The following is a 57,671-nucleotide window of genomic DNA, read 5'->3' on the forward strand; positions in this document are numbered from 1 at the left end:
AGCAGTATTGCTAATTTACATATATTTCATAAAAACTTCTCCCCATTTTAAAGAGCGTCCCCTTTACTTACGCTCTATCCCTATCTTACAAATCAAAATATCGGTATGATAACCCTATACCATATCAACTAGTACCAAGTACCAACATGTAATCGTTAAATACTCTCCCCAAAAGAGTCAATAGATTACAAACAAGTTGGCTTTAAGTTACTACTACCAATATTCCCCATTCATATAGACGCTATAATTATAACATGTTATTTTTATTTCTCAACCTTTTTTTCAATTTTTTATTATTTTAATGTATGTGACAACCATTATAATGAAGTCGTTTGAATTAAACGTTCCTACTTAACAAATACTAATCAAATGATATTTATCTATATTTTAATAAATAATAATTAAACAGGCTTTTGTATTTAAATGGCTTTGCACATAAAAAAATCAGAATTCCTATTAAAATTCTGATTTTTTATTTCTAATTCTATTTCTTACTGATTGACAGCTTCTTTCAACGCTTCAACCTTGTCCAATTTTTCCCACGGAAGATCAATATCTGTACGTCCCATGTGACCATAAGCCGCTGTTTGACGGTAGATTGGACGCTTAAGGTCAAGCATTTGAATGATACCAGCAGGTCGCAAGTCAAAGAGATCACGGACAGCAGCTTCGAGTTTGCTTTCAGCAACTGTCGCCGTTCCAAAGGTATCAACACGGACAGAAACTGGGTTAGCCACACCAATAGCATAAGCCAATTGTACTTCTGCTTTCTTAGCAAGACCAGCAGCTACGATGTTTTTAGCAATATAGCGAGCGGCATATGAAGCTGAGCGGTCAACCTTAGTAGCATCCTTACCAGAAAAGGCACCACCACCGTGTCTTGAGTAACCACCATAAGTATCAACAATAATCTTACGACCAGTCAAACCAGAATCCCCTTGAGGACCACCGATTACAAAACGGCCTGTTGGGTTGATAAAGAATTTGGTCTCATCATCCAAGTATTCTGCTGGAATAACTGTCTTAATGACTTTTTCAATAACATCTTGACGAATTTGATCGTTAGTTGCTTCAGGATCATGTTGTGTTGAAATAACGACTGTATCGACACGTACTGGTTGGTCATTTTCATCATACTCAACAGTAACCTGAGACTTAGCATCTGGACGAAGGTAAGAAATTTCACCAGATTTACGCAAATCCGCCAATTTTTTAACCAATTTATGTGAAAGGCTAACTGGAAGTGGCATCAACTCTGGAGTTTCATCAATAGCGAAACCAAACATCAAACCTTGGTCTCCTGCTCCAATAAGATCAAGTGGATCTTGATCACCAGTTTCACGCACTTCAAGTGCTTCATTGACACCTTGAGCAATATCAGGAGATTGTTCAATCAATGATGGGTGAACCCCAACAGATTCTGCTGCAAAGCCGTATTCTGCATTGTTATAACCAATTTCTGCGATAGTATCACGAACCACTCGGTTAATGTCCACATAGGCATTTGTTGAAACTTCACCAAAAACATGGACTGAGCCAGTGTAGACAGCTGTTTCCGCTGCGACGTGTGCATCTGGATCTTCTGCTAAAATCGCATCAAGAATGGCATCTGAAATTTGGTCTGCAATTTTATCTGGATGCCCTTCAGATACTGATTCAGACGTGAAAAGTTTACGTTCTGACATATAAAATGTCCCCCTTTTAATATGAATAAATAATATCAGACAAAGCAAATCACATCGCCTTCTGATAGAAAAAACGCTGACTCTACTATGAGTCTTACGCCGTTAAAAAGTTACAAAGAACCAACAGCCAAGCTAGGATGACTGCTGCCTTATCGGGACTTAATAACTAAATTCCATTATAACACGTTTTTCTTGTCTAGTCATATAGTTATTAATTATCAAGACTTATCATTATCTTATAGCAAGCATTTTAGGGTATTTTAGAGTATACTTAAGATATGAAAACTTATGAACGTGTTTATGAAATATTAGCAAAGAGTCCTGATTTTGTTACTGGAGAAAACCTCGCTAAAGAACTTGGTATCTCACGAACAGCCATTTGGAAGGCTATTCAGACCCTTCAGAATCAAGGAATCGTCATTACAAGTGTCCGAAAAAAAGGCTACCGCCTAGAAAAAGGTGATATCCTTCTTCCACAAGACATTTCAGACCAGCTCAACTTTCCTGTCTACTTAAATCCAGATTCCACTTCTACCCAACTTGATGCTAAACATGGTATGGAAAGACAAGACCCTGTTCCTGCCCTTTATCTCGCTCCTAACCAAGGATCAGCCAAGGGACGCTTTGAACGTCACTTTTATACAACCCCTCACGGTGGTATCTATATGAGTATTCATCTTAAACCAAACTGTCATTATACTGAGTTACCACCTTATACCATGATGGTAGCGGCTGCCATTGTCAAAGCCATTCAGCGACTTACAGGCGTAGATACAGACATCAAATGGGTCAACGATATCTATCTGAACAACAAAAAAATGGCCGGTGTTCTTACCGAAGCCATTAGCTCTATCGAATCTGGTCGCATCACAGATGTCATCATCGGGGTTGGGCTTAACTTCTCAATCAGTGATTTTCCTGAAGAGTTAGCTACGAAAGCAACCAGTCTTTTTAATTCTGAAAAACCAAGCATCACTCGGAACCAGCTCATTTCGGAAATTTGGAAGCTCTTTTTAACTATTCCAACTGCGGACTTGGTCAAAGTCTATAAAGAAAAGTCCCTCGTTTTAGATAAACAAGTGACTTTTGAACAAGCTGGAAAATCTTATACTGGTATTGCCAAAGAAATTGGAGACAAGGGACAACTCCTGGTCCTTACTGACGACGGTCAGAGAAAATGGCTGACCGCAGGCGAAGTTAGCCTTACTTCTTGGTAGACTTATTAGCTGCACGTGCAATACGTGAAACAATATAAGTGGTCCAAAGACGACGTAAGAGTAGATAACCAAAAAAGGCTGTAAAAAAATAATTTCCATGCTGTAAACTGTAATTAAAACAAACCGTTTCAAAGATAGTTTCAAGCGTTATAAACAATATTTGTTGTATCATACGTCCATTATATCAGATAAGCAGAGCCTAGTACAAGTAAACTAGGCTCTTTTCATTTTTACAACTGCTGGAGAGTAAGATATATTGGTTGACGCTTCAAATGTATGAGCAAAATTTTAGCTTTCTCATTTCTAGGCTCGGACCTAAAAAGGGCCACTGGACCTTCATCGCTTTCTCATTTCTGGGCTCGGACCTAAAAAGGGCCACTGGACCTTCATCGCTTTCTCATTTCTGGGCTCAGACCTAAAAAGGTCCACTGGACCTTTTTAGTCCTCTATTTCTACCACATCAGAGAGAAACTCAAGTTCTTTTGGGATGTACTCTTCACGATCTTCTTTTTCTAATTCTTCCTTGGATTTTAGGCTTCGTGCGAATTCTGTGCGAAGTTTTTCAAATTCTGCTTTTGGAACAGCCATGATATTAGGTGAAAAACCAGCCGCTGAACTCATGATATTTCCAAAAATAGCGTTAAGATCACTACGTTTCATCACCTGCTCAGCATTAAAAGCCGCATTAAAAGCCAGAATCGCATTTTCTTGGTTGGCAAGAACAGGTTCTGAACCATTCAAAAGCGCTCTATATTGTGGACTGATTGAATCCAAAATTTCAGACCAAGTTGCCTTAAGGGCATCCAAACATTGTCGTGACTTTTGTGGATTTTCCATAGTCTCACGCATGATAGTCAGTATTTTCTCAGAGTCAACCTTATACTGGTAGGTTGGTTTTGCCTTTCGAGTTGGCGCTGCTAGTCCTTGTCCCTGACTTTGACCTTCCTTGAGAGCCTTACGAAGTTCCTCTACCTCATGACGAAGACTATCTAACTCTTCTTGTAAATTTTCTGGGATTTCTTGTGTGACTTGTGCATATGTCTCAGACAGTTTAATCGTCAGCATCTCCGCATAAATTTTGGGATGGGTTCCTGTCTTAATTTGGGGTAAGGCGGTTGTCACGGTATCAATCATTTGAAAAAGGTGGTCTTGTCCTAAGGATAAATTTTCTTCAAAAAGAGGACTATGGTGACTATTTTCACCACCTGCTTGGACAATAAGGAGATCACGGAAATACTCCAAGAGATCAGTCGCAAAACGACTCATGGATTTACCATTATCAAAGAGTGTTTCAAGATTTGATAGGGCTCGTGAGGTTTCCTGATTACGAACATTAGCAACAAAACTATCCAAGGCAGTCAGACCGATAGAACCTGTGATTTCTTCCGCAACAGCTTGACTGACATTATTGTCTGAAGAAAGGCTCAATGCCTGATCTAAAATCGAAAGGGCATCACGCATACCACCCTCTGCACGACGGGCAATGATGGTCAAAGCCTCGTCATCAAAGGTCATCCCCTCTTTCTTAAGAATTGAAGCCAAGTGTTCCTTTATAGCAGCTTGCTTAATAGCCTTAAATTCAAAACGTTGGACACGAGACAAGATTGTAGCTGGAATCTTGTGTAACTCAGTGGTCGCAAGAATGAAAACCACATTTTCAGTGGGTTCCTCCAAGGTCTTCAAAAGCGCATTAAAGGCACCTGTCGACAGCATGTGCACCTCGTCAATGATATAGACCTTGTAAGTGGCACGACTTGGGGCGTAGGTTGATTTGTCACGGATTTCACGAATCTCGTCCACACCGTTATTGGAAGCCGCATCAATCTCAATGACATCTTCGAGACTGCCGTTAGTAATATCACGACAAATATCACAATGGTTACATGGCTCACCATTGACCTGATTAGGGCAATTCATTGCTTTAGCAAAAATTTTTGCTGCACTGGTCTTACCAGTACCACGTGGACCAGAAAAGAGATAGGCATGGCTGATTTTTCCTGACTCTACCGCCTGTCTTAGCGTGGTTGAAATCACCTTTTGGCCAACCATCTCGCCAAAAGTTTGACTACGGTATTTACGATATAAGGCTTGATACATTAGTTAACCTCAAACATTGCAAAAGTAAGATTTGTTTTTTCAAGTAGGACTTTGACAAACTGTTCAAGATAGTCTTGATCAACGTCATCGTAGTCTCCTACTTGGTGAGAATCCAAATCAAGGACACCAACTAATTTACCATCCTTAACCATGGGAACAACAATCTCACTTCGAGCAGCAGAATCACAAGCAATGTAATTAGCATGTTTGGTGACGTCCTCTACAATTAAAGTCCTATTTTCAGCTGCTGACTGACCGCAAACACCTTTTTCCAGAGCAATGTGTACACAAGACACTTTACCTTGAAATGGTCCAAGGATTAACTCATTTTTGACATTATCCATCAGATAAAAGCCTGTAAATACTGAGTTGGGCAAAGTCGTATTCAAGAGAGCCGAAGCATTGGCGAAGTTGGCCAGAGCGTTATCTTCATTAGCAAAAAGTGCTTCTGCCTGGGCAATCATTATTTCATAAGCTGAATTTTTTTCTTCTTTAGTCATAGTTATTATTATAGCAAAGATAGGTATTTAAAACTAGGAACCACCTACTCCTATCCTTCCCTTTCATTTAAAAATAAAGCAAGATCTTGAATCACATTTTCAGGATAATCTGGACTAGAAATCTGATAAAACTTAACCGTCATACGATTTCTGAACCAGGTTAATTGGCGTTTAGCAAATCGACGGGTATTTTGCTTGAGCTTTTCTAAGGCCTCATCTAAAGTTTGTTTCCCAGAAAAATAAGGGAATAACTCCTTGTAGCCAATTCCACGCGCCGACTGGGCCTCAGGATAATTATCATAAAGCCACTTAGCCTCTTCTAAAAGCCCAAGTTCAACCATCTTGTCAACACGAGTATTAATACGTTTATAAATCAGAGAGCGCTCATCGTCTAATCCGATAATAAAAGGATCAAAAGTCGTCTCTGTATTTTCAGGATTATCAGAAAAGCGATGCAACTCAAGAGCCCTAATGGCACGACGACGATTAATCTCCTTGATTTCTATACCTAAACTATCGATCTGCTCAAAAAGTTCCAAATCAGAAAGTTGCTCTAACTCAGAGCGATAGGCTAACACCTGAACTTGATCCACTTGACCACCCAGATGATAACCTTCAAGAAGACTTTGCAAATAGAGGCCTGTACCACCAACAATAATAGGAAGTTTGCCACGTTTGACAATATCAGTAATGGCAATTTGCGCCTCAGTCACAAAATCATAGGCTGAATAAGATTCATCAACATCACGGACATCAATCAGATGGTGAACTGCCGCTGCCTGTTCTTGAGGAGTAGCCTTTGCAGTCCCTATATTTAATTGGCGGTAAACCTGTTGGCTATCCCCTGAAATAATTTCGCCATTAAAACGCTGGGCCAACTCTATTCCAAGTGCCGTTTTCCCCACAGCGGTAGGGCCAGCCACTACAATAAGTTTGGTTTTCATAATGTTTTCACTTGCTATTCTAGATATTTTTTTAGATAATATAAGCATATTATAACATATACGGAGGATAGTCTCATGGCTAAAAAACATTCATTTGCTAAAGGTCTTGCTACTGGCGTTCTCGGAACTGCTGCTACTGTTGCAGGTGCCGTTTTCGCAGTTAAAAAAACAATTATCGAACCAGAAGAAAAGAAATTGGCTTTCATCGAAGAAAACCGTAAAAAAGCAGCTCGCCGTCGCGTAAGCCGCTAATAGTTAGGACCAGGGAAACCTGGTTTTTTTATTGAAGAGAGAGATTTCTTTTTCGCAAGTTAGCTGGTGTGATAACCACAGTCAAGAAAAAACTAAAGAAAATCTCAATAGTTTTTTAAGTTGCAGAATGAAATAAAAACACAATCCGCAATTAGTTTTGACCCTTTTCTATTTCAATTTCTAAACTAGATAAAACAATATCTTCTCCAAACTTCCAATCGCCTGTTATTAAAAATATCAGGCCTTTTTATCACAATAAAATGTCCTCAGAAAAGTTTATTTCATACATCAAAAATGATTATTTCTTATTCTTTTCCTATCATCTTTTCTTTAAAACGCAATAAAAAAGCCTCTTTTAAAGAGACTCATTAAACCAGTTTACTTATTGTTATTTAAAGCTTCAATAACTCGGTCAGTATTTGCTGTCACATTTGTATTATTGTAACGATGTTGAATTAGACTTTCAATTGTTTCTTTGCAAGACAAAAGTTTTGACTTTTCAAAAACAACAACACTCAATACATGTGCACCTCCAGAAGTTAGATTCAAAATCAAAAGAGTCTGGAATGCACTTAATACTGTCAAAATGCCATAAGCAGCTAGGATTAATCCTCCTAAAATAGATGAACCCATCATATTAAAGCCAACTAGAGCAAAGATAATTCCCCATGCAAAAGATTTAAAATCTAATCTGAATGAGTCATCAACACTTGAGATATGATCCACTGGAATCGTTTTATTCTGTGCTCCAAGAGGAATAACTTTCAAAATAGTGTTAGGGTTTGATGTCTTGATAAAATCTCCTTCAAGTGCTACAGATGCTTTGAGATAAAATGTTAGATACGAAGTGATGAAGGTTTGTTTCACAATAATCTCCTTTTTCTATAAAAAATTACAAGATTATTATATATATATATATATTGTCAAGACCTTACTAAAAAGTTACTTCATAAATTCAAAATAATCCCTTACCTAACGTTAGTAATGAAAATGAACTTATATTGAAACTTTCCACTGTGATGAAAACGCCTGAAACTCAATTAAGTTTCAGGTGTTCGGAAGTTTGGAGACCTAAGGCTCAAAACTTAGTCATGGAACTTCTTTGAAGTTCGCTGACGTCCGTCATCACCTAAGGAAAGTTTCAAATGAAGACTTTGTCTTCAAATCTAAACACCTATCTCGCAACAGGTGTTAATCAACTTTAAATAAAATTTGGGGCAGAATGTGGACAAAACGCTTTAAAACCGCATGGTTAAAGGCTAAAAAATGTCCCCTGCCGGAATCGAACCAGCAACGACTCCTTAGGAGGGAGTTGTTATATCCATTTAACTAAGAGGACTTATGAAAAAATCTGCCACGAGGACAGATTTTTTTGTTGAAATCTGTAAATTATTTACGGATTTCTTTGATACGTGCAGCTTTACCTTGCAAAGCACGCAAGTAGTAAAGTTTAGCACGGCGGACTTTACCGTAGCGTACAACTTCAATCTTTTCAACACGTGGAGTGTGGATTGGGAAAGTACGTTCTACACCGATACCGCTTGAGATTTTACGAACTGTGTACATTTCTGAGATCCCTTGACCTTTGCGTGAAATAACTACACCTTCAAAGATCTGGATACGTTCGCGAGTTCCTTCGACAACTTTCGCGTGAACGCGAACTGTGTCACCAGGACGGAATGATGGGATGTCAGTACGAAGTTGACCTTCTGTCAAACTTTGGATCAATGGATTCATTTTATATACTCCTATCTTACTAATCTTAAGAGCTACCTTTGTGTCCCAGCGGATTAGCCGTTATTTTTGTGCGTCCATTACACACTCTTAGTATCTTATCAAAAAATTACTCGCTTGTCTAGTATCTTATTGCATTTCAAGCATTTTTTGTTGACCATAAATACTAGTCTTATGATTGATGAGATAGGCAAATGCCATAACAATCACATAAGGAAGGACGTTAGCTGGTCCAAAGACTTCAACACCAATAAAAATGGGTGCTAAGAGGGTATTGGTACTACTACCAAAGACAGACAGATAGCCAAGACCTGCTACAAGTGGAATTGGAAGGCCTAGAACTGGTGCTAAAACTGCACCAAGACTTGCTCCAATGGCAAATAAGGGAGTCACTTCTCCTCCTTGGAAACCAAGAGATAGGGTGAAAACGGTCAAGAGTAATTTCAAAAGCCAGTCCCATGAGTAGATGGTCCCACCATTAACACTAAGAGCAATCACATTTGTTCCAAGTCCTGTATAACGGCCTTTCCACAAAATTAAGAGTAGAGCTGTTAACACGATACTTCCCAAAAGAACACGATAGTAAGGATTTGGGAGAATCGTTGCAACCTTCTTTTTAGCCAATGACAACAAATAGGCAAAAAGGTTTCCAGCCAAACCAAAGGCCAGACCTAAAAGAGCTAATTTAATGAAAGTTTCAAGGTCTATCGCCAGACCGTTAGCTACAAAATGGCTAAATTTTTCGAGACCTAAGAGGTGACTGGTAGTACTAGCAACAAACGAAGCTATTAGAGTCGGTATCAAGACTGGAAGGCTTAACTGACCTAAGGTTAAAACTTCGAGGGCGAAAAAAGTCGCAGCAATTGGTGTTTGAAAGAGCCCTCCAAAACCAGCAGCCATCCCCATTGTCAAGCATAGTCGTGAAGCGTTAGGTATCTTAAAGTAACGACTAAAAGCATGGGAAACTGTGGCACCAAGTTGTACTGCTACCCCTTCACGACCTGCCGAACCTCCAAAAAGATGGGTCAGCCACGTTGTCACTGTCACAAGTGGGATTAATCTTAAAGGAACCTGCTTCTCCTCATTGTGACCAACCTTAAAAATTAAGCCCATTCCTTGTGCTGCTTTGCCTGCAAACCTTTGGTATAGGTAAACAATCAAAAGCCCCGCAATAGGAAGCGCTGGAACTAGATAAAAGAGATGGTAGTCCCGATATTCTGAAAGTCCTATAAGAACACGACCAAAAATAGCATCAATCAGTCCAACTATCACTCCTAGAAAGACAGCATAGAGACTCAAGATCACTAGATTGGAGTATGAGAGACCTTGACTCTCACTTAATTGTCTAATTTTCATCCTAGTAGCCTACTTTCCTTCAAGCTTACCTGCTTGATAAGTGCGCGAATGTTTCATAATATCTGCAAAGCTAGCTACGATAGACTTTTGGTACTCAGGATTTACGACACTATCTGCTACCTTACTTAACAAGGCTTTCTCACGCTCTGGGTCATAAATTGCCTTTCCGGTGCTTTGTTTATAAGCACTTACTTGAGTTACTAATTTCATACGTTCTTCCAACAGAGCTACAATGTCTTTATCGATAGCATCTATCTGTTGGCGAATCTCATTTAAGTCCATGATGACCTCCTTTTGTTCTATCCATTATAACAAAAATGACTTGAGGACAAAAGAGTCTCAAGTCATTGAATTTGCTAGTTAAACAGTTTTCTAATCTGACTGATATGACTTTCATCTGCAACCAGATATAAAGTAGCTCCAGCCTTTAATTGCGTATCCCCATGAACGATTTCAGATTGGTCCTTATATATCTGAGTTGTAATCAAAACCCCTTCAGGCAAAGTTAAATCCTTAACCAGACGCCCCGCAAGATTGTCCTTAACAGGTAAATCAATCATAGTTGGTGTTTTGTCTACTTTCTTTGGTGTGTGAGCAATCAAATCATGAAGCATAGCTTCATAAACAGGCTCTCCTCCCATAAAATCCATAATCAGATAGGCTATCAAGGTAACTACTCCAATAGTCATCAACTGGTTAAGATTACCGACCATCTCAGTCACCAATATCATAGCCGTAAGTGGAGCCTTAGATACTGCACCAAAATAACCAGCCATACCCAGGACAATAAAAACAGGAAACTGATCAGGATGTATGAGTCCTAGATTTTCAAAACCTACCGCAAATACAGCTCCCGAAAGAGCACCTAAGGTCAAAATCGGAAGGAAAATGCCACCAGGAAATCCTGAACCAAAGGACAACATACTCCAAATGAATCTAATTGCCAAGTAAAGAATTGCTACGGTTAAAACAGGTCGCAGACCATCTAAGGCTAAAATCAAGGCGTTCCCACCACCGAGAAGATTTGGGAAATAAAGACCCACTGGAATGATAAGAAGCACTGTCAAAAGACCATGAAAATGTGGGGGTAGATGGAACATTTTTCCCAAAACTTGGTAAACTTTGCCAATACGTAAAACGACCCACTCGTAGCCATATCCAAGAACTCCCAGAAATATTCCTAAAAGCAATAGAATCCAATAATCCTTAAGTGGAAAGAAAGGTAATTTCTCTGTCATGGCTAGGACTGGTTCCTGTCCAAAGACACGTAAGGAAACAGCATTAGCCACTAAAGATGCTGTTAAGGCGCTAACCCAAACATGTCGGTAGAAATGGTGGTAAACTTCTTCAACAACAAACAAGAGTCCGGCAATAGGGGCATTGAAGGCTGCTGACAAACCCGCGGCAGCCCCAGCAGCAATCAAGACACGCTGATCACGGGCTGAAAGTTTAAGGCCTTTGGACAAACCTTTCGCTGTCATAGCTCCTAACTGAATACTCGGTCCTTCACGTCCCAACATCAGACCCATTGAAATGCCAAGAACACCACCTAGGAATTTACGCCATAAAACAGACCACCAAGACGGATGTAAGAGCCCCATCAGTTCCCCTTCAACATGGGGAATACCTGAACCTTTAATATCTTTTTCTTGTTTTATGAGATAACCAATCAAAATGGCAAAGACCAAATTGACAAAGACAATTCCTAAAATAAGAACTGGTTTGCGTAGGGCGTCTTGGTAAATAGATACCGAGATTTGGGCCCCTTTAGCAATTAACCAACGAAAGAGGCTAACGACTGCACCTGCAGCTACACCGACCAAGAGCCCTCGCCAAACAGACCAAAGAAGATGTTGAGATTGCGTCCTAAAATCTCTTTCTATTTCATTCATAAAAACTCCAAATTTGACTACAATAAAAGCAGAAATAACTCTGCTTGTTCCCTATGCTAATGCCTCTGAAATTTTTTCAGCGAAAGCTTCTAAGTTCTCGATATCTTCATCTTCAGCAGAGAGATCAACTTTTACACTGTCCGCACCTTTAGTCGCACCTGTAAAAGTAAATTGATTTTCAAACTCATCTACTGAATGACAGAAATAATCGTAGAAGGTATCTCCTGAACCTACAACACCGAAAATCTTACCTGACAAGTCAAGGTCAGCCAAATCTTCGTAAAAGTCAACGATTTCATCCGGCAACTCTCCATCACCATAAGTGTAAGTTGCAACAATACAGATATCCGCATCTTCAAAATCAGCGGCATCAACCGTTGTACACTCGTCTACATCAACAGTGTGACCCAATTCTTCCAATTTTTTGGCAACAATATCTGCGATTTCTTCCGTGTTACCGGTCATACTGGCATAAACGATTTTTGCTAAAGCCATAATGTCCTCCAAATTAATAAATTAGCTATATTATACCATATTTTTAAAGAAAATGAACGGGCTAATGAATCAAAAAACTGCCCTGATGGGCAGTTTTAAATTGACATTAACTCTTCTTTTTAGACTTTTCTTAGGTGAGTGCGGACGCTAGCGACTTCCTTCGGAATTCCATAGCTAAGTTTTGAGCCTAGTGTCTCAAAACTTCCGAGTGCCTAAAGCTTTTAAACTTTAGGCACTTTTCTCACAACGAAAAGTCTTGGCTACAGCTCGTTCTGAAATTATTAAAGGAACTATCTCATTTCATCTACAGAAAATAGTCTATATTTTGATAGCCAAATCACTTGTTAGAGGAAACTAAAACTGCCCTACTAGGACAGTTTCAAATTTTGTAATAATTCAAAGTGTCGGTAGACTAACCATAGGCCGACACCAATTAACAGAATAAAAATCACTGCTCTCATCAAACCTCTAAGAAAGGTCACAAGCCAAGTTAGAAGCATGGAAATAATCAACCAAGTCCAACCCGAGGTACCGTATAGGGTTTGAATACTCTCCATAGAATGACGAGTCACTATTTTAAGCCAGTCGGGAATATAGAGCCAAATACCATCTCCTGACAAGCCTAAGCGGTGTGCAATCATAGTTCCCGTTGTTTGCAACCAGGTAAAGACCCCGGTATTAAATAGAAAGAGAAAGGTCTGCATGGGATAACGTCTAGCAAGGCGTTTTAAAAAATGCAATACAAACCTCCTTAATTAGCATAAAGAGCATGAACCCGATCAATATCGGTCTGTTGAATACCGTAATAAGACCCTGCTGACTGCATGACTGAAGCCCTAGAATCATCGTGGTCTAAGCCAATGGCATGGCCCAATTCATGTTCAGCTGTATTGACAATACGTTTATGGGTATAGCCGAAATCAGGGTTCAAAAGGAAATAACGATTGAGTTTGACTTCCACATGGGTAATCCGATTGGTCACAACATTGGTCTGACTATCTGCTAGACCCGCTGCCTGTGAGTTAGCATCCGAATAGTCTGTCGCTACGATGTCAGCTTTTGAGGCATCATCTGTAAAGGTAAAGATAAAAGCACCTGTATTATTCCAATTTGTGATAGCCTCCTTATATGCAGCGACCATGGTTTCATCAGTAGACTGAATATAGATGCTGGCTGTATTTTGTGCCCATCTTGCCCCATTTGACTCAGGGATAGTATCTGTCGTTGAGAGATTGGAGACTGATTTTTCAACATCACTGGTACTGTTACCACTAAAACCTAACTCAACTTGTCGAAAGGCTTGATTAATATTGGTAGCTAGTGTGCTTTGAGAGTTGTTTGCATAATAGATAAGTCCGTAACCAACTAAGGCTAGGATAAGGGCAAGTTTAAATAGGCCCCAAATGAGATTCCAAATAAATTGTAAAATGAGTTTGGGAATACGGTAGATTACTCTAACGAATTTTTTCATTATTGAGCCTCCTTTTCGAAGCTTCCCCTAGTATATCAAGCTCTAATAGTTCTGACAAGTAAAAAATATAAGTTTAAGCTTTTATCATCTCTTTGACAAGATGTTACAAGATTGACCCATTAAGACAAACGTTCTTCTTTAACGTAATCAATTGGCAACCATTCTAGGTAAGCTTCCAATTGTTTTTCCCAATAATACCATTCATGTCTTCCATGGTCTGTATGGTAGTTGATATCTAAGCCAAGAGCCTTCAAATCAGCAACTGCTTGATCTTGAGAATCAAAAAGGAAATCCTCCAGTCCACACCAAGCAAAGAATTTGGTTTTCTTGTCATGTTGTTTAGCTAGATTCACCAGTTTGTGTTGCGCAATGTCTTTTCCTTTCAAGTCGCCAAAAACACCTTGCCAGTATGCCTTAGACTCACTGGTCTCATCTGTCATTATCTCTGCTGATAAACCAAGAGCACCCGAGAATGAACCTGCACAAGCAAAATGATTGGTCGTTAAGGCTAGTTTGAAAGAACCATAGCCACCCATAGAAAGCCCAGCGATAAAAGTCTTTTCACGCTTTTTCGTCATACTTGGGAAGAAACGCTGCATGACTTGTGGAAGCTCCTTGGCAATGGCATCGTAATAGCGAACTCCATAATTCGTATTGGTATACCATCCATTTTCAGAATTAGGCATAATGACGATGATGTTGGTTTTTCGAAGAAGGCGCTGTATATTGGTACGGAAAGCCCAAGAATTATGGTTTCCCCCCATGCCATGAAGGAGATAAAGCACTGGAATATCCGTATCGCTTTCGGTTTCTGCAATTTGATCACGGTCTGGATAAATGACATCTACTTGGCGGTACTGTCCTAGAACGTCAGATGAATATTCAATTTGAAAAAAAGCCATTTGTCTTTTCCTTTCTTAATGATAGAAAAGCTGGGTCAACCCAGCTTTTGCTTTTTCAAAACAGTCTTATAAGACTTCCTAATATCAATGAATGTAAGTAACACACTCAGACGATAATCATTGATTAACGTACTTCCATAACGACTGGAAGAATTGCTGGGCGACGTTTGGTTTGGTCAAAGAGGAACTTAGCGACATCATCACGAACAGCACTTTTAAGTTCTCCCCAATCAAAACTATCTCCTGCCAAGTAATTTTCAACAGTCGCATTGACAATATCAGCAGACTCACGCAGAATGTCACGACTCTTCTTAACATAGACGAATCCACGTGTATTCACACGCGCCTTAGAAACAATCTTGCGCTCCTTCTTGTTAACCGTGATGGCTACGATAAAGATACCATCTTCAGACAAGACCTTACGGTCACGAAGGACGATATTCCCAACATCACCGATAGCATTACCATCAATCATAACATCACCAGCTGGGACAGCTCCTTCATGAAGGAAACCTTGTTCCTCAGACAAGTGCATGATATCACCACGTTTGACAATGTAGATATTCTCAGGAAGAAGACCAACTTCCAAAGCCAATTCGGCATGAGCTTGAAGGTCACGATACTCACCTTGGATAGGGAATAGATACTGTGGGCGAAGAAGGTTAATCATGAGTTGAAGTTCACGGGCGTTGGCATGGCCAGACACTCGCAGACTTTGCGTAATCATCTTAACAGAACCACCAGCCTTATAAATAGCATTGTTGACACGTGCTACTATTGCTTCTTTGGCGATACTTGGTGTGGTTACGATATAAACCAAATCGCCTTCTTTTATTTGAACGTAGCGGTGACGACCAACAGCCATCTTTTGAAGGCCATCAATAGGTTCACCCATACGACCATTTTCAAGGATAATCAACTCGTGATCTTCAAACTTGTCCATATCTTTAGGTTTGACAATCAGTTTTTCATGATTAACGGTCAATTTTTTAAGACGTATGGCTGTACGGACAATATTTTCAACGTCAAAACCAGTAAGGACAACACGACGTCCATGGTCAGCTGCTGAGTCAAAGACTTGTTGGATACGAACCAAGTTTGAGGCAACAGCAGCAATAATCACACGGCCTTCAGCATCGGCAATCACATGGTCCATTTCTTGACCAACTTCAGCTTCAGACGCTGTTTGTTCAGTGCTTGTCGCATTCGCTGAGTCAGACAATAGAGCCAAAACGCCATCACGACCGATTTCAGCCAAACGTCCCAAATCAGTTTTGTAGTAAGGACGGGCTGCTTGGTCAAATTTGAAGTCCCCAGTATAGACGATATTGCCTTGGTCTGTACCAATAACAACACCCATTGATTCTGGGATAGAGTGGGTTGTCTTGAAGAATGAGACTACTGCATCTTCAAATTCAATTTCAGTTTCTGCATCAATAACATGGAAGTTATTGAATTTCTTAACGCCAGCATTTTTCACAAATAGCTTAGCCAACTCAATAGTGAGTGATGATCCAAAGACTGGTGCCTTAACTTCTTGCAAGATATAAGGTAGGGCTCCAATAGCGTCGGCATGTCCATGCGTCAAGAAAATCCCTTGAATACGGTCTCTATTTTCAATCAAGTAGTCTAAGTTAGGGATGACAAAGTCAACACCCAGTTGTTCATTTTCAGGATACTTTAGACCAGCATCCAAAATAAAGATAGAGTCGTTAACCTCAACAATATAGAGGTTTTTAGCATTTTCACGGACTCCACCTAGGGCAATAATTTTAATATCGCTCATGCTTGTTTTTCTCCTTTTTAGTTTGACTCTCTTCTAGAGCCTATTTTTACAGACGGTCCAAGAAGCTGAACGTTCGAGCGAACAGTCTTCTTGTCGATTTACAGGCCACAACAAAAAGTTGCATACCCTTTAAGTATACAACTTTTTGGCTTATTTTACAATTTAGAGTCAGGCTAGACCTACTCGAACATAGCGTAGTAGTCTGTGATATCCAATTGACCTTTTTCTTCCTTAGTGAGGTCTTTAATGATTTGACCATCCTTCATTACAATTAGACGATTTCCGTATTTTAGGGCATCTTCCATATGGTGAGTAATCATCAAGGCGGTCAAGTGGTCACCCGTTACAAACTCATCAGTCAACTCCATAAGAGCCACGCTGGTCTTGGGATCCAGGGCTGCGGTATGTTCGTCTAAGAGCAAGAGCTCAGGACGTTTAAGGGTCGCCATTAATAGGCTGAGGGCTTGGCGTTGACCACCTGATAGAAGACCTGCTGGTGTTTCTAAGTGTTTTTCCAGACCATTACTGATCCGTTCAATCAGACCTTGAAATTCCTCTGTGTAGAGATGAATTTGGCGTGATTTAAGGCCTCGTTTTTCGCCACGGTATTTGGCAATCAAAAGGTTTTCCGCAACGGTCATACGAGGAGCTGTTCCCATTTTAGGATCTTGGAAAACACGTGAGAGGTACTTGGCACGCTTCTCAGCAGGAAGAGCCGTAACATCCTCACCCATGATAAAAATCTGACCACTGGTCAACATGAGGGTTCCTGCAATGACATTAAAGAGGGTTGATTTTCCGGCACCATTTCCACCGAGAATAGTAATAAAATCACCTTCCCTAATAGTGAGATTAACATGGTCCAGAATTGTTTTTTCGGTGTCAAAACCGTTATTAACCTTAACAGTCGCATCTTTGAGTTCTACAATTGCTGTCATCGTGATAAGGTCACCCCCTTAAAGAATTTTCGGCGTAGGACAGGCGAAATCAAGCAGAGGGCAAGAACAATCGCACTGAAGAGTTTGAGGTAGTTGGTGTTAAAGCCAAGAGCAATAACGCCAGTCAAGAGGAATTGGTAGAGGATTGAACCAATACAGATGGCAATCAAGCGTTCCAACAAGGTCAAGTTGGTCGCATACAAGACCTCACCAATAATAATGCTGGCAAGTCCGATAACGATAACTCCAATCCCTTTAGAAACGTCGGCATACCCGTCCTGTTGACTGATCAAGGCGCCTGAGAGAGCAATAATACCATTTGAGATGACAAGTCCCATCACTTCCATATTGTCTGTGTTAATACCAAAAGATTTAGCCATGTCTCGATTATCACCAGTAGCAATATAGGCTTGCCCTAGGCGTGTGTTAAGAAAGACGATCAAGGCAGCAATGACTATGGTTACGGCTAAGAGACCAACAATCAAGAGGTTGTAATCCTTACTGAAAGGAAGTAAATCTTGGATTGTTTTAATATCAAGAAGACCAAGATTGGCTCTTCCCATAATCATAAGCATGACTGAATTAAGTGAGGTCATAACCAAAATCCCTGCCAAGATAGTAGGGATTTCACCCTTAGTATAGAGGAGACCAGTCACAAGTCCAGCACCACATCCAGCCAGGACAGCAACCAAGGTCGCAAGAATGGGGTTCCAACCAAAATTCATAAGGGTTACTGCTACTGCCCCACCTAGTGGGAAAGAACCTTCTGTTGTCAAATCAGGAAAATCCAAGATACGAAAGGTCATGTAAATCCCAAGACCAAGGATTCCGTATAGAAGCCCCTGATAAATAGATGAAATAATCATAAGTCCTCCTTATTTATCAGCCTTGACAGCAATGTCTGACTGCTTAAGCACATTTTCAGGGATAGTGATGTTGAGGTCTTGAGCTACTTTGAGGTTGAGGGTCGGTGTTCCATCATCAATCACATCAACTGGGACATCCTTCACTTTTTTACCTTTAAGAACCTTAACAGCACTACGGGCTGTGGCTTTTCCAAGCTCATATTGGCTTTGAGCAACTGAAGCCAGACCGCCTTCTTTAACCATAGTATCAACAGTCGTATAAACTGGAATCTTAGCTTGGTTTGCTTGGGAAACAACTGTAGAAAAGGCTGAGGCAATGGTATTATCCTGAGGTGTCCAAATAGCATCTACCTTACCAGTCATGACTGACATGGTTGTGTTGATTTCATTGGTTGATGGGACGGCATATTCAACCACATTTAAACCATCTTTTTCAGCGTATTTCTTAAAGCTTTCAACCTGTGATTTGGAGTTATCCTCACTAGAAGCATAGAGAATACCAATGGTTTTGGCATTTGGCGTCAAGGACTTAACCAACTCCACTGTTTGTTTAATAGGCACTTGATTGGATGTACCCGTAACATTGCCTTCTGGATGTTTAAGGTTTTTAACCAATTTGGCCCCAACAGGGTCTGAGATAGCTCCCATAATGACTGGAATATCCTTGGTAGCTGCCGCTAGACCTTGTGCTGCTGGTGTAGCAATACCGATAACGACGTCATTCTTGTCATTAACCAATTGTTTAGACATGGTTTGAATTTTAGATTGGTCCCCTTCAGCATTTAATAAGGTGATTTGAACCTTGTCTCCCTTATAACCAGCTTCTTTAAGACCATCTTCGACACCTTTTTCAATTTGATCCAAGGCCTCGTGCGTCACGAACTGGAGGATTCCAACTTTGACAACTCTATTAGCATTTTGATGTTCTTTTTTGAAAAGATCTGTGCCAATAGAACCGAGCGTCAAGATAGCTAAGAAAACCAAAGTCCAAATTAAACGCTTGTTTTTCATATTTATCTCCTTCTATAAATTCTTCTTTTCTATTGTAAGTCATTTTCAGTCAATTAGCAATATTCTTAATTTATAAAAATTGTCTTGTAGAAAAAAAGAACCGGAACACAATGTCCGATTCTGTTTATTGGTATTGACTTAAGTCTAGCTTCATTATGTAGAAATAGAGTTCACCGTAAGGTCCCTTAAAGTCAATATCATGACCATTAATAGTTACCTTGGTTACTGGTGTTGAATCAGGAAGTTCAATCCAACAGGCCTGCTGCGCTCGTACAAACTCATTGTAATTTTCATAAGAAACATGTTTTTCTTGCTTAGCTGTATTTAGATAAGTGACTTCAATCATAGATAGACCTCCTTTATTTAACTTCTAGCTTACGCTTCTAGGGAGGCAAAGTCAACTTTGACGACTTGAAATAAAAACTTACAAGAGCATACAAATAGCCCTCCTGTCATTTTGACAGGAGAGCTATTTTTGCTTTGACTTCGAAAAACCTTGATATCTTTACGAACAAAGCTTATTTTAGCGTTTACGACGTTTCGTGCCGTAAAGTCCAAATCCTGCAAGAAGACTTGCTAAACCAAAGATTGCAAGGTTTGAATCTTCACTACCAGTTTTTGGAAGTTGAGCATTTTCATCAGTTGGATTGATGAAGCTTGCTTCTTCTTTTGTTTCTGGAAGAACAGATTCTTCTTGTTTTGCTTGTGGAGTTGGCTGTGGCTCTGGTGTCGGTGTTGAATCCGGTACTGGTGTTGGAGTCACGGTCTTCTTGTAGATGTGTTGGGTATTACCATTTTCATCTACAACTGTCTTCACAAATTCATAACCTGGAATATCTTTCTTAGGTTGTTGGCCTTCTTCTGTTGGGTAACCTGGAATTGGAGTGCCATTTTCGTCCACATAAGAAGTTGTCACTTTTTCGTAGACGTGTTCGAAATCACCATTTGGCAATTTCTTGGTTTCGACGAAGCGGTAACCAGAAATCTCAGCTTTTGGTTGTTCACCATCAAGAGCCGGATATCCTTGGATTTCCTTGCCTTCTTTGTCCACAAACTTAGTGATTGGACGTACAGTTGGTGTGTAGGTTGCAGAAGCTTTGGTTCCATTCACATCTTCACGAACCACTGTTACTGCTGGTGCCGTTCCTGTGAATTCAGCTTCTGGTGTGAAGGTTACAGTACCATCTGCTGCTACTGTGTATGTACCAACACCTGGGATAGTCTTGGTTGTTGAGCCATCGTCAAAGGTTGCTGGAACCTTGTCATTTATTGGAACACGGCTATCGCCTTCGGTAAAGACTGGTTTACCTGTTTGGGTTTGGCCCTTGTTTCCAATTGAAGTTGTAGATTCTGCTGTTGGAGTTACTGGTGTCACAGTTGGGGTGTAAGTTGCGGTAACTGGTGTACCGTTCTTATCCACACGTTTGACGGTCACGCCAGTTCCAGTTCCTGTGAATGATTTTTCTGGAACGAAGGTAACGGTTCCGTCTGGAGCTACTGTATAAGTTCCTTCACCTGGAATGGTCTTCGTAGTTGAACCATCTTCAAAGGTTGCTGGCACGTCATCATCCATTGGGATTGCAGGGTTACCAGGTGTGAAGATTGGTTTACCACTTTGTGTTTGACCTTGGATGTCTGTAGATGTTACAGGATCAGCAGTTGGTACAACAGGCGTAATCTTAGGTGTATAAGTTGTCTCAGTTGGTGTGCCATTTGTATCTTTAGCTTGTACCTTAACTGGAACCACTTCTCCTGAGTAAGATTTATCAGTCGGTGTGAAGGTTACAACGCCTGTAGTCTTATCAACTGTGTAAGTACCGATTTCTTTACCTTCTGGTGACTTAGCAATGACTGAAGTAGCTGGTTGGCCGTTTTCATCAAGGAGAGTAATGGTATCCTTGTCGATTGGGGCAACAGGATCACCTTCGGTGAAGGTTACAGTTCCCGTTTGAACAACACCTTGAGGACCAGTTGATTCTGTTGGTGTCGCTGTTGGTGTCACTGGAGTTACTGTTGGGGTGTAAGTTGCAGTAACTGGTGTACCGTTCTTATCCACACGTTTCACTGTTACACCTGTACCTGTTCCTGTGAATGATTTTTCTGGAACAAAGGTTACGGTTCCATCTGGAGCAACTGTGTATATTCCTTCACCTGGAATGGTCTTCGTAGTTGAACCATCTTCAAAGGTTGCTGGAACATCATCGTTCATTGGTACACGGCTATCGCCTTCAGTAAATTCAGGCTTACCTGTTTGGGTTGCACCTTGAGGACCAGTTGATTCTGCTGGTGTCGCTGTTGGTGTCACTGGAGTTACTGTTGGGGTGTAAGCTGCAGAAGCTTTTGTTCCGTTCTTATCTTCACGAACCACTGTTACAGCTGGTGCGGTTCCGACGAATGATTTTTCTGGAACAAAGGTTACTGTACCGTCTGCTGCTACTGTGTAAGTTCCAACACCTTCAACAGTCTTAGTTGTTGAACCATCATCAAAGGTTGCTGGTACATCATCATCCATTGGTACACTTGGGTTACCAGGCGTGAAGCTTGGTTTACCTGTTTGTGTTTGGCCTTGAATGTCTGTAGATGTTGCAGGATCAGCAGTTGGTACAACTGGAGTGATCTTCGGTGTGTAAGTTGTCTCAGCGACAGTTCCGTTTGCATCAGCTGCTTGAACCTTAACTGGAACGACATCACCTGAGTATGATTTATCCGTTGGTGTGAAGGTTACAACACCTGTTTCTTTATCAACGGTGAAGGTACCAATCACGTCACCGACTGGTGATTTCGCATCTACTGATGCTGCTGGCTGACCATTTTCATCAAGAAGAGTAATGGTATCCTTATCAATTGGTGCAACTGGGTCACCTTCAGTGAAGGTTACTGTTCCAGTTTGAACAACACCTTGAGGTCCAGTAGATTCAGCTGGTGTCGCTGTTGGTGTCACAGGAGTCACAGTTGGTGTGTACTTAGCAGTAACTGAAGTACCGTTCTTATCGACACGTTTAACCGTTACTCCTGTACCTTCTCCAGTGAATGATTTTTCTGGAACAAAGGTTACTGTGCCGTCTGGAGCAACAGTGTATGTTCCTTCACCAGGAATGGTCTTCGTAGTTGAGCCATCTTCAAAGGTTGCAGGTGTATCATCATCCATAGGAACATTTGGATTTCCTGGTGTGAAGGTTGGTGTACCTGATTGCGTTTGACCTTGTTTGTCAGTAGATATTGTATCTTCTGCTGTTGGGGTAACTGGTGTTACGGTTGGTGTATATGTCGCAGAAGCTTTTGTTCCGTTCTTATCTTCACGAACCACTGTTACAGCTGGTGCCGTTCCGACGAATGATTTTTCAGGTACAAAGGTTACTGTACCGTCTGCTGCTACTGTGTAAGTACCAACACCGTCGACAGTTTTCGTAGTTGAACCATCATCGAAGGTTGCAGGTACATCATCGTTCATTGGTACACGGCTATCGCCTTCAGTAAATTTAGGCTTACCTGTTTGAGTTGCACCTTGGATATCTGTAGATGTTGCTGGCTCAGCTGTTGGGGTTACTGGTGTCACAGTTGGTGTGTACTTAGCTGTGATTTTAGTACCGTTCTTATCCACACGTTTCACTGTTACGCCTGTAGCAGTTCCAGTGAATGATTTTTCAGGAACGAAAGTTACAGTTCCATCTGGAGAAACAGTATAAGTTCCTTCACCAGGAATGGTCTTCGTAGTTGATCCATCTTCGAAGGTCGCTGGAGTATCTTCATCGATTGGAACATTTGGATTTCCTTCTGTGAAGGTTGGTTTACCAGATTGTGTTTGACCTTGGATATCTGTCGATGTAGCATCTTCAGAAGTTGGAACAACCGAAGTAATCTTCGGTGTATAAGTTGTTTCAGCTGTAGTTCCATTGGCATCTGCTGCTTGAACCTTAACTGGGACAACATCACCTGAGTATGATTTATCTGTTGGTGTGAAGGTTACAACACCTGTTTCTTTATCAACGGTGAAGGTACCAATCACGTCACCGGCTGGTGATTTCGCATCTACCGAAGCTGCTGGCTGACCATTTTCGTCTAGAAGAGTAATGGTATCCTTATCAATTGGTGCAACTGGGTCACCTTCAGTGAAGGTTACTGTTCCAGTTTGAACAAGACCTTGAGGTCCAGTAGATTCAGCTGGTGTTGCAGTTGGAGTCACTGGAGTTACGGTTGGTGTGTAAGTTGCAGAGGTTTTAGTTCCGTTCTTATCTTCACGAACAACCGTTACGGCTGGTGCTTTACCTGTGAATGATTTCTCCGGAACAAAAGTTACAGTTCCGTCTGCTGATACTGTGTAAGTACCAACGCCATCTACTGTCTTGGTAGTTAAGCCATCGTCAAATGTTGCTGGAACATCATCGTTCATTGGCACACGGCTGTCGCCTTCAGTAAATTCAGGCTTACCTGTTTGAGTTTGACCTTGCTTACCTGTTGTTTCAACTGGTGTCGCTGTCGGTGTTACTGGAGTTACAGTTGGTGTGTAGGTTGCAGAAGCTTTGGTTCCGTTCTTATCTTCACGAACAACCGTTACGGCTGGTGCTTTACCTGTGAATGATTTCTCCGGAACAAAAGTTACAGTTCCGTTTGCTGATACTGTGTAGGTACCAACGCCGTCTACTGTCTTGGTAGTTGAGCCATCATCAAAGGTTGCTGGAACATCATTGTTCATTGGCACACGGCTGTCACCTTCAGTAAATACAGGTTTACCAGTTTGTGTAGCACCTTGGATATCTGTAGTTTCAACTGGTGTCGCTGTCGGTGTTACAGGAGTCACAGTTGGTGTATAAGTTGCAGAAGCTTTGGTTCCGTTCTTGTCCTCACGCACAACAGTCACTGCTGGTGCAGTTCCAGTAAATGTTTTCTCAGGTACGAAGGTTACGGTTCCGTCTGCTGCTACTGTGTAGGTACCAACGCCGTCTACTGTCTTGGTAGTTGAGCCATCATCAAATGTTGCTGGAACATCTTCATTGATGTCTACTGTTTTCTCAACGCCGTCTACTGTTACAGTGCCACCCTTGAATACAGGTTTACCTGTTTGTGTAGCACCTTGAATATCAGTGGTTTCAGCTGGTTGAGCTGTTGGGGTTACTGGAACGATTTCAGGTGTATAAGTTGTATCTACCTTGATACCGTTTGAGCTTTCAGCTTGAACCTTAACAGGCGTTACTTGACCTGTATAAGATTTGTCAGTTGGTGTGAAGGTTACTTGACCAGTTGCTGGATCAATTGAGTAAGTACCGATTTCAGTTGTACCGTCTGCCGCATAAGCTGGTGTAGTAGAAACTTCGTTACCATCGTTGTCTAACAATGTGTAACTGTTGTCTTTGATGGTGATAGTTTTGTCTCGACCATTAACTTGAACTGTTGTACCTGCAAAGGTTGGAGTTCCTGTTTGAGTTGCACCTTGGATGTCTTTAGATGTAGCTGGTTGAGCTGTTGGAACAGCTGCTACAACTGTTGGGGTGTAACTTGCATCTGAAGTAATAGTTGAAGTCTTACCAGCTTCATTTGTAATTGTCGCAGTTGCCTGAACAGTTACACCTTTAGCAGTTCCGACAAAGTCTTTTTCAGGTGTGAAGGTTACAGCTCCTGTAGTAGGATTAATTGTATAAGTTCCTTCACCTGCTACTGTCACACTTGTTTCATCTGTTGGTTGACCTGTTGCAGGGTCAATCAATTTCTTGCTTGTAATTTGAGCAGTCTCATCATCACTCAAAGCAAATGTAGGAGTCTCTGTTTGAGGGACATTTTGAATGTCTTCAGAAACTTTATTTGTTGGAGTAAGAGTGACTGGATTTACAGTTGGTGTATAAGTTGCAGAGGCTTTGGTTCCGTTCTTATCTTCACGAACAACAGTTACAGCTGGTGCTGTACCAGTGAAGCTTGGGTCTGGAACAAAAGTTACTGTTCCGTCTGCTGCTACTGTGTATGTACCAATGCCATCGACTGTCTTAGAAGTAGATCCGTCATCAAAGGTTGCTGGAACGGCATCGTTCATTGGCACGCGGCTGTCGCCTTCAGTGAAGACTGGTTTGCCAGATTGAGTTGCCCCTTGAACACCTGACGTTTCAGCTGGTGTCGCTGTTGGAGTTACTGGTGTCACAGTTGGCGTGTAAGTTGCAGTTGCTGGCGTACCATTCTTATCAACACGTTTCACGGTTACGCCTTCAGGTGTTCCAACATAAGTAGGAAGTGGCTTGAAGGTAACTGTTCCGTCTGATGCTACAGTGTAAGTACCAACACCATCGACTGTCTTCTTATTTGAACCATCGTCAAAAGTTGCAGGAACGGTATCGTCCATCGGCACACGGTTATTGCCTTCAGTAAAGACTGGCTTACCAGTTTGAGTGGCTCCTTGGATATCTGTAGATGCTGCAGGTTCAGCAGTAGGTACCACCGGCGTAATCTTAGGTGTGTAAGTTGTCTCTACTGTTGTTCCATTTGTATCAGCTGCTTGCACTTTCGCAGGAACTACGTCACCTGAATAAGATTTATCCGTTGGTGTGAAGGTCACCACACCTGTTTCTTTATCAACGGTGTAGGTACCAATAACATCACCTGCTGGTGATTTGGCATCTACTGAAGCAGCTGGTTGACCATTTTCATCAAGAAGGGTAATAGAATCCTTGTTGATTGGCGCAACTGGATCACCTTCTGTGAAGGTTACCGTGCCCGTTTGAACCAAACCTTGAGGACCAGTAGATTCAGCTGGAGTCGCTGTTGGAGTTACTGGTGTTACGGTTGGTGTGTAGGTTGCAGAAGCCTTGGTTCCGTTCATATCTTCACGCACAACAGTCACTGCTGGGGCTTCGCCGGTGAATGATTTTTCTGGAACGAAGGTTACAGTTCCGTCTGAAGCGACTGTGTAGGTACCAATGTTTGGAACTGTTTTAGTTGTTGTACCATCATCAAAGGTTGCTGGAACATCGTCGTTCATTGGCACACGACTATTACCTTCAGTAAATTCAGGCTTACCTGTTTGGGTTTGACCTTGCTTACCAGTAGAAGTTGCTGGCTCTGCAGTTGGCTTAACTGGTGTAACTGTTGGTGTGTACGTCGCTTGCGCCTTGGTTCCATTCATGTCTTCACGGACAACAGTCACTGCTGGTGCTGTACCAGTAAATGATTTTTCTGGAACAAAGGTTACTGTACCATCTGATGCTACAGTGTAGGTACCAACGCCGTCAACTGTCTTAGTTTTTGTACCATCGTCAAATGTCGCTGGGACAGTTTCATTGATGGCTACTGTCTTATCAACGCCATCAACTGTTACTGTTCCACCTTGGAATTCAGGTTTGCCTTTTTGAGTCGCACCTTGAATGTCAGTGGTTTCAGCTGGCGTTGCTGTAGGTGTCACTGGAACGATTTCTGGTGTGTAAGTTGTATCAACTTTAATACCATTTGAACTTTCAGCTTGGACCTTAGCTGGTGTCACAGCACCTGTGTATGATTTATCAGTCGGTGTGAAGGTTACTGTCCCAGTTGCCGAATCAATTGAGAAGTTACCAATCACAGTTGTACCATCTGCCGCATAAGCTGGCGTCGCTGAAACTTCGTTGCCATCTTTATCCAAGAGTTTGTAGCTATTGTCCTTAATAGTAATAGCCTTGTCTTGACCGTTGACTTGGACAGTTGTGCCTGCAAAGGTTGGAGTGCCTGTTTGTGTGGCACCTTGAATATCCTTAGATTTAGCAGGTTGAGCTGTTGGAACAGCTGCTACAACTGTTGGTGTGTATGTCGCGTCAGATGTGATCGTTGCGGTCTTACCATTTTCATTTGTAATAGTTGCAGTTGCTTGGACCGTTACACCTTTAGCGGTTCCGACAAAGTCTTTTTCAGGTGTGAAGGTTACAACCCCTGTAGTTGGATCAATGGTGTAAGAGCCTTCTCCCGCTACAGTTACAGTTGCATCATCAGTCGGTTGACCAGTTGCTGGATTCACCAATTTCTTGCTTGTAATTTGAGCTGTTTTGTCACTGCTCAAGGCAAAAGTTGGTGTTTCTGTCTGTGGAACGTTTTGAACGTCCTCAGATACTTTATTAGTTGGTGTTACAGTTACTGGATTAACTGTCGGCGTATAAGTTGCTGAAGCTTTAGTACCGTTCATATCTTCACGCACAACAGTCACTGCTGGTGCTGTACCAGTGAAGCTTGGTTCTGGAACAAAGGTTACCGTACCATCCGTCGCTACCGTGTAAGTACCGACGCCATCAACTGTCTTAGTTTTTGATCCATCGTCAAAGGTTGCAGGAACAGCATCATTCATAGGTACACGGCTATTTCCAGCAGTAAATTCAGGTTTACCGGTTTGTGTAGCTCCCTGAACGTCTTCTGAAACTGCTGGTGTAGCACTTGGTACTACTGGTGTAACTGTCGGTGTGTACTTAGCTGTTACAGCCGTACCATTCTTATCGACACGTTTCACAGTCACGCCTTCAGGTGTACCAACATATGTTGGTAGCGGCTTGAAAGTCACCGTTCCGTCAGCAGCTACTGTATAAGTACCAACACCATCGACTGTCTTAGTTTTTGAACCATCTTCGAAAGTCGCTGGTGTGTCATCATCCATCGGCACACGGCTATCACCTTCGGTAAAGGTTGGTTTACCGGTTTGTGTCGCACCTTGAATATCTGTAGATGTTGCATCTTCTGCAGTTGGAACAACTGGTGTAATCTTAGGTGTATAAGTTGTTTCTACAGTTGTACCATTAGTATCTGCAGCTCGAACTTTAACAGGAACCACTTCACCTGAGTAAGATTTATCACTTGGTGTGAATGTCACCACTGAAGTAATCTTATCTACCGTAAATGTACCAATAATTACACCTGCCGGTGATTTTGCAAATACTGCCGCAGCTGGCTGACCGTTTTCATCAAGAAGGGTAATGGTATTTTTGTCGATTGGTGCGACAGGATCACCTTCTGTGAAGGTTACTGTTCCCGTTTGAACTACACCTTGAGGACCTGTTGATTCAGCTGGAGTCGCTGTTGGGGTTACTGGAGTTACTGTTGGTGTGTATGTTGCTTTCGCTTTGGTTCCGTTCATGTCTTCACGCACAACAGTCACTGCTGGGGCAGTTCCGACAAATGATTTTTCTGGAACGAAAGTTACTGTTCCGTCTGCTGCTACTGTGTAAGTACCTACGTTTGGAACTGTCTTCGTCGTTGAACCATCATCAAAGGTTGCAGCAACCCTATCGTTCATTGGTACACGGCTATTACCTTCAGTGAAGACTGGTTTGCCTGTTTGTTCTTGACCTTGCTTACCAGTTGAAGTTGCTGGATCCGCAGTAGGCTTAACTGGTGTAACTGTAGGTGTGTATGTCGCTTGCGCTTTGGTTCCGTTCATGTCTTCACGGACAACAGTCACCGCTGGTGCAGTTCCGACAAATGATTTTTCTGGAACGAAAGTTACTGTTCCGTCTGCTGCTACTGTGTAAGTACCTACGTTTGGAATTGTCTTAGTTTTTGTACCATCGTCAAATGTCGCTGGTACAGCTTCATTAATCGCTACTGTCTTATCAACGCCATCAACGTTTACTGTTCCACCTTGGAATTCAGGTTTGCCTGTTTGTGTGGCACCTTGGATATCAGTAGACTCAGCTGGTGTAGCGGTTGGACTTACTGGAACGATTTCTGGTGTGTAAGTTGTATCAACTTTAATACCGTTTGAACTTTCAGCTTGTACCTTAGCTGGTGTCACAGCACCTGTGTAGGATTTATCAGTCGGTGTGAAGGTTACTGTCCCAGTTGCCGAATCAATTGAGAAGTTACCAATCACAGTTGTACCGTCTGCCGCATATGCTGGGGTTGTACCGGTTACTTCGTTCCCATCTTTATCCAAGAGTTTGTAGCTATTGTCTTTGATGGTAATAGCCTTATCTTGACCGTTGACTTGAACAGTTGTGCCTGCAAAGGTTGGAGTCCCTGTTTGTGTGGCACCTTGAATATCCTTAGATTTAGCCGGTTGAGCTGTTGGAACAGCTGCTACAACTGTTGGTGTGTATGTCGCGTCAGATGTGATCGTTGCGGTCTTACCGTTTTCATTTGTAATAGTTGCAGTTGCTTTGACCGTTACACCTTTAGCGGTTCCGACAAAGTCTTTTTCAGGTGTGAAGGTTACAGCCCCTGTAGTTGGATCAATGGTGTAAGAGCCTTCTCCCGCTACAGTTACAGTTGCATCATCAGTCGGTTGACCAGTTGTTGGATCCACCAATTTCTTGCTTGTGATTTGAGCTGTTTTGTCATTACTTAAATCAAAGGTTGGTGTTTGTGTTTGAGGAACGTTCTGAACATCTGCAGAAACTTTATTTGTAGGAGTAACCGTAATTGGTGTTACCGTTGGAGTGTACTTAGCAGTCGCTGTCTTAACGTACTCATCACGAATCGTACCATCTTTATCTCGTCCAACAGGAGCAGACAAGGTCACCGTTACGCCATTCGCAGTACCTGTAAAACCAGGTTCTGGAACGAAGGTCACTTTACCAGTCGTATCATCGATAGTGTAAGTTCCTTCTCCAGCTACCGTAACAGAAAGCGCATTTGTCGGTTGACCAGTTGCTGGATCTACCAATTTAGCAGGATATAAGGCACTTGGAGTAACAGTAATCTTATTACCATCTAGGTTAGTTCCAACTACATTAAAGGTTGGTGTACCTGTTTGGGTTGCTCCTTGCACATCGGTAGACGTCTTGCTTTCGCCTTCGATATCTTTTGGAGTAACCGTTGGGATGTAAAGACCGTCCATGGTATTGATGGCCGTATCGACATTGGCTTCCATGTCAGGGAATTTAGTAGACCAACCTGTGTCATAGCCATTGGTATCTGTACGACGGATAGAAATACCATCTGCTGTTCCTAGGAAGTGATCTTCAGGAATGAACTCAACATCCACTGAAGTCCCGTTTGGAGTGATCTTATATTTCCCTTGACCAGCCACAGCATAATAGCCATCTGCTCCAGGTGTTACGACTTGACCAGTACGGTTGTCCACCATCTGAGGAGCAACTGTCTCGTCAATCTGAGCCTTATCTGTAAGACTATACTTATAGAGACCACGAGCCGTAAAGGCTACAGTAGAGCTTTGTTTTTCGCCTTGAAGACCAGTTGTTTCTTTGACTTCTCCTTTTGGTGGGTGAGTAACCTGAGTTCTGAAATCTTCAACTTCCCCTGAGAAAGCCATTCCTGTAGGGCTTTCGATTTGAACAGCATCCTTAGCAATTCGCACGCGGACACCTAGTTCATTGACACTTGGATCGATATAGGTTTTGCTCTTGGTGAATCTTAGAGTAACAGAACCATCCTTGGTAATAGTAGCCAACTCAGAACGTTCATCTTCATCAAAGGTGCCGTTTTGGTTAAAGTCAATCCAACCATAAATATTGGCTTGAGGCGCCCCATCTGTATGGGCTTCAAGAGTGATGGTGTAGTTCCCTGGATGCGTACGATCCATCTTGATCATCTCATTGGTTGTCCCTTTGAGCTCAGCTGGGAGCAATTGATCAACTCCTTCATCAGCTGTCGTTGCATTATCATCACCAAACCAATCAAGTGCATTGTTTTCATCCATATCTGGGCTCAAGTGACCAAGATAAGGTTGGTTGACTTTTTTACCTGTTATCCCATCAACGGTTGCGATAGAGTGGATAGCCTTACCATAAGACTCTGGTGCATCCCCTTCATCAAGCGGGAAAAATCCAAACATAGCGGACTGTTTCCCACCTGAGACGATATAAAGACCAATCTCAGAAGCTCCCTTGGTCATAACAAGGGGAACAGCAACATCACTTGAAGAAATATTTGGTCCGAACACTCCTGTTCCGAGACCCCCAGTTGTTAAATCGGCACTTCCAAAGTACTTCCAAGCAACCGCTTTTTTATCCGGTCCAACTTGAGTTGAACGTCGAAGTTGATCAAGGTTCGTCCTATAGAGATTCATGCCATTTATATTAGTGGAAGGGCTTGAACCAAATAAATTGTCTGTATTTTGTGGAATATAAGTTTTCGTATTTTTATTATTGTTCTTTAACCATTCCCCAATGTGTTGCCAACCTTCTCCGTTTGTGGTGAACATAACCAATTCACCAGGGTTAGCGGACTCACCATCCGCCATGACAATGGCAGGTTTGACCACTTTTCCACGGAAGGTCGCAGAAATTTCAAACTGGACCCCAATATTGCCACCGTCAAACTCGGAACTGATGGTTGTTTTTTTAGTACCAGTATTGATGCCTTCTTTTCGTATTTCTGTCCATTGGTTTTGAGCTTCAGCAATAACTTTGGCTTCTTCACCAGCACTGAAAGCTGCTTTGGTATAATTTGAAGTAGCCCCATTCACATAACCATTTCTAGCATTGGGGTCATAGGTAGCCTTTTCAGCTTCTGTCGCTCCCCGGTTTTCCAAGCGCTTTTTGTAGATTTCTGTCGCTTGGAAAGGTTTTAAAGATTTAACTTTGATGGTTACCACATAGCCCGGCATGATTTCTTTGGTGTAGGTAGACCCTACTTGAAGGGCAAGATTCCCACTCGATGTTGTGGTTGTTCCAGTCCAGTTGGCTGTATCACCAAAGTCCAACCAAGAGATTTGGCTGGCCAAGTCTGTAGCTTTGATATTAGTAGTGAAACCTGGTTTTGTTTCTTTCGGAGTTGAAGTGGCATCTTGGACATCATCTGCGATGAGGTTTGGATCGTTTGGATCAGCAATAGAACGACGGCTACGACGTTTGCCAGAAGTTTCAGCTGTCACTACAGGTTGTTCCACTACTGGAGATTCAACCCCTCCAGAAAGGGAGTTACTACTAGAAGCCTCTACTTCAACATTCACATTTTGCGCTTCAGATGCTGGTGCTGAGGCTTGTGATTCAGAAGTGGCTGCTAAACTAGATGCTGTCGTTGAAGCGCCAGTCGTGCTACTAGCTACATTCACAGTACCAGCAATACTATTTGAAGATTGTACAGAACTAGCTGATGTCTCCGAAGTAGAAACAGCTGCCTGAGATGTTGCTTCACTAGAAGCTGGTGTCGTTGATGCTTCAGAGACTATTTGGCTAGCTGTTGAAACAGCTTGAGACTGACTATTTGCCTCAGAACTAGATAAAATATTTGCGACTTCCATCGAAGCTTGAGTTGCAGCAGTATTTTGAGACTGTGTTCCTTCACTTGCTACTGCAGTCGTATTGGTCACATCTTCTACTTGGGTTTGGTTGCTAGTTTCATCAGCTGAAACTTGATTTGCAACACCAACCATAACAAGAGTTCCCAACAGAACCGAGCAAACTCCTACATTCAATTTACGAATCGAAAATCGACTAATTCGATCATTAAATAAATCTTTACCCACTTTGGTAATCCTCCTCATTTATGCATTTAAGTATCTCACCCCTCAATGAGGTTAAAAGTATTCAAAAATACTAATCGTTATACATTCTAACATATTTCCTAATATTTGTGGGAATATTTGCTCATATTTTCAAATATTTTAAATTAATCTTAAATCAAAACCAACAAATATTGCTAATACAGTATAAATATAATGTTTTTCCGGGTTATATTACCATACCTATGTATAACTATCATTTTTTAGAATTATCTGTAAAAAGGAAATCGAGATTTCATTATTTTCGATATTACGTTTTCAAAATGAGAATTTTATAGATATTGTTAAAATTCAAAAAAATCCTTATTTTTCATAAGGCATCCATTCCGAATAAAGCTAAATCGTTAACAACACTAAATAAGATTAAACTACCACACTTCTGAAATAAAGACCTCACTTACTTAACGAATAGCTAATCACTATTTGTCTAAAATATCCCTAAATCTTTAAAGAAGTTTAATGACTCTAGAGATATAGAGCTACAAAAAACAAAAACAGAGCTACAAGAAAGTTAATTCTTGCAGCTCATCATAGCAAAATGGAACCACTCCATGAGAGTGATGCTACTAAGATATTCTGGATAAATAGAATTTAACTTTCTCGCAATGGGCGCAACAATACCATACATACTGGTAATGCTGCTTTTTTAAGATTATTTGCAAAAAAAGTTAATCATCCTTTCACCCCACTTAAAATATATTTAACTAAATAATATTAAGAAAGCTCTATATCGTCAAGTTGTGAACGTGATGCTGGATAGCGTTACTAGATGTAGATGTCGGGATTTTGCCCCCAAAATAGAAAAAATATTAAAAATTGTTTTATTCCGGCCTGTTCGCGATAGGTTTTGATTTTAGTAATCAGCGCCATCTCATACCCCCTTACTGCCCATGATGTAAAATAATACCGACCTTAGTATGGTTACCGCGTATATATGTTGCCCCTTAGTAGCGTATCCCTTATATGAGGTTCAATAATTTTTGCTGATCACAAGCTGAGAAATGATCTCAATCCCGTCAACGGAATAATGATATTCTACAATTCCGGTACGAACAGACTCGTCTAAGAGTCGCTCCGCTTTTTTTAATATCAATTTTTGAACATGATTTACATTAACCGCGAGGAGAAAGACGATAATCCCGAACACCAGAAAAATATACCATAGCAATGTTAATTAAAGCTTCCTTCTTTTCATCTCTGAAATCCATATGATATATAAACACAAAGCTATCTCATTATTTGCTTGTTATAGTTCTATAAATCTAGTATTTATACCTAATCTAAATATCCAAAAACTCATAAGGCTTTTCCGAAAGAGAAGATTCGCAGCACTCAGCAAGATACGCATTCTTCTCCTTTAGGCTCTCTATGTCCGGATATACGCTTAACACTCTGTCCCCCAGATTCCAAAAATCATGTGACCAAGACTGCGGGTTTTCCCATACGTGTGGATTTCCTTTCGCCCAATTCGGAAGCTCTTTGCGAACCTTGGTTGCCACTGCAAGCTGCCCTTTTGCAGTTTTATAAATCGTGTCAATCCTTATTCCACCGTCTACCGGACGTTCTACACGAGTAATCTCCATACCATAGAACATTACCTTTCTTCTTACCCCTTTTTCATAGAGATTTAACTCAATCTTGTCATACCCTTCGCTTTTGTTGCGTTGAACACTTAGAAAGTCCTGAAGTGCCTGTATCACAGCGGCAGAAACACTTCCGGCGTACTTGGCAGCATCATCAAATAAGTGTAGATCTGCTTCTGCAACATAAATATTTTTTGTGGCCATAACCATACCTCCTTATTTTTGTGACTTGTATCTGAAGTTTAGTAACTATATGATTATAAACATAATTATAATTATATAGAGATATTTTGTCAAGATAGACTTTCTTTCCATCATTATGATGTTGAAGACTGTGATTCTTCACTGATACTGGGAGACTAATATCAAAATGCAATATACAAAGTTCTTCGTTTTTGCACAAAAAAAGAAGATCCCTAGGACCTTCTTTCTATTTAAGTAGAAACTCAAATTATTTGACTGTGCGAATACGCATAGTGTTTGTTCCACCTGTACCTACTGGAACACCAGCAACGATAACAATGTTATCACCAGATTCTACAAGACCTGAATGCAATGCTACTTTTTCAGCAACATCAAACATATCATCAGTTGAAGCAGGTTTTTCAGTAACTACCGGAATAACACCCCAGTTAAGCATCAATGATTTTTGAGTAATTTCATCGAATGTTACTGCCAAGATGTCAGCTTCTGGACGGTATTTAGAAATCAAACGAGCTGTGTTACCAGATTCAGTAAGTGCAACGACAAGTTTGATATCAATTGAGTTTGTAGCATCTTTAACTGCAGATGCTACAACTTCAGTCTTGCTTGAACGACCAAATGTTGATGAATCAAGACGACCATACTCTTTAAGAAGAGTTTGTGCATTTTTATCAATTGTAGCCATTGTACGAACTGATTCTACAGGATATTTACCATTAGCAGATTCACCTGAAAGCATTGTAGCATCAGTACCATCAATAACTGCGTTAAATACGTCAGATACTTCTGAACGAGTTGCACGAGGTTTGTCAGTCATTGTTTCAAGCATGTTAGTTGCTGTAACAGCAATCTTACCTGCAGCATTGACTTTTGTGATAATCATTTTTTGGTAAACTGGAACCATTTCAAATGGAACTTCGATACCCATGTCACCACGTGCAATCATGATACCATCAGCAGCTTCGATGATTGAATCAATGTTTTCAATACCTTGTTGGTTTTCGATTTTAGCCAACAATTTAACATGTCCATTACCAGTTTCTTCACAGATAGCACGAACTTCTTGTACGTCTTTTGCAGTACGTACGAATGAGATAGCGATGAAGTTAAGACCTTGTTCAAGACCGAAACGGATATCGTCATTATCTCTTTCAGCAAGTGCTGGGAATGGGATTTTAGTGTTAGGAATGTTAACACCTTTTTGTTTAGCGATGATTCCATCGTTTTCAACATCAACGACGAATTCACGTTTTTCAGCATCTTTTTCTACAACACGAAGACCAAGTTTACCATCGTCAACAAGAACTTGTTTACCAATTTCAACATCATCGAAGATGTCAAGTCCACCGGCAACGTTCAAAGCGATAACTTCACGAGTTGATTTGATGCCTTGTTTAGTAGCAACACGAATTTGTTCACCAGTTTTGTATGAAAATTCTTTTGCATCACCTTCAAACAATTCAGTACGGATTTCAGGACCTTTAGTATCAAGAAGGAAACCTACTTTTTGACCAGCAAGTTCTTCTGCTTGACGAACAACTTCCATACGTTCACCTTGTTCAGCATGGTTACCGTGTGAGAAGTTGAAACGGAAAACATTCGCACCTTCCTTAATCAACTGAGCAATATTTTTAGCAGATGCATCGCGGTCAAGTTTTTCACCCCAATAGCCTTCTTCACCAAATTTTTTGCCACCACGGATTTCAACCGCAGGACCAAGTGTAGCAACGATTTTTACGCGTTTATTCATGATAAATAAAACTCCCTTATATTTATTGTCGCTTTTGCGACGGATTAACAATAATTAATAGAACCGCTATTATTTCAAGTTAGCTAAAGAACGGTTAAGCTCTGCAAAATCAAGACGAGCTTTGTGTGGATTGTTGACAATAATCTTGCCATCTTCAGTTAAACTGAACAAAGCACCTTCTTCTGCTGTACCGAGAATTGGACTTTCAACAAGTTCTTCATTGTGAATACCAATGGCAACACCACCAATACCTTCTTTAAGAAGATCAACAGCATGTGCACCCATCCATGACGCAAGAACACGGTCACGAGCTGTTGGTGAACCACCACGAACCACGTGTCCAATATTTGTGGCACGAAGGTCTGAAGTATCTCCAGCTTCTTTCATTTTAGCTGCAAACTCTTCAGCACCCATAACGCCTTCAGCAAGTACAATTACGTGGTGAGTTTTTGCACCAGATTCGTAACCTTCTTTAACTTTACGAACCACTTCGTTGATGTCGTATTCTTCTTCTGGCACGATAATTTGGTCAGCACCTGAAGCAATACCAGCCCAAAGAGCGATATCACCAGCGTTACGTCCCATTACTTCAACGACAAAAGTACGTCCATGACTGAAAGCAGTATCTTGGATTTTATCCAAAGCTTCTGTTGCAGTTGCAACAGCTGTATCAAATCCAATTGTATAGTCTGTACCAACGATATCGTTATCGATAGTTCCTGGAAGACCAACTGCTGGGAAACCATGTTCAGTCAAACGCATAGCACCATGGTAAGAGCCATCTCCACCGATAACAACTACACCTTCGATTCCATGCTTTTTAAGTTGCTCAATACCCTTAAGCTGGCCTTCAAGTTGGGCAAACTCAGGATAGCGTGCAGACTGAAGGAAAGTACCACCACGGCTCAAGATGTTAGATACACCTTTAGCGTCAAGTTGGAAAATATCTCCCTCAACCATACCAGCGTATCCACGATTAATGCCGAATACTTCAATTCCTTCAGAAATTGCTTTAAGAACAACTGCACGAGCTGCAGCGTTCATGCCAGGGGCATCTCCACCACTAGTCAAAACAGCAATACGTTTCATTATTCCTGATACTCCTTTTATATATTTAACATTATCATTATAACACAAACAATTCTAAATAGCTTGAAATTTGAAAAGTTTTACCAGTTTTTTATCTTATAACTGTTTTTAGAGTATATTGGGCCAATTCTTTTTGTAATTCTACCTCATCAGACACCCTAAAACGTTGACTGACTATTGTTTCCTTACTTTCCTGATAACGGATGATAACAGGAATGTTACCCGGATACTTGGCTAGAATTTTGGAAATCTCTAAGTCCTTTTCATGATTTTCAAGTAAAATCCAGAAACGTTCCGTACTAGCTTCTTCCATATTCGCCAAAACTAATTGGATTCTCCCATCACGCTCCTGAGTTCGTCCCTCAAGATAAAAGAGACCTCCTTCTTTTAACTTATCCTTATGATAAAAATAGGTTTCCGGAAAAAGCGTCACATCTAGCTTGTTTATACCATCAGAGACACTCAGAAAAGCCATCTGATCACCTTTTTTTGTTCTGATGATTCTAATTGATTCTAGTTGAACCAATACTGTGGCTTTACTATTTACTGTTAAATCTGAAATGGGCTGGTAAGGGTGCGTAGCCATTTTCTGAGCCAAATGTAAGGGATGAGGACTAAGACCAACACCCAGTAACTCCTGTTCCATATTATAACGGTCTATCTGACTATAATCGTCATAATCCACCCAGGAATAGGACGACTCTGCAAACAAGCTGCCTAACTCATTGACAAAAGTAAAGAGGTTACTTAAATTTCCAATGATTTTCTGACGATTCGTTTCAAAGATATCAAACAAGCCTATGTGGACTAAAGGTGTCAATACCTCTACTTTCTGATATTTCTTGGGAATACGTGTCAAAAAGTCTTCGATAGAGACGTATTTGCCATTTTCCTTTCGATCTTCAATAATCCAAAGAGCAAAATCTCTAGGAAAACCTTTAATGGTCTTTAGACCTAAAACAATTTTGCCATCTGAAATTTTGTCATGAAATGGAATTCTATTGATATCCAGTCTAGCCAAAGAAAAGCCATTTCCAATAGCATCCTTAATGTAATCACTAGACGAGTAATTCAGCATAACGTCATAGAAAACTTGAGGATAGTGGCTTTTGAAATAAGCCAATTGAAAAGCTAAAGCTGAATAAGCATAGGCATGACTCCTATTAAAACCATATCCGGCAAACTTAGCCATCATACTAAAAAGGCGCTCAGCAATCTGTGGGTTACGTCCTAATTGTTGACTGCCAGACATAAATGCCTCAGACATCTTAGACATTTCATTGGCATCTTTCTTAGACATGGCACGGCGAAGCAGATCCGCTTTTCCTAGTGTAAAGCCAGCGAACACCTGAGCAATCTGCATAACCTGCTCCTGATAGAGCATAATACCATAAGTTGGCTCAAGGATAGGAGCAACAACAGGATCAATCAGATCTACTTTCTCCTTTCCATATTTACGAGCGATGAAATTGTCTATATAATCACTGGCTCCTGGACGGTTAAGAGAGGTTGTGGCAACCACTTCTTCAAATTGAGAGGGTTTTATACGTTTTAAGAGGTTTATGGCACCCGCTTGCTCAAACTGAAAAATCCCCTTGGTCTTACCACTGGCAAAAAGGGCGAGCGTCTGCGAATCTTCTAAATCAATCGACTTGATATCAATGACGACTCCCTGCTCTTCTTCCAACTTTTCCTTCATTTTTTGAACAAAGGTCAAATTGCGAAGCCCCAGGAAGTCCATCTTAAGAAGACCATTGGCTTCTACGGCAGAGGCATCGTATTGGGTAACCATCATGTCTTCACCGGCTTTTAGAGGGATGTGTTCTGTCAAGTCATCATCACTCATTACAATACCAGCAGCATGGATGGAAGTCTGTCTAGGCTGTCCTTCAATTGCCTTAGCAATTTCAAAAGCCCTCTGGAATTCCGGTCTCTGATTAATCAATTGCCTAAATGACATATTTTTCTCATAGACAGAGGTTAGATTATCACGAAAAGAAATCTTTTTGCTGAGTTGGGACAGTTCAAATTCCTTAGCTCCAAAACGTTTAAAAACATCTCGAATTGCCTGCTTGGCTCCAAAGGTAGAAAAAGTGACAATCTGAGCAGAGTGCATACTGCCATAACGGTCTCTCACATAATGTAGGAACTCACTTCGATAGATATCAGGCAAGTCAATATCAATATCTGGCATGGTATACCGTTCTTCATTTAGGAAACGCTCAAATAGCAAGTCATTTTTAACAGGGTCAATACCTGTTATATCCAAAGCATAGGCAACTAGGCTACCAGCTGCGGACCCACGCCCCATTCCCATATAGTAACCACGACTACGTCCAAAACGAAGGAGATCCCAAACGATTAAGAAATAGTCATCAAAGCCCATCTGATGGATGACTGCTAATTCTTTGTCTAAACGTTCCTGATAAACTGAGGCCGTTAACTCTTTAGTTTCCAAGCCATCTTGGGCTAATTGACGTAATTGATCAACTGCCAGCATGTCACGATTAAAACGGGGAAGCTTCAGTTCTGTGTCAAATTGATAAGTGATGTCTGAAACCAGTTGGTCCAAATTGCTTAAAGCATCTGGAATATCACTAAATGCACTTTCCATTTCTTGAGGCGAGAAAAGAAGCTGATTCATAGGACAAATAGAGACCTCTGACAAGGAAACATTTTGTGAGATGGCATGCAACATCTGAATCGTCGAGCGATCTACATTATCAAAGTAACGTACTGTATGTAAAGGTAGGACAGGATAATCAAACTCTTTACCCGCATCTTCTGGTCTTACTCCAATAAAGACATCTGATTCAAACGCCATTCCTGGTTCCCACTCTTCACTGGGGAGGATAAGCGCAATCTCATTCAAATAGTTGGATAAAGCCGTAAACTCACGTTGTCCCGAGGAGAGCTCTGTTGCCAACTTCATCAAATTTTTATAGCCCTGATTATTTTTAGCTAAGAGACGAAATGCAATCATTCTTCCCTCGTAGACTAAATTTGCTTCCATACCAATCAAGGGACGTAATCCATTTTTAGTAGCCAGTTGCGCAAAATGATAGGCAGCATAGAGATTATCACGGTCCATCAAACCAAGGGCCTGGTATCCAAGCTCTTTGGCACGTTTGACATAGCTTGGTAAATCTACAACACTATCCATGAAACTATACACTGATTTTGTATCTAATTGGGCAAACATGAGAGCCTCCTTTCTATCCTTCTATTATAGCACACCGTACTTGTAAAAATGCAATCGCTTTGTCTTCTTTCCGAAAACAAAAAGATGGGACAGAACAAGTTTTAATACCCTTTGTTCTTATCCCATCCTTACATGACCATATAATCACTGATTTCAAGGTCATGCGTTATTAAAGCTAAAAAATCCTTATTGCCAGTAGGCTGGACGTTGCTTTTCGTAAGCAGAAATCAAATCTTCATATTGAAGAGTGATACCGATGTCATCAAGTCCTTCGACCAATTTACGTTTCCACTCATGGTCAATCTCGAATGGAAATTCTCCAGCTGAAGATTTAATCACTTGGTTTGGAAGGTCAATCGTGATTTCTTCACCTGCAGGAAGAGCTGCCAATTTTTGGCGAACTTCCAAAGGTTGAACGATTGGCAGCATACCATTTTTCAATTCGTTGTTGTAGTGAATATCTGAAAATGATCCTGCGATAACACAGCGGAAACCATAGTCTTCCAATGCCCATGCAGCGTGTTCACGAGATGATCCTGAACCAAAGTTATCACCCGTAACCAAGATAGTTGCATCACGGTACTCATCTTTATTGAAAACAAAATCAGGATTCTCATCATAGTTATCATTGAGGTAACGCCATTCAAACATCAAATTCTTACCGAAGCCTTTTTTATCAACGGCTTTCAAGAATTGTTTGGGAATGAGTTGGTCCGTATCGATGTTATCATTCATCAAAGGTACTGATTTCCCTGTATAGACGGTAAATTTTTCCATTATCTTCTCCCTTATGCTTGAACTTCTGGCATATCACGTACATCTACAAATTTACCAGCGATAGCCGCTGCGGCTGCCATTGCTGGACTACAAAGGTGAGTACGAGCTCCGTATCCTTGGCGTCCCTCGAAGTTACGGTTACTTGTAGAGGCGCAATGGACACCCTCAGGAACATGGTCTGGGTTCATACCAAGACACATTGAGCAACCTGGATCACGCCATTCAAATCCTGCATCCAAGAAAATTTTATCCAAGCCAAGACGCTCAGCTTCTTTCTTAACGGGACGTGAACCAGGAACAACAATAGCTGTCAATGTTGGGGCAATATGTTTTCCTTTAACAAACTTAGCCGCTAACTCAAGGTCGCTAAGACGTGCATTGGTACAAGAACCGATAAAGACATAACCCAAATCAATGTCTTTAGCATAGTCACCAGGTTTTACATCCATATACTCGTAAGCACGTTCATCATTGAAGTCATTGATTTCTGGGAATGGTTGGTCGAACTCAACACCCATTTCAGGGTTAGTTCCCCATGTCACCATAGGAGCCAACTCAGAAACATCAATTGTGATGACTTTGTCATATTCAGCATCAGGATCAGAAACCAAAGTTTTCCAATCAGCTACTGCTTCTTCGAATTTTTCACCCTGAGGTGCACATGGACGACCTTCAACATAATCATAAGTCTTTTGGTCAGGATTCATGAGACCCATTTTAGCACCAAATTCAATAGACATGTTACAAATAGTCATGCGTTCATCCATTGAAAGGGCATCAATAGCTTCTCCACAATATTCAACTGCGTATCCTACACCTGCATCTACACCATAGCGAGCAATAAGGGCAAGGATAAAGTCTTTTGAATAGACACCTGGCTGAGGTTTACCAACAAACTCAACCTTCATTTTCTTAGGTTTCACTTGCCACAAACATTGTGTCGCGAAAACGTGTTCCACCTCAGATGTCCCAATACCAAAGGCAATGGCACCAAAGGCACCGTGAGTAGCCGTATGACTATCCCCACAGACTACAAATTTACCAGGTTGACTGCGACCTGTTTCAGGACCAACCATGTGGACAATACCCTGACGAGCAGTACCGTGGGTAGCCGCATCAATACCAAATTCTTCAACGTTTTTCGCCAAAGTATCAATCTGGTTTTTAGAAATAAGGTCACGAATGTTGAAAATATCCACTGTAGGAACGTTGTGGTCAGTCGTACCGAAAGTTAAATCTGGACGACGCACTTTACGTCCAGCATCACGAAGTCCTTGAAAGGCTTGTGGACTTGTAACTTCGTGAATATAGTGTTGATCCACATACATCAATTGTGGTTCACCTTCGTTACCGGTAACAACGTGGCGTTCCCAAAGTTTATCGAAAATTGATTTTCCGCTCATAAAATACTCCAATTATTATCTAAGGATAAACTAATCCGAAAGTTTTGTTAGGATGAGATATAACATAACAAAATCATTTAGCAGGCCCAAAAGCCAACAAAGCTTAAAGTACCATTTCTTAATTTTATGTCTAAACACAGCCCCACCGAGAGAAGCACCAATACCACCCAAAATAAGGGTTTGAAATAATAATGTCTTCTCAGAAATTCGCCGCCTATGTCGAATAGCCTTGTGTTTGTCAAGCCCATAAGCACATAAAACAACGATATTCCATACCAACAAAACATAAAGTAACACTTGTTTTAGTGTCATGTTTTTAGAGATTGCTAATGATAGCTGCTGTCATTTCAGCAGTAGATGCCTGACCACCCAAATCACGTGTCAAGATACCTTGATTCAAGGTCTTATCAACAGCATTTTCAATCAATTCTGCCCCTTCAGTTTCATTGAAACTTTCACGAAGCATCATTGCTACTGACAAAATCATTGAAATCGGATTGGCAATACCTTGACCAGCAATGTCAGGTGCTGAACCATGAATTGGTTCATAAAGACTTGGACCATTTTCTGAATGACTGGCTGATGGCATAACACCAAGAGTACCTGGAAGGACACTTGATTCATCAGACAAGATATCACCAAAAAGGTTTTCTGTCACAACCACGTCGAAACGAGCTGGGTTGGTAATCATAATCATGGCAGCACTATCAACGAGTTGGTGTTCAAGGGTTACATCTGGAAATTCCAAAGAAACTTCATCGGCAACCTTACGCCACAATTTAGAAGTTGCCAAGACATTTTGTTTATCAATGCTAGTGACTTTCTTACCACGACCTTGGGCAATCTTGAAGGCACGACGCATGATGCGACGAATCTCATCGGCTGAGTAATCATTGATATCACGAGCCTTATCTTCTTCTAAAATATGTTCACCAAAGTAAATACCACCTGTAAGCTCACGTACAACGACAAAGTCAACACCTTCAATACGTTCAGGTTTAAGAGGTGACAAGTGTTTCAAAGCATCAAAGATACGAACAGGTCGGATATTAGCAAAGAGATTCAATTCCTTACGAATGGCCAAAAGCCCTTGTTCGGGACGAACTGGCGCATTGTCATATTTAGGTCCACCAATTGCAGCCAAGAGGATAGCATCTGCTGATTTAGCAGCATCCAAGGTTGATTTAGGAAGTGGATGACCTTCAGCATCAATACCAGCACCACCAAAAGGTTTAGCATCAATATCGTAATCAAATCCGATTTTTGAAGCTACTTTATCCAGAACTTCAAGGCCTGCTGCCATGATTTCAGGTCCAATACCATCACCAGAAAGCGTTACAATTTTTTTTGTCATGTTTAACTCCTCTTAGGCTTGTGGAAGGTCACGGTAAGAAACTTTGCGTGCCATTTCACCAGAATTTTCTTTTTGAACAAGCGTATTTGCATTGATGTAGGCAATTGCTGAAGCTTTCAAAACATCAAAGTCCAAACCAGAAGCATTAAAGATAGTATCTGTATCCACATTTTCAACTGTTACTAGCACACGAGCTTGAGCGTCAATACCATCAGTTACAGCATCGATATTATAAGAAGTCAAACGAACTGTTTGATTGAAGAATTTATCAATAGCATTGAATATAGCTTCAACTGATCCTTGACCGTTTGCCAAGAATTCCACAGACTCACCATCTTCATTAACTAGACTAACTGCTGATGTGATTGTTTCATCAGCATTAGTTGTCAAACGGAGATCTTGGAAGTGGAAGCCTTCTGGATTCTCAACGTTAGTTCCAGCCACAAGTGCACGAATATCAGCATCAGTAATGTCATGTTTTTTATCGGCCAAGACTTTGAATTTCTTAAAGAGTGGTTTGATGTCTTCTTCAACAAAATCAAGCTCAAGTTCTTTCAATTTTTCAATAAAGGCATGACGACCCGACAACTTACCAAGTGGAAGAGAGCTCTTCTTAACTCCCACAAGCTCTGGTGTAATGATTTCGTATGTAAGAGGATTTTTAAGGAAACCATCTTGGTGAATACCTGATTCATGAGAGAAGGCATTACCACCAACAACGGCTTTATTTTTAGGAATCGCAATTCCAGAATAACGAGACACAAGTTCAGCTGTGTTAACTGTTTCATTAAGTACAATATCACTTGTTGCTTGATAGTAGTCTTCACGGATATTAAGTGCTACAGCTACTTCTTCAAGCGCCGCATTCCCTGCACGTTCACCGATACCATTCACAGTTCCTTCAACACGACCAGCACCATTTTTAATAGCTGCAAGTGTGTTAGCTACAGCCATACCAAGGTCATTGTGGCAGTGAGGACTAAAGATGATTTCACGGTCTGATTTAACATTTTCAATGAGGTATTTGAAAATATGACCGAACTCTTCAGGAGTTGTAAAACCAACTGTATCAGGAATGTTAATGTAAGTTGCGCCTGCATCAACTGCTGTTTGAACAACTTCCAAGAGATAATCGAGTTCTGTACGAGTAGCATCCTCAGGTGAAAACTCAACCACATCAAAACGTTCACGCGCATAAGTCACATGTTCTTTGATGATCTCAAGAATTTCTTCTTTTGATTTCTTCAATTTGTATTCACGGTGAATAGGACTCGTTGCGATAAAGACATGACATTGAGGGAATTTAGCATCCTTGATAGCTTCGTAACAAGCATCAATGTCAGATTTTACAGAACGTGCCAAGCCAGAAACCGCAGTTGTCGTCATGGCAGCTGAAATTTGTTTCACTGCCTCAAATGAATCTGGACTAGCTGCTGGGAAACCAGCTTCAATTGAAGAAATCCCCCACTTCTCAAGTTGTTTAGCAATGGCAACCTTTTCTTTGATTGAAAAGTTAACACCCGGTGTTTGTTCACCATCACGAAGGCTCGTATCAAGAAATTCTACTTTACGCATAGACAATCCTCTTTCTAAAAATAAAAACGATAGTAGTAAAAAAACATCTCACTCGGAAACCCAAGCGAGATGTTTTTAACTCCCGCTTGGTAAGCCAAACAGGACTAATGCTTTTGCACTAGCCCTCATCACGCAATAGCAAAGTAGTTGTAGTTGCGAATGTCATTTGACTCATTTCCTTTCGATGTATCTTACCTAATATGATACATCTTCCGAACTTGAAAGTCAAGGAAAAATTACTGAATTGACTGACTTTTCTGACCGTTTCTTTCAATTTTTTTCAGGAAAAGAAAAAAGCTGACCGAAGCCAACTTTTCTATTTGTTAGTAATAACTACTTAACTCAGCTTATTTTCCGAGGTAGTATTCTTTAACAACGTTCAATTTTTCGTCAAATTCGAATACCAATGGTGGGAAGTTTGGAATTTCAACATCCATGATTTCGTCATCTGACAATTGTTTGATGTGTTTTACAAGGGCACGAATTGAGTTACCGTGAGCACCTACGAATACGTTTTTACCATCTTTAAGAGCTGGAGCAATCTTATCTTCCCAGAATGGAAGAGCACGTTCCAAAGTAACTTTCAAGTTTTCAGCATCTGGAATTACTGAATCGTCAAGTGAAGCGTAACGACGGTCTTTGTGTGCTGAGTGTTCATCATCACGGTCCATGTTTGGAGGCAATACATCGTATGAACGACGCCAGATGTGAACTTGTTCGTCACCGAATTGTGCAGCAGCGTCTGCTTTATTTTTACCAGTCAATCCACCGTAGTGACGTTCGTTCAAGCGCCATGATTTTTCAACTGGAACCCAAAGTTGGTCAGATGCTTCAAGCGCAAGGTTTGTTGTTTTGATCGCACGTTTCAATACTGAAGTATAAGCTTGGTCAAATTCAATACCAGCTTCTTTGATCAGTTTACCAGCGTCGATAGCTTGTTGAGTACCTTTTTCAGAAAGATCTACGTCAGCCCAACCTGTGAAAAGGTTAGCTTTGTTCCATTCAGACTCACCGTGGCGAGCGAAAACCAATTTTACCATTAGTAATGTCTCCTTTATATTTTGGGTTATACCCATTTACTCCTTCTATTCTACCCAAAAAACCTTAAAAAAGCCAGTAAAATCCAAAAAATTCTGTAAAAGTCTACAGCTTCTTGCCTGGGGTATTAAAAATGCCTAGGTGAATTCACTTTTAAGATTATTGCCCATCTATTCTTTCCTTGTTTTAGGCCCCTTTTCATGCTAAAATGAGATAAAATAGTAACATTTTGCTTTGTGATCTTTAAGGAGGATCTTATGGTTTCTACTGCTACAAAAATTGGCCAGTTTTCGTTTGATAACTGCCTCATGAATGCTGCTGGTGTTCATTGCATGACTAAGGAAGAATTGGCAGAGGTTGAAGCTTCGGCCGCAGGTTCATTTGTTACAAAAACAGGAACGCTTGAAGCTCGCCCTGGTAATCCTGAACCTCGATATGTTAATGTTCCTCTTGGCTCTATCAACTCTATGGGTTTGCCTAATAACGGTTTTGAATACTACCTTGACTATGTCATTGAATTACAAAAGCAACCCAATACAAAAAATCATTTTCTTTCATTAGTTGGCTTGTCACCTGAGGAAACACACACTATTCTAAAAAAAGTTCAAGAAAGTGACTATGAAGGGCTAGTTGAACTCAACCTTTCATGTCCTAACGTTCCAGGTAAACCTCAAATCGCCTACGATTTTGAAACAACAACCGAGATCCTAACTGAAGTCTTTTCTTACTTTACGAAACCACTTGGTGTCAAATTACCACCTTACTTTGATATTGTGCACTTTGATCAAGCAGCTGCTGTCTTCAACCAATTCCCACTTGTTTTTGTCAACTGTGTCAACTCAATTGGTAATGGACTTTATATTGAAGACGAATCTGTTGTCATCAAACCGAAAAATGGTTTTGGCGGTATCGGTGGAGACTATATCAAGCCGACTGCCTTGGCAAACGTTCATGCTTTCTACCAACGTCTAAAACCTGAAATCCAAATCATCGGTACTGGTGGTGTCAAATCTGGGCGTGATGCTTTTGAACATATCCTTTGTGGAGCAAGTATGGTCCAAATTGGTACTGCACTTCAAAAAGAAGGTGTGGCTGTCTTTGACCGAATTACTAAAGAACTGAAAGAAATCATGGAAGAAAAGGGCTATGAAAGCCTTGAAGACTTCCGTGGAAAACTTCACTATATTGATTAATTCACTAAAAAAGAGCTTGGAAAAATCTCCAAGCTCTTTTTGTATACTTTGATGAGGATTCTCTTGTTAGACAAGACCATCATCGTCATGTTCATCCCAGTCTTCAAAAGGGTCTTTGCCCTCTTTTTCAGCTTGAAGACGTTTTTGACGTGCTTCTTCAATCTGTTCTTCACTAGGCTTAATCAGCTTACTTATAGCAACAATACCTGATAGTTTTATAACTGTGAAAACCAGAAGAAAAATCATTACCACGGTTAAGGTTGTCATAGTTTCCCTCTATCATTTCATGTAAAGCAAAACCCCTAAAAGCTTAGGGGTTTTAACATTATTTAACTGCATCTTTAAGAGCTTTACCAGCTTTAAATGCAGGAACTTTAGAAGCTGCGATTGAGATAGCTTCACCAGTTTGTGGGTTACGACCTTGACGAGCAGCACGTTCGCGTACTTCAAAGTTACCGAAACCAATCAATTGTACTTTTTCACCTGTAGCAAGGAATTCTTCGATAGAAGCAAAAACTGCGTCTACTGCTGCTGCTGAATCTTTTTTAGTAAGTTCTGTTGCTTCCGCAACTTTAGCGATCAAATCTTGTTTGTTAGCCATTGTAACAATCCTCCAATATATTTCTAAGCGTAAAGTTTTTCTAGCGCTTGGACAAGTATTATCTTATCCTAAAAGACCTATCAGGTCAAGCAATAAACGCTAATTTCATTGCTTTTTTGCAAAAAGTAAAGGCTTTTTAATTTATTGTCTTGTAGATGTCAAATTCGATACGGTCATTGACCAAATCAAGACTCTTTGCACGTGCCGTTATTCCTTTTTCGTTTTTCATTGATTGAATATTTAGAGTAACCTTTTCCTTCTTGTTATCAATGGAAATATAATCAGGTAACTTTGTCGAACGCTTAATCATCTTAAGAGCATCTGAAACAGGGAGGCTTAAAGAGCCAGCTGAAAGATCAGAAACTTTTAAAACGATTGCACCTGATTCACTGACAACCGGGGTGAAATAAACATAGAGGGGGACAGCATACCCTAAAACCTTATAACTACTCTCAAAAACAATTTTAGAATTAGTGACATTAACCTTGAAATGCATTTTATCAGTGGAATAATCTTGAGCAAAACCGGTTAGAGCTGCATCAAGTTCTTCTTTTGTCATGCTGTAACGTCCAATTTTGGTAGCACCCTTAGGTAAAGACACTGAACTTGTTTCTACTGGGGTCATGACTCTATATGTCACAACACTTACTAGCGCTAAGTTCAAGGCTAGTAGCCCTAAAAATAGCCATTTCCATACCCTACTCACCTGACCACTCCTTCTTTGTTTGCGTAATACGTTTCAAAATAGCATCTGACATAATTTGATAACCTGTGTTGTTGGGATGAAAATGATCATCCTCAAAAAGGGCATCATTAAGGTTCTTTGATGTTGATTTGGAAGACTGGGATGTTTCATCCGAACTAGTCACTCCACCCTTACCATCAATTCCCTTATAAAGTAAATCATTGACTGGAACAAAATAAACATTTTGATATTCCTTGGAAACTTCTTCTGTAGCTTTGTTCCAATTATCAACAATCGTTTGCATCTCTGTCATATCTGGAAAGTTCAGATAGTAGGGATTGTAAATACCAACGATATAAATTGGCAATGTTTTATTGTCCTTACGAGCCAGCTCAACAATTTGTCGCAGCCTCTTTTGATAAGCCACAGCAGGTTTGTTGAAGGTATCAACACTAAGATTAGTGATATTATCCTTAACAACATGCATGACATCGTTACCGCCAACAGTTAAAGTCATTAGTTTGGCTTTTTTAAGGTCCCTCTGAATGTCTGCTTTTTCCTTCATCCGTTTGAGAATTTGGTTACTGGTATTTCCCGCAATGCCATAATTATTTGAGGTCACCTGCCAGTTAAAATCTGCCCCCATTGCCTGAGACAAAATAGGAACAAAGCCGCCTTGATTCGTGGTATCCCCTACACCTTGAGTAAGGGAGTCCCCGATAGCAACATAGGTGACCGTATCCTTTTTTTCAAACTTCAGTTTTCCGACAGTTTTTAATGACTGATGATTACTTGGCACGATGAAGACAAAGAGCACGACGAAGACGAAAAAAAGCAAGAAGAAGCCCAGAAGGCTTCTAAGTAATACAGATTCTTTCAACTTATTCATAGCGAACCATTACGGCAAAGGCGCCTTCACCAGTGTGTGTTTGAATGATTGACCCTGTTTCAAGAATTGAAATTGGAGCACCCAATACCTCAAGTTTCGAAGCAAGTTCATGCGCCAAATCCGGTTTTCCTGCATAAGAAATACCAATCTCTGCTACTTTGCGATCTTTGATATTGTCAATGTAAGCATCCAACCATTTTGTAAAGGTCTTAGCCCCACGACCTTTAACAATAGTATTCAACTGATAATCTTTCAACTCCATAATGACACGGATGTTGAGTAATGATGATAAGAGTCCTGTAACACGTCCAATACGACCACCTTTGACTAGATTTTCAAGGGTAGAGACGCCGATATGAAGCTCAGATTTGCTTTTTACTTCTTCAACACGTGCTACAATTTCTTCCAAACTAGCACCTGTTTGAGCTAATTTAGCCGCTTCGACCACTTGAAACTTAAGGCATTGATCTGTAAAACCTGAGTCCATAACAGTCACATCGGCACCTGAAAGACTAGCACCTTGACGTGAGGCTTCACAAGTCCCAGAAAGGGTATGCATGATGTGAATGGCCACGATATGTTCAGCACCTTCATTGACAAGTTTTTCATAAGTTTCAGCAAACAGACCTACTGGCGGCTGACTTGTCTTTGGCAACTCTTTACTATGTTTCATCATTTCCAAGAAGCGACCTTCTTCCCGAAGATCACTATCTGAATAGATGACACCGTCCACCATAACTGACAATGGCACAACAGTGATTTGATACTTTTTAACCAATTCTGGTTCAATCGTGATTGATGAATCAGTTACAATTCTAATTTTACTCATAATTTTCTCGCTTAACAAAAATTTATATTCTATTATAGCACGACTAGAGAGATTTGCCCAACTGTTTATCTAAACTGGCTCATCTACTTTTAGCAAAGCTCTTGCTTGACTCAAGGCAGCATCGGTCACATTGTCACCTGCAAGCATCTTAGCGATTTCCTCAACCCTTTCGTCAGGAGTCAAGAGACGGACACGCGATACCGTCGTCTCATTATCACTTTCCTTAGAAATAAAGAACTGATAATCAGCAATAGCGATAACTTGCGGAAGGTGACTGATGGCTAAGACCTGACCGTGGCTTCCAATTTTATGAATCTTCTGAGCAATGGCTTGAGCAACACGGCCTGAAACACCAGTATCCACTTCATCAAAGACGATACTTGTTTTGTCTTCTTTTCGGGCAAAAGCTGATTTAATAGCTAACATAAGTCGAGACAATTCTCCTCCTGACGCAACCTTAACAAGCGGTTTAAAGCCTTCGCCAGGATTAGTCGAAATGTAAAACTCAACTTGTTCATTGCCATCACGGTTAAATTTTCCCTTCGTAAAGGTTACTTTAAAATCTGCCTTATCCATATAGAGGTCACATAGCTCAGCCTTAATCTCTGCTTCAAGAGCCGTTGCAATCTGATGACGTGCCGCCTGTAAGGTCTCTGCAGATGCAAGCAAGTCTTTTTCCAGTTGCTTAAGCTCTTGTTCCATGGCATCTGATGAGCTGGAATTTCCAGTCAGAAGGTTGTATTCTTTAGTCGAATTGTCCAGGTAATCCAAGACATCATCGACAGTTCCACCATATTTACGGGTAATAGCATTAATGGTATCTAAACGGTGTTCAATCTCCTGCAAACGACCTGCATCAAAGTCTAGATTATCTAAAAGATCACCCAACTGTTTGGTTGCATCCTCAAGAACGTAATAGGCCTCTGATAGATTACCAAAGAGTTCTTTGTAATCAGAGTCATACTCTTCAAGGGATTGAAGGTCGTTCATGGCAGAGCGGACATTGGATAGACTAGAAAAATCTTCATTATCCAACATGACATAGGCATTTGTTAGTGTATCAGCTATCTGCTTATGATTCAGTAGTTTATCTCGCTCCTTCATCAAAGCAAAATCTTCTCCTGATTTTAAGGAAGCTGCCTCAATTTCTGCTATCTGAAAAGCCAGCATTTCAATACGAGCTTTATGTTCTTGCTCATTTTTCTGTTTTTCAAGAACATCTTTTCTTAACTCACGGTAGCGGTCAAAATATTCTTGATACTTTTTCTTCGTTTGGAAAAATGCCTTATCTCCAAAAGCATCCAACATGCTAATGTGAAGAGCAGGTCTCATAAGTTCTTCCTGATCATGCTGACCGTGAATATCGACCAAAAAATGTCCCACCGCCTTAAGAATGGTTAGATTCACCATCTGGCCATTAATACGACTAACACTTCGACCATTTTGGAAGACTTCACGGCGGATAATCAATTCATCCTCAACAGGAATCCCATTATCTTCCAAAAGACTGACTAAAGCAGGATTTTGTTCAATTGAAAAGAATCCTTGAATTTCTGCCTTGGGAGCTGAATGACGTACCACTTCACTAGAGGCCCGTGCCCCTAGCATTAGATTCATAGCATCGATAATAATAGATTTCCCAGCTCCCGTTTCACCAGTAAGGACAGTCATTCCATTTTCAAAGTTAAGAGAAATTTCTTCAATAATTGCGAAATTCTTTATCGTAATTTCGAGAAGCATAAATCCTCCTATTCTTCAACCCACTTGACAATCTGTCCCTGTAATTCAATAGCTGCTAATTCTGACTGAGCCACTAAAAAGAGTGTGTCATCGTCAGCAATTAAACTAAAAATCAAGTGCTTGTATTCGTCCAAAAGAATCTTTTTGATGAGACGACTAGTTCCAGGTTGAACCTGAATATTCATGAAAGCTTGTTGACGGTCAATACGGATTAAGCGCTTAGATCCAACTGGAGATACACCTAAACGTCTAGGGGCATTTGAAAGCCCATAGATATAGGAACCATCTTCAGAAGGGACTTTTGTGATTCCAATTTCATTAATATCACGTGATACGGTGGCTTGAGTAGCTTTTAAGCCCTCGTTTTGGAGTAATTTAACCAATTCTCCCTGAGTCGTAATTTTATTTTCTTGGACAATCTTTCGGATTAGCTCCAAACGATCATTCTTCTTCATTTTTCTTAAACTCCTTATGTGCTTGTGCTACAACTTCCTTGATAGCGGATATAACCTCATTCTTAGGCGAAGTTGTTTTCTCTAAGTGGGCCAGAAACTCAATATTACCATGGCCACCTTGAATAGGGGAAAAATCCAACCCTTTAACCGAAAAGCCATAATCAACTGCAAAAGCAATGACTGTTTCTAGCACCTTCTCATGAACACTGCTCTCACGGACAATGCCATTTTTCCCAATTTGTTCACGACCTGCCTCAAATTGCGGTTTGACCAGGGCAACAACTTGTCCACCATCAACCAATACCTTAGCCAAAGCAGGTAGAATCAGATTAAGAGAGATAAAGCTGACATCAATAGATGCAAATGATGGCAAGCCTTCAGTAAAATCGGTAGGTTCAGCATAACGAAAATTGTACTGTTCCATGGAACGAACACGTTCGTCCTGACGCAGTTTCCAAACCAGCTGGTTAGTACCGACATCAACAGCATAAACCAGTTTAGCCCCATTTTGAAGCATAACATCAGTAAAACCACCTGTCGAAGCACCAATATCAATCGTAGTCATGCCTTCAACCGAGAGATTGAAAACCTTCAAGCCTTTTTCAAGTTTAAGACCTCCACGACTGACATACTTAAGTTTTTCCCCTTTAAGCTTCAACTCTGTCGCATCATCAATTTTTTCACCAGGTTTGTCATAACGCTCACCATTGATAACATTCACAACCAAACCAGCCATCACGCCACGTTTAGCTTGTTCTCGTGTGTCAAAAAGGCCTTGTTTATAGGCCAAGACATCTACTCTTTCCTTAGGCATGGAGTCGTAACCTTTCTATGATTTCTATAACGCTGTCCTTTTTAAAACCTTGACTCTCAGCCAAATTTTGGAAGATAGCCTCAGCTTTGTTAAGAGATTCCTCGAGAATGTCATATGATTTATCCAAACCAAGTAGAGCAGGGTAGGTTGATTTTCCAGCCACCACATCTTTTCCAGGTGTTTTTCCAAGTTCTTCGAAATCAGCAGTCACATCCAAGATGTCATCACGCACTTGAAAGGCTAGACCAATCAGCTGACCGGCTTCCTGAAGATTGTCCAAAACCTCTAGTCCTTGTTGAGCAACAATACCTGCTGCCACAAAAGGAAAGGTTAAGAGCTTACCTGTCTTATGTTCATGAATCTGAGCCAGTTGTGATAAATCAAGTTCTTGACCTTCACCCTTCATATCCAGCATCTGACCACCTACCATACCAAAGGTTCCCGAAGCATGAGAGAGAGCTTGAATCAATTCAACACGAATTTCTGCTGATAGCTCCGTTTGTGCCAGAAGGTCAAAGGGATCTAGGAAAAGCGAATCACCAGCCAAGATTGCTGTTGCTTCGTCAAATTTTTTATGGTTTGTCAAACGTCCTCGACGGTAATCATCATTATCCATCGCTGGCAAATCATCATGAATTAGACTTCCTGTATGAATCATCTCAAGACTCGCTGCTACATCAAAATGACTATCCGTTAATTCTAAACCAAATCCTTCAAGCAAATCCAAGAAAATGAGAGGACGAATACGCTTACCGCCACCATCAACTGAATAAAGAATAGCTGTAATCAGTTCATGTGATACTGGAAGATTTTTCTGTTGATAGTAATCACGGATAGCAGCATCAATTTTTTCACGCTTGGTCATTTGGCATCCATTTCCGTTTCTGTACCGTCTGCTTGCATAACCTTAACCAATGTCTTTTCGGCATCTTCTAAGGTCTTTTGCAAATCTTTAGATAGGGCCATACCCTTTTGGAACTCCAAAATAGCATCTTCAAGAGCAACATCGCCTGTCTCAAGCTTAGTAACGATGGCTTCTAGGTCCTGTAAATTTTCCTCAAATGTTTTTTTCGTTGACATTTTTTACCTCTACTTCTAGTTCCCCATCCCTCATTTGGATAGTTAATTGATCACCTTCAGTAATATCCTTAATAGTGGTTAGGGGCCTATCGTCTTTATTGACAATAGCATAGCCCCTGGCAACAATACGGCTAGTATCCAGTGATAACAAGGCATCTTGCGCCTTCTCTAGTCTCACACGATAGCCGTTAAGAGTGTTCTTGGTTGTAGTAACTAACAAACGCTGTAAGGACTCCCGACGGTCCTGATAATTCTCTACACTAGTCAAGAGATTCAAACCTTGCAATCTCTGACTTAAAAGAGCTACTTCCTTTTGTTTGCGTTCAAAGTCCTGCTTTATCAAGGTTTCAAGTCGGGTTGTCAATTGGTCAAGCTTTTGCAAATAGCCGTCATAAAGGCGCTCAGGCTGCCTAAAGACAATAGACTGTGACAATTTGGCTAAACGCTCTTGGTTATACTGTATACGTCTCAAACAAGCTTGATAAGCCCTGTTTTGTCTTTCCCGAATCCAAACCAAGGTATCCGCCTTAGATACTGGCGTTGCAAGCTCTGCCGCTGCTGTAGGGGTAGCTGCCCTACGATCTGCTACAAAGTCAGCCAAAGTCGTATCGGTTTCATGACCAACACTAGAAATCACAGGCAAACGACTCTCAAAAATCGATTGCACCACAATTTCTTCGTTAAAGGCCCAAAGATCTTCGATAGAGCCTCCACCACGACCGACGATTAAAAGATCCAAATCATCCCTTTGATTGGCTCTTTGGATATTTTCAGCAATTTCTTGTGCAGCTCCTTCTCCTTGAACCTTGGTAGGAAAGAGTAAAATCTCTACTCCGGGAAAACGACGACTAACTGTTGTAATGATGTCTCGAATAACCGCACCACTAGGACTCGTGACAACCCCAATCTTTTTGACAAAATTAGGAAGAGCCTGTTTATGACGCTCGTCAAAATAACCTTGAGCAGTTAGTTTCTTACGAAGCTGCTCAAATTGGAGAGCCAAGGCACCCACACCATCTGGCTCAGCTTTCTCGATAATAATCGAATAGGAACCACTAGGCTCATAGATTTGCACCCGACCAACAACATTGATTTTCATCCCTTCTTCGAGGTCAAAACCAAGTTTTTTGAAGACTCCTGCCCAAATTGTTGCTTGGATCACAGCTCCCTCATCCTTAAGAGAAAAATACTGATGACTAGGCCGACGACGAAAATTGGAAACCTGACCTGTCAAATATACCCTCTCTAAATAAGGATCACGGTCAAATTTCATTTTCAAATATTTGGTTAAAGAGGTGACCGATAAATAGTCTGACACGACAACTCTCCTTTTTAAAACTGATTAGTAAAAAATCCGAGGAGACTAAAAAAGTTCCGTCCAACTGATAATCTCAAATCTCCATAATCAACTTTTTAATTGTATACACGATTACCTTAAATTATACCAAAAAAGACTGTCAAAAGACAGTCTCAGACACCCTAGTCAGGCGTTTTATAACGGTTTAATTAGCTTGTTGAATATTTTTTGGAAACGACGTCCCAAGATCCACTTGAACCATCAAGACCACCATAGGCTTCTAACTGACCTTTTTTGTCAACTCGGAAAAGAAGGACATTATTACCATAACTATCAGAGAGTTGGGCATAGACTAGATTATCGTCATCGTCAGTCCATGAATAAACATTCCAACCCAGATTTTTATAACTTTCGCCTGTTGAGCCTTGTTCCTTGGCATAGGTAGAAACTACCCAGTCTTCTAACTGCTGATCAGACAATGATGACGTATCAACATTAGAGGACTGATTATCTGAAGATGCTGCAGCTGCTTCCTTACTTTTGGCTAACTGGCCATTTTTCCAAGGATTGGTTACGTTTTCGTTTTGGTTATTACTATACCACATTAGAGTGACAACAGGAATCACAACAGCAGCTACTGCCACAACGCCAATCACCCATCTAATCACTTTAGGGTCTCTTAGCCTATCAAAACTCGAAACCTTCCTACTTCTAGCAGGTTCATTCTTACGACGTCTAAATTCGCTCACAGCTTTTTCCTCTTTTTCTTGAAAGTAGTCCCTTTTTTTCTTTTCCTCTTGTTCCAAGAGTTTTTGCACTTCCTTACGGCCCTGCGGATCACTCGTTTGAGCCAAAGAAATTTGCAACTGAAAGATACGATTATCCAAAGCCTGCTCATATTCTTTGGCTGCTTCTCTATCACCATTATCTGCTAAGGCTCTGAGATACTCTTCATTACTGAATTCAGCCATACTATACCGCTCCTGCTTCTAAATCGTTTCTTCTATTTTCTTAAAGCCTGAGACTTTTGTCAAGTTACTAGTTTGTAACAAAATCTTACAGCTATAAAAAAGTTGAAGAAACTCACATTCTCCAACTTATTTCTTAATCATTTCCTTATAATACTTACAATAGCTTTGAAGGGGGCAGGACTGACATTTAGGATTCTTAGCTAAACAATGATAACGTCCAAAGAAAATCATGCGATGATGACTAATAATCCAGTCTCTTTTGGGAATTTTCTTCATCAACTCTGCTTCTATTTCCTCTACAGTTGCATCTTCTGCAACAATATTTAGGCGTTTCGAAACACGTGAGACATGTGTGTCAACAGCAATGGACGGAATCCCATAAACTTCGGCTAAAACAACATTAGCTGTTTTCCTTCCCACACCAGGTAAACTCTCTAATTCTTTGTGTGTTTTGGGAACTTGCCCATCAAAATTCATTAGAATAGCTCTTGCCGTTTTAATGATATTCTTAGCTTTATTCTTGTAGAGGCCGATGGTCCGTAAGCACATTTCAACGTCATCAAGATTGGCTGATGCTAAATCTTCAATTTCTGGATA

46 protein-coding genes and 1 tRNA gene (1 of these 47 running past the window's edge) are annotated in these 57,671 nt (G+C 40.8%); 3 read left to right on the forward strand and 44 right to left on the reverse strand.

Features of this window, described 5'->3' with window-relative positions; all coding sequences use genetic code 11:
• Positions 1-491 precede the first annotated feature (491 nt).
• Positions 492-1,685: a methionine adenosyltransferase gene (metK, locus tag QRD39_RS08165; RefSeq protein WP_285956192.1), complete on the reverse strand. Its 1,194-nt coding sequence runs from the start codon at positions 1,683-1,685 to the stop codon at positions 492-494.
• Between the two features lie 278 nt (positions 1,686-1,963).
• Between metK and birA the strand changes: the two genes are divergently transcribed.
• Positions 1,964-2,902 (forward strand): bifunctional biotin--[acetyl-CoA-carboxylase] ligase/biotin operon repressor BirA, encoded by a 939-nt coding sequence (birA, locus tag QRD39_RS08170; protein ID WP_008534480.1) that lies wholly within the window; start codon positions 1,964-1,966, stop codon positions 2,900-2,902.
• Here the strand turns inward: birA and QRD39_RS08175 are convergent.
• From QRD39_RS08175 to miaA, 4 genes are all read right to left on the reverse strand, one after another.
• On the reverse strand, positions 2,889-3,074 hold the full coding sequence (locus QRD39_RS08175; RefSeq protein WP_008534478.1) for a DUF3272 family protein: 186 nt from the start codon (positions 3,072-3,074) through the stop codon (positions 2,889-2,891). The genes birA and QRD39_RS08175 overlap by 14 nt on opposite strands.
• 266 nt (positions 3,075-3,340) lie before the next feature.
• A complete protein-coding gene (dnaX, locus tag QRD39_RS08180) occupies positions 3,341-4,999 on the reverse strand; it encodes a DNA polymerase III subunit gamma/tau (RefSeq protein WP_285956193.1) in 1,659 nt (552 codons plus the stop codon).
• Complete coding sequence (locus QRD39_RS08185) at positions 4,999-5,499, reverse strand: GAF domain-containing protein (RefSeq protein ID WP_008534474.1); 501 nt, start codon at positions 5,497-5,499, stop codon at positions 4,999-5,001. Before QRD39_RS08185 ends, dnaX begins: the two co-directional genes overlap by 1 nt.
• 50 nt (positions 5,500-5,549) lie before the next feature.
• Complete coding sequence (miaA, locus tag QRD39_RS08190) at positions 5,550-6,443, reverse strand: tRNA (adenosine(37)-N6)-dimethylallyltransferase MiaA (RefSeq protein ID WP_008534472.1); 894 nt, start codon at positions 6,441-6,443, stop codon at positions 5,550-5,552.
• Positions 6,444-6,518: 75 nt separating this feature from the next.
• Here miaA and QRD39_RS08195 point away from each other — a divergent pair, with 75 nt between their 5' ends.
• The gene (locus QRD39_RS08195; RefSeq protein ID WP_003092510.1) at positions 6,519-6,695 is read left to right on the forward strand and encodes a DUF3042 family protein; all 177 of its coding nucleotides are present in this window, start codon (positions 6,519-6,521) and stop codon (positions 6,693-6,695) included.
• 378 nt (positions 6,696-7,073) lie between these two features.
• On the opposite strand, the gene QRD39_RS08200 is transcribed toward QRD39_RS08195, so the two are convergent.
• The 26 genes from QRD39_RS08200 to QRD39_RS08325 all read right to left on the reverse strand — a co-directional run bounded on the left by QRD39_RS08200 (position 7,074) and on the right by QRD39_RS08325 (position 46,522).
• Positions 7,074-7,562 (reverse strand): hypothetical protein, encoded by a 489-nt coding sequence (locus tag QRD39_RS08200; protein WP_008534467.1) that lies wholly within the window; start codon positions 7,560-7,562, stop codon positions 7,074-7,076.
• 400 nt (positions 7,563-7,962) lie between these two features.
• Positions 7,963-8,034: transfer RNA gene (locus QRD39_RS08205), tRNA-Arg, on the reverse strand.
• Positions 8,035-8,084: 50 nt separating this feature from the next.
• Complete coding sequence (gene rplS, locus QRD39_RS08210) at positions 8,085-8,432, reverse strand: 50S ribosomal protein L19 (protein WP_002883489.1); 348 nt, start codon at positions 8,430-8,432, stop codon at positions 8,085-8,087.
• A 126-nt stretch (positions 8,433-8,558) separates the two neighbouring features.
• Positions 8,559-9,785: a voltage-gated chloride channel family protein gene (locus QRD39_RS08215; protein ID WP_285956194.1), complete on the reverse strand. Its 1,227-nt coding sequence runs from the start codon at positions 9,783-9,785 to the stop codon at positions 8,559-8,561.
• Between the two features lie 9 nt (positions 9,786-9,794).
• Complete coding sequence (locus QRD39_RS08220) at positions 9,795-10,067, reverse strand: chorismate mutase (protein WP_285956195.1); 273 nt, start codon at positions 10,065-10,067, stop codon at positions 9,795-9,797.
• 74 nt (positions 10,068-10,141) lie between these two features.
• Complete coding sequence (locus QRD39_RS08225) at positions 10,142-11,677, reverse strand: ClC family H(+)/Cl(-) exchange transporter (protein ID WP_285956196.1); 1,536 nt, start codon at positions 11,675-11,677, stop codon at positions 10,142-10,144.
• 51 nt (positions 11,678-11,728) lie between these two features.
• Positions 11,729-12,172, reverse strand: a complete 444-nt coding sequence (locus tag QRD39_RS08230; protein ID WP_002888085.1) for a flavodoxin — start codon at positions 12,170-12,172, stop codon at positions 11,729-11,731.
• A gap of 368 nt (positions 12,173-12,540) precedes the next feature.
• Positions 12,541-12,912 (reverse strand): hypothetical protein, encoded by a 372-nt coding sequence (locus QRD39_RS08235; protein WP_285956197.1) that lies wholly within the window; start codon positions 12,910-12,912, stop codon positions 12,541-12,543.
• An 11-nt stretch (positions 12,913-12,923) separates the two neighbouring features.
• Complete coding sequence (locus tag QRD39_RS08240; protein WP_008534461.1) at positions 12,924-13,643, reverse strand: matrixin family metalloprotease; 720 nt, start codon at positions 13,641-13,643, stop codon at positions 12,924-12,926.
• Positions 13,644-13,762: 119 nt separating this feature from the next.
• A complete protein-coding gene (locus QRD39_RS08245) occupies positions 13,763-14,545 on the reverse strand; it encodes an alpha/beta hydrolase (protein WP_285956198.1) in 783 nt (260 codons plus the stop codon).
• Between the two features lie 124 nt (positions 14,546-14,669).
• On the reverse strand, positions 14,670-16,331 hold the full coding sequence (locus QRD39_RS08250; protein WP_060934318.1) for a ribonuclease J: 1,662 nt from the start codon (positions 16,329-16,331) through the stop codon (positions 14,670-14,672).
• 179 nt (positions 16,332-16,510) lie between these two features.
• Positions 16,511-17,269, reverse strand: coding sequence for an ABC transporter ATP-binding protein (locus tag QRD39_RS08255; protein WP_285956199.1), 759 nt, complete (start codon positions 17,267-17,269; stop codon positions 16,511-16,513).
• Positions 17,266-18,135, reverse strand: a complete 870-nt coding sequence (locus QRD39_RS08260) for an ABC transporter permease (protein WP_002888096.1) — start codon at positions 18,133-18,135, stop codon at positions 17,266-17,268. The genes QRD39_RS08255 and QRD39_RS08260 overlap by 4 nt, the downstream gene beginning before the upstream one ends.
• A gap of 9 nt (positions 18,136-18,144) precedes the next feature.
• A complete protein-coding gene (gene trpX / locus QRD39_RS08265; RefSeq protein ID WP_008534454.1) occupies positions 18,145-19,146 on the reverse strand; it encodes a tryptophan ABC transporter substrate-binding protein in 1,002 nt (333 codons plus the stop codon).
• 124 nt (positions 19,147-19,270) lie between these two features.
• On the reverse strand, positions 19,271-19,492 hold the full coding sequence (locus QRD39_RS08270) for a DUF4649 family protein (protein ID WP_008534453.1): 222 nt from the start codon (positions 19,490-19,492) through the stop codon (positions 19,271-19,273).
• Between the two features lie 177 nt (positions 19,493-19,669).
• Positions 19,670-32,509: a GEVED domain-containing protein gene (locus tag QRD39_RS08275; protein WP_285956200.1), complete on the reverse strand. Its 12,840-nt coding sequence runs from the start codon at positions 32,507-32,509 to the stop codon at positions 19,670-19,672.
• A 1,316-nt stretch (positions 32,510-33,825) separates the two neighbouring features.
• Entirely contained in the window at positions 33,826-34,332 is a 507-nt protein-coding gene (locus QRD39_RS08280; protein WP_285956201.1) for an EXLDI protein, read from the reverse strand.
• A gap of 247 nt (positions 34,333-34,579) precedes the next feature.
• Positions 34,580-36,082 (reverse strand): pyruvate kinase, encoded by a 1,503-nt coding sequence (gene pyk, locus QRD39_RS08285; protein WP_285956202.1) that lies wholly within the window; start codon positions 36,080-36,082, stop codon positions 34,580-34,582.
• Positions 36,083-36,151: 69 nt separating this feature from the next.
• On the reverse strand, positions 36,152-37,171 hold the full coding sequence (gene pfkA, locus QRD39_RS08290) for a 6-phosphofructokinase (protein WP_008534441.1): 1,020 nt from the start codon (positions 37,169-37,171) through the stop codon (positions 36,152-36,154).
• A gap of 91 nt (positions 37,172-37,262) precedes the next feature.
• A complete protein-coding gene (locus QRD39_RS08295) occupies positions 37,263-40,373 on the reverse strand; it encodes a DNA polymerase III subunit alpha (protein WP_285956203.1) in 3,111 nt (1,036 codons plus the stop codon).
• Between the two features lie 186 nt (positions 40,374-40,559).
• On the reverse strand, positions 40,560-41,150 hold the full coding sequence (gene leuD / locus QRD39_RS08300; protein ID WP_008534438.1) for a 3-isopropylmalate dehydratase small subunit: 591 nt from the start codon (positions 41,148-41,150) through the stop codon (positions 40,560-40,562).
• Positions 41,151-41,161: 11 nt separating this feature from the next.
• Complete coding sequence (leuC, locus tag QRD39_RS08305; RefSeq protein WP_002888861.1) at positions 41,162-42,553, reverse strand: 3-isopropylmalate dehydratase large subunit; 1,392 nt, start codon at positions 42,551-42,553, stop codon at positions 41,162-41,164.
• Positions 42,554-42,583: 30 nt separating this feature from the next.
• Positions 42,584-42,865, reverse strand: a complete 282-nt coding sequence (locus tag QRD39_RS08310; protein ID WP_285956204.1) for a DUF1294 domain-containing protein — start codon at positions 42,863-42,865, stop codon at positions 42,584-42,586.
• A gap of 4 nt (positions 42,866-42,869) precedes the next feature.
• Positions 42,870-43,907, reverse strand: coding sequence for a 3-isopropylmalate dehydrogenase (leuB, locus tag QRD39_RS08315; protein ID WP_247918681.1), 1,038 nt, complete (start codon positions 43,905-43,907; stop codon positions 42,870-42,872).
• Positions 43,908-43,919: 12 nt separating this feature from the next.
• A complete protein-coding gene (locus tag QRD39_RS08320; RefSeq protein ID WP_285956205.1) occupies positions 43,920-45,482 on the reverse strand; it encodes a 2-isopropylmalate synthase in 1,563 nt (520 codons plus the stop codon).
• Between the two features lie 347 nt (positions 45,483-45,829).
• The gene (locus tag QRD39_RS08325; RefSeq protein WP_004184061.1) at positions 45,830-46,522 is read right to left on the reverse strand and encodes a phosphoglycerate mutase; all 693 of its coding nucleotides are present in this window, start codon (positions 46,520-46,522) and stop codon (positions 45,830-45,832) included.
• A 255-nt stretch (positions 46,523-46,777) separates the two neighbouring features.
• On the opposite strand from QRD39_RS08325, the gene QRD39_RS08330 reads away from it, so the two are divergent.
• Positions 46,778-47,713, forward strand: coding sequence for a dihydroorotate oxidase (locus QRD39_RS08330; RefSeq protein WP_021145533.1), 936 nt, complete (start codon positions 46,778-46,780; stop codon positions 47,711-47,713).
• A gap of 66 nt (positions 47,714-47,779) precedes the next feature.
• Here the strand turns inward: QRD39_RS08330 and QRD39_RS08335 are convergent, their stop codons facing one another.
• From QRD39_RS08335 to nth, 13 genes are all read right to left on the reverse strand, one after another.
• On the reverse strand, positions 47,780-47,980 hold the full coding sequence (locus tag QRD39_RS08335; RefSeq protein ID WP_008534427.1) for a hypothetical protein: 201 nt from the start codon (positions 47,978-47,980) through the stop codon (positions 47,780-47,782).
• A 58-nt stretch (positions 47,981-48,038) separates the two neighbouring features.
• Positions 48,039-48,314, reverse strand: coding sequence for an HU family DNA-binding protein (locus QRD39_RS08340; RefSeq protein WP_285956206.1), 276 nt, complete (start codon positions 48,312-48,314; stop codon positions 48,039-48,041).
• Between the two features lie 136 nt (positions 48,315-48,450).
• Positions 48,451-49,020 carry a YpmS family protein gene (locus QRD39_RS08345; RefSeq protein WP_285956207.1) on the reverse strand — a complete coding sequence of 190 codons (570 nt, stop codon included), beginning with the start codon at positions 49,018-49,020 and terminating at the stop codon, positions 48,451-48,453.
• Positions 49,013-49,888, reverse strand: coding sequence for an SGNH/GDSL hydrolase family protein (locus tag QRD39_RS08350; protein WP_285956208.1), 876 nt, complete (start codon positions 49,886-49,888; stop codon positions 49,013-49,015). The genes QRD39_RS08345 and QRD39_RS08350 overlap by 8 nt, the downstream gene beginning before the upstream one ends.
• A complete protein-coding gene (locus tag QRD39_RS08355) occupies positions 49,881-50,717 on the reverse strand; it encodes a DegV family protein (protein WP_285956209.1) in 837 nt (278 codons plus the stop codon). The genes QRD39_RS08350 and QRD39_RS08355 overlap by 8 nt, the downstream gene beginning before the upstream one ends.
• Before the next feature lie 69 nt (positions 50,718-50,786).
• Positions 50,787-52,457, reverse strand: coding sequence for a DNA repair protein RecN (gene recN / locus QRD39_RS08360; RefSeq protein ID WP_285956210.1), 1,671 nt, complete (start codon positions 52,455-52,457; stop codon positions 50,787-50,789).
• Between the two features lie 8 nt (positions 52,458-52,465).
• Positions 52,466-52,912 (reverse strand): arginine repressor, encoded by a 447-nt coding sequence (locus QRD39_RS08365; RefSeq protein ID WP_021145537.1) that lies wholly within the window; start codon positions 52,910-52,912, stop codon positions 52,466-52,468.
• Positions 52,899-53,726, reverse strand: a complete 828-nt coding sequence (locus QRD39_RS08370) for a TlyA family RNA methyltransferase (RefSeq protein WP_285956211.1) — start codon at positions 53,724-53,726, stop codon at positions 52,899-52,901. Before QRD39_RS08370 ends, QRD39_RS08365 begins: the two co-directional genes overlap by 14 nt.
• Positions 53,719-54,591 (reverse strand): polyprenyl synthetase family protein, encoded by an 873-nt coding sequence (locus QRD39_RS08375; RefSeq protein WP_285956212.1) that lies wholly within the window; start codon positions 54,589-54,591, stop codon positions 53,719-53,721. The genes QRD39_RS08370 and QRD39_RS08375 overlap by 8 nt, the downstream gene beginning before the upstream one ends.
• Complete coding sequence (locus QRD39_RS08380) at positions 54,588-54,806, reverse strand: exodeoxyribonuclease VII small subunit (protein ID WP_285956213.1); 219 nt, start codon at positions 54,804-54,806, stop codon at positions 54,588-54,590. Before QRD39_RS08380 ends, QRD39_RS08375 begins: the two co-directional genes overlap by 4 nt.
• Positions 54,784-56,124 carry an exodeoxyribonuclease VII large subunit gene (gene xseA, locus QRD39_RS08385; RefSeq protein ID WP_285956214.1) on the reverse strand — a complete coding sequence of 447 codons (1,341 nt, stop codon included), beginning with the start codon at positions 56,122-56,124 and terminating at the stop codon, positions 54,784-54,786. Before xseA ends, QRD39_RS08380 begins: the two co-directional genes overlap by 23 nt.
• A 188-nt stretch (positions 56,125-56,312) precedes the next feature.
• The gene (locus QRD39_RS08390) at positions 56,313-57,074 is read right to left on the reverse strand and encodes a hypothetical protein (protein WP_285956215.1); all 762 of its coding nucleotides are present in this window, start codon (positions 57,072-57,074) and stop codon (positions 56,313-56,315) included.
• 126 nt (positions 57,075-57,200) lie between these two features.
• A protein-coding gene (gene nth, locus QRD39_RS08395) for an endonuclease III (protein WP_021145542.1) crosses the window boundary here: on the reverse strand, positions 57,201-57,671 show its 3' portion. The gene runs 174 nt beyond the window's last position; the window shows 471 of its 645 coding nt (coding positions 175-645); the start codon falls outside the window, past its right edge — the gene reads right to left on this strand; it ends in the stop codon at positions 57,201-57,203.

This window comes from Streptococcus raffinosi (assembly GCF_030284685.1).
Taxonomy (GTDB): Bacteria; Bacillota; Bacilli; order Lactobacillales; family Streptococcaceae; genus Streptococcus; species Streptococcus raffinosi.

Excerpts from the sequence above, each read along its gene's own strand:
- metK (WP_285956192.1), bottom strand. The coding sequence starts at position 1,685 with ATGTCAGAACGTAAACTTTTCACGTCTGAATCAGTATCTGAAGGGCAT.
- birA (WP_008534480.1), top strand. The coding sequence starts at position 1,964 with ATGAAAACTTATGAACGTGTTTATGAAATATTAGCAAAGAGTCCTGAT.
- QRD39_RS08175 (WP_008534478.1), bottom strand. The coding sequence starts at position 3,074 with ATGATACAACAAATATTGTTTATAACGCTTGAAACTATCTTTGAAACG.
- dnaX (WP_285956193.1), bottom strand. The coding sequence starts at position 4,999 with ATGTATCAAGCCTTATATCGTAAATACCGTAGTCAAACTTTTGGCGAG.
- QRD39_RS08185 (WP_008534474.1), bottom strand. The coding sequence starts at position 5,499 with ATGACTAAAGAAGAAAAAAATTCAGCTTATGAAATAATGATTGCCCAG.
- miaA (WP_008534472.1), bottom strand. The coding sequence starts at position 6,443 with ATGAAAACCAAACTTATTGTAGTGGCTGGCCCTACCGCTGTGGGGAAA.
- QRD39_RS08195 (WP_003092510.1), top strand. The coding sequence starts at position 6,519 with ATGGCTAAAAAACATTCATTTGCTAAAGGTCTTGCTACTGGCGTTCTC.
- rplS (WP_002883489.1), bottom strand. The coding sequence starts at position 8,432 with ATGAATCCATTGATCCAAAGTTTGACAGAAGGTCAACTTCGTACTGAC.
- QRD39_RS08215 (WP_285956194.1), bottom strand. The coding sequence starts at position 9,785 with ATGAAAATTAGACAATTAAGTGAGAGTCAAGGTCTCTCATACTCCAAT.
- QRD39_RS08220 (WP_285956195.1), bottom strand. The coding sequence starts at position 10,067 with ATGGACTTAAATGAGATTCGCCAACAGATAGATGCTATCGATAAAGAC.
- QRD39_RS08225 (WP_285956196.1), bottom strand. The coding sequence starts at position 11,677 with ATGAATGAAATAGAAAGAGATTTTAGGACGCAATCTCAACATCTTCTT.
- QRD39_RS08230 (WP_002888085.1), bottom strand. The coding sequence starts at position 12,172 with ATGGCTTTAGCAAAAATCGTTTATGCCAGTATGACCGGTAACACGGAA.
- QRD39_RS08240 (WP_008534461.1), bottom strand. The coding sequence starts at position 13,643 with ATGAAAAAATTCGTTAGAGTAATCTACCGTATTCCCAAACTCATTTTA.
- QRD39_RS08245 (WP_285956198.1), bottom strand. The coding sequence starts at position 14,545 with ATGGCTTTTTTTCAAATTGAATATTCATCTGACGTTCTAGGACAGTAC.
- QRD39_RS08250 (WP_060934318.1), bottom strand. The coding sequence starts at position 16,331 with ATGAGCGATATTAAAATTATTGCCCTAGGTGGAGTCCGTGAAAATGCT.
- QRD39_RS08255 (WP_285956199.1), bottom strand. The coding sequence starts at position 17,269 with ATGACAGCAATTGTAGAACTCAAAGATGCGACTGTTAAGGTTAATAAC.
- QRD39_RS08260 (WP_002888096.1), bottom strand. The coding sequence starts at position 18,135 with ATGATTATTTCATCTATTTATCAGGGGCTTCTATACGGAATCCTTGGT.
- trpX (WP_008534454.1), bottom strand. The coding sequence starts at position 19,146 with ATGAAAAACAAGCGTTTAATTTGGACTTTGGTTTTCTTAGCTATCTTG.
- QRD39_RS08270 (WP_008534453.1), bottom strand. The coding sequence starts at position 19,492 with ATGATTGAAGTCACTTATCTAAATACAGCTAAGCAAGAAAAACATGTT.
- QRD39_RS08280 (WP_285956201.1), bottom strand. The coding sequence starts at position 34,332 with ATGGCCACAAAAAATATTTATGTTGCAGAAGCAGATCTACACTTATTT.
- pyk (WP_285956202.1), bottom strand. The coding sequence starts at position 36,082 with ATGAATAAACGCGTAAAAATCGTTGCTACACTTGGTCCTGCGGTTGAA.
- pfkA (WP_008534441.1), bottom strand. The coding sequence starts at position 37,171 with ATGAAACGTATTGCTGTTTTGACTAGTGGTGGAGATGCCCCTGGCATG.
- QRD39_RS08295 (WP_285956203.1), bottom strand. The coding sequence starts at position 40,373 with ATGTTTGCCCAATTAGATACAAAATCAGTGTATAGTTTCATGGATAGT.
- leuD (WP_008534438.1), bottom strand. The coding sequence starts at position 41,150 with ATGGAAAAATTTACCGTCTATACAGGGAAATCAGTACCTTTGATGAAT.
- leuC (WP_002888861.1), bottom strand. The coding sequence starts at position 42,553 with ATGAGCGGAAAATCAATTTTCGATAAACTTTGGGAACGCCACGTTGTT.
- QRD39_RS08310 (WP_285956204.1), bottom strand. The coding sequence starts at position 42,865 with ATGACACTAAAACAAGTGTTACTTTATGTTTTGTTGGTATGGAATATC.
- leuB (WP_247918681.1), bottom strand. The coding sequence starts at position 43,907 with ATGACAAAAAAAATTGTAACGCTTTCTGGTGATGGTATTGGACCTGAA.
- QRD39_RS08320 (WP_285956205.1), bottom strand. The coding sequence starts at position 45,482 with ATGCGTAAAGTAGAATTTCTTGATACGAGCCTTCGTGATGGTGAACAA.
- QRD39_RS08325 (WP_004184061.1), bottom strand. The coding sequence starts at position 46,522 with ATGGTAAAATTGGTTTTCGCTCGCCACGGTGAGTCTGAATGGAACAAA.
- QRD39_RS08330 (WP_021145533.1), top strand. The coding sequence starts at position 46,778 with ATGGTTTCTACTGCTACAAAAATTGGCCAGTTTTCGTTTGATAACTGC.
- QRD39_RS08335 (WP_008534427.1), bottom strand. The coding sequence starts at position 47,980 with ATGACAACCTTAACCGTGGTAATGATTTTTCTTCTGGTTTTCACAGTT.
- QRD39_RS08340 (WP_285956206.1), bottom strand. The coding sequence starts at position 48,314 with ATGGCTAACAAACAAGATTTGATCGCTAAAGTTGCGGAAGCAACAGAA.
- QRD39_RS08350 (WP_285956208.1), bottom strand. The coding sequence starts at position 49,888 with ATGAATAAGTTGAAAGAATCTGTATTACTTAGAAGCCTTCTGGGCTTC.
- QRD39_RS08355 (WP_285956209.1), bottom strand. The coding sequence starts at position 50,717 with ATGAGTAAAATTAGAATTGTAACTGATTCATCAATCACGATTGAACCA.
- recN (WP_285956210.1), bottom strand. The coding sequence starts at position 52,457 with ATGCTTCTCGAAATTACGATAAAGAATTTCGCAATTATTGAAGAAATT.
- QRD39_RS08365 (WP_021145537.1), bottom strand. The coding sequence starts at position 52,912 with ATGAAGAAGAATGATCGTTTGGAGCTAATCCGAAAGATTGTCCAAGAA.
- QRD39_RS08370 (WP_285956211.1), bottom strand. The coding sequence starts at position 53,726 with ATGCCTAAGGAAAGAGTAGATGTCTTGGCCTATAAACAAGGCCTTTTT.
- QRD39_RS08375 (WP_285956212.1), bottom strand. The coding sequence starts at position 54,591 with ATGACCAAGCGTGAAAAAATTGATGCTGCTATCCGTGATTACTATCAA.
- QRD39_RS08380 (WP_285956213.1), bottom strand. The coding sequence starts at position 54,806 with ATGTCAACGAAAAAAACATTTGAGGAAAATTTACAGGACCTAGAAGCC.
- QRD39_RS08390 (WP_285956215.1), bottom strand. The coding sequence starts at position 57,074 with ATGGCTGAATTCAGTAATGAAGAGTATCTCAGAGCCTTAGCAGATAAT.